This window comes from uncultured Buchnera sp. (assembly GCF_913776765.1).
GTDB lineage: Bacteria > Pseudomonadota > Gammaproteobacteria > Enterobacterales > Enterobacteriaceae > Buchnera > Buchnera aphidicola_AO.
In genome coordinates, this window is the sequence record NZ_CAJYPO010000001.1 from 576,716 (window position 1) to 634,386 (window position 57,671).

Genomic DNA, 57,671 nt, shown 5'->3' on the forward strand with positions numbered 1-57,671 from the left:
AATGTTATTAGACGATAAAGTTATTAAAAGCGTAGTATTTAATCTTCGTTCTAATAATTTACTCTATCACCATATTTCTTGTAAAGAAGAAAAAATATATATCAAAAATGCGATTGAATATCCATCAATTCTTTTTAAAAAAAATAAAATAATAGCTAATTATGAGACTCGTAAAGAAAAAATAAAAAATGAAGTGAAAAAAATAGCAAAAAAAGTTAATGGAACTATAAAAACAAATCTTTTTCTACTTGAAGAAATTACCTCTTTAGTAGAATCACCTAAAGCACTTTTAGCAACTTTTCAAAACTATTATATTGATTATATACCTAAAAAAATACTTATTCATACTATAGAAAAACAACAAAAATGTTTTGCAATATATAGTAATAATTTAGAAAAAAAAATTTTACCATATTTTATTTTTGTTTCTAATATCAACTCAAAAAAAAACAAAGAAGTTGTTTTAGGAAATGAAAAAGTTATGAATGCACGTTTATCAGATACTATGTTTTTTTTAAAAAAAGACAGGCAAACAAAATTAGAGAATTATCTCCCATACTTAAAAAAAGTTTCTTTTTATAATAATTTAGGCACATTATATGAAAAAACATTACGCTTAAAATTTCTTATAGAATGGATGTCTTCTAGTAATAATAAAATTAATAAAAACGACTTAACTAGATCAGCTATTTTATCAAAATGTGATCTTATAACTCAAATGGTAGGTGAATTTCCAGAATTACAAGGTACAATAGGAATGTATTATGCTTTAGAAAACAAAGAAAGTAAAGAAGTTGCTATAGCTATTCAAGAACAATACTTACCATCTTTTTCAGGTGATAAATTACCTTCTACTCCTATAGGTTGTTTATTATCTATTTCTGATAAAATCGACACTTTATCAGGTATGTTTTCTATTGGAGAAATTCCCGATCCAGAAAAAGATCCATTTGGACTAAGACGTGCTGCTTTAGGCATACTGCGTATTATTATAGTAAAAAAAATACCTATAGATTTAAAAAAATTAATTCAAATCAGCCTTGAAAATTATAATCTTAAAAATATAGATTATTCAATTATATCTAAAAAAATTATAAAATTTTTTACATCACGATTATCTTTTTTTTATGAAAAACAAGGATATAATATTAAACTTATTAAAGCAGTATTATCTTGTAAATTAACAGAACCTTTAGATATTGATAAAAGAATCAATGCAATTTCTAATCTTAAAAATATAGAATCAATTATCTTAACTTCTAAAAGAATAGATAATATTTTAAAGAAAAATAATCAAACAATTTCTAATAAAATTAATATTGAATGGATAAAACAAATAGAAGAAAAAAATTTATTAGAAAAAATAAAAAATTTTAATAATAAAACAAAAAAATTATTTATAGAAAAAAAATATGAAGAAATTTTATTAGAAATTAAAAAACTTGAAAAACCTATAGATAATTTTTTTGATAAAGTACAAATAAATCATTCAAATGTTGAAATTAAAAAAAATAGATTATCATGTTTAATAAAAATACAAAAAATTTTTTTAAAAATAGCAAATTTTTCTTATTTATATTAATAAATGAAAATTTTAATTAAAAATTATTTATAAAGATTCTAAAGTACCTTTAGGAAGAGATGAAACTATAAAATCTTTTTTTATAAATATTTCTGTTGTATTATTTAATTGGAGTAAAATATATCCATTTTTCGTGACTTTTTTAACTCGTCCTAAAAAACCACTAGTTGTCATTACTTCATCTCCTGGAGAAATAGAATTCATGAGATTTCTATGTTCTTTATCTTTTTTTTGTTGAGGACGAAATAGCATAAAATAAAATATTAATATAAATGCTACCAACATAAAGACTAAGGAATAAGAATTTCCTTCTAATGATTGATTTACTGCTGCATTGGCATCTTCAATAAAAAAACCCATTGAATAATTTTCCTAATTTATTTAAAAAAATAAGTTTATTTTTTTTGGTTATAAAAATTTAATATAAATTCATTGAAATTTTGTTGTTTTATTGCTTTTCTTATATTAGACATTAATGTTTGGTAATAATGTATATTATGTATTGTATTAAGACGAGAGCCTAAAATTTCATTACAAGAATCTAAATGATGCAAATAAGATCGGCTGTAGTTTTGGCAAGTATAACAAGTACATTTTTCGTCTAATACAGATAAATCGTTTTTATATTTAGCATTTCTAATTTTTATTATACCATTTGTTACAAATAAATGTCCATTCCTAGCGTTTCGTGTTGGAAGAACACAATCAAACATATCTATACCACGATAAACTGCTTCGATTAAATCTTCAGGTTTTCCTACTCCCATCAAATACCTTGGTTTATTGTTAGGTATTTGAGGAGTAATATGATCTAATAAGTCGTACATTTCTAATTTAGATTCACCAACAGCCAATCCACCTAAAGCATATCCATTAAAATCCATTTTTATTAATTCTTTTAGAGAAATATCACGTAAAGATTTATATATTCCACCATGAATAATACCAAATAAAAGATTTTTTTTATTTTTTTTCTTTAAGTCAAAATGTATACGACTTCTCCTCGACCAATTTAATGATCTTTCCATTGCATGCTTTGTTTTTTCCCAATCTTTATTATATGCAATGCATTCATCAAAAATCATAACAATATTAGAACCTAAATCTAATTGAATTTCCATTGATAATTCTGGAGTTAAAAAGAATTTCTTACCATTAATATGATTTTTAAAAATTACCCCTTCTTCGCTGATTTTACAAAAATTTGAAAGACTAAAAATTTGAAATCCTCCTGAATCAGTTAAAATAGGACCATTCCAATTCATAAAGTTATGTAAACCACCATGTAGTTTTATAATATCTTGACCTGGTCTTAAATATAAATGAAATGCGTTAGATAAAATTATTTTACTACCAGTATTTTTAATTTCTTCTACATTAAGACTTTTTACTGTTCCATACGTTCCAACTGGCATAAAAACAGGAGTTTCTATAATATTCCCATTAAAATTAAACTCGCCGTATCTGGCTTTTTTTTCCTTACTGATAATCTGAAATTTCATTTTTTTTCCATATATTCTATAAAAATTTAATACTTTAACAATTATATAAAATAATACTAAATCAATATTTTTTCATATGGAGCGAATTTGTTATAAGTTATATACATTGCATCTCCATAACTAAAAAAACGATAATTATTTTTAATTGCTTCATGATAAGCACTTATAGTATTTTTATAACCTAAAAAAGAAGATACTAACATTATCAATGTTGACTCAGGAAAATGAAAATTTGTAATTAAAGCATCTACAACATTATGTTTATAGCCAGGATATATGAATATATTAGTATCTTTAACATAATTTTTTTCATTTTTCCAGGAAGTTGAATGATATGCACTTTCTAATGCACGTAATGTAGTAGTACCAACAGCAATTATACGACCACCTTTTTTCTTACATAACTTAATTTTTTTAATTAAATTCGATGAAACTTCAACTGATTCAGAATGCATAATATGTTTTTCTATTTTTGAAGTTCTAATAGGTTGAAATGTTCCACTTCCTATATGTAATGTTAAGAAATCTATATCAACTCCTTTTTTGTTTAATTCTTCTAACAAGGGTAAGTCAAAATGTAATCCAGCAGTAGGTGCAGCAACAGAACCTAAATTTTTTTTATATACAGTTTGATAGAGACTTAAATCTATTCTCTCATTAAATCTTTTAATATAAGGAGGTAATGGCATATATCCAATGTTATTAAATATATCAATAATCGAACTTGTATTATTATAAAAATCAATTTTATAAAAAGGCCTGTTATAACCAGTTACAAAAGATTTAATTTCATTTTTTTTTCCGAAAAATAGATGAGAATTAATTTTAATTTTATTAGAAGATTTAATACTAGCTAAAATACTATTTTTATTTAGTATTCGTTCTAATAAAACTTCAACTTTACCACCACTTTTCTTATAACCAAATAAACGAGCAGAAATTACTTCAGTATCATTAAAAACCATTAAATCACCAGAATTAATTTCATTTAAAATATTAAAAAAAAATTTATGACTTATTTTTCCTGTATGACCATTAATCACAAGTAAACGGCATTTACTTCGAATAAAACAAGGATAAACGGCTATAAGTGATTGGGGTATTTTAAAAGAAAAATTACTAAGATCCATATTTTATTTCTTTAAAGGAATAATTTATATATATGTAATATATTGTTTTTTGATAAGTAACAATTAAATGCTATTAATATTTAATTTTTAAAAAACAATTTTTAACTCTATTTTTTAATTTTTGACATGCTTTAAAAGTAACTACACGCCTTTCAGTAATAAGAATACTTTCTCCTGTTCTTGGATTTCTACCAGGACGTTCTTTCTTGTTTTTTAATTGAAATTTTCCAAATCCAGACAATTTTACATTCTCACCTTTCTCTAAAGATTTTCTAATTTCTTCAAAAAAAAACTCTACAAATTCTTTAGAATCCCGCTTAGTTAATTTTAATTTTTCAAATAAATTTTCTGAGATTTTAGCTTTTGTAACCACCATATATTTATTTCCTTAAAACCACTTGAAATTTTTTCTTCAGTATTTTTATACAATTATCTAGCATTAAGTTAATTTCATCTTCTTTTAAAGTTTTTTTACAGTTTTGAAAAACAAAACTAATTCCTAAACTTTTTTTTCTATTATCAAATTTTTTAGAGGAATACACATCAAATAAATTAATTTCTACTTGTTTATTAAGAAAAAAATCTTTACATACTGTGATAATTTCTGAAAAAGAAATCTCATTTGAAACTAATATAGCTATATCGCGACGACTTGTAGGATATTTAGAAATTTCTTCTATATTAGAACATTTCAATTTTGAAATATAAGTAAATGATAATTCAAACAGAAATGTAGCACTATTTAAGTTTAATTTTTTTTCTATTTGAGGGTGGATTTTACCAAAACTACCAATAGATTTATTATCCAAATAAATTTTTGCACTTTGTTCTGGATGTAATCCTAATATTTTTTCATGTCTAATTTCAAATTTGTTTAATCCACATATCACTTCTAATAACGACTCTAAATCACCTTTTAAATCATAAAAATCCACATTTCTTCTGACAGAAAACCAATTTTCTTTACTATAAAAACCACTTATTACACCTCCTAAGAAAAGTTCTTGCTTTATTCCAAGAATTTGTGACTTATCAATTGAAAAACACAGTCCTCTTTCAAAAAAACGCATACTCTCTTGTTGACGATTTTTATTGTAAGAAACAGTCTTTAAAAGACCAGGCCATAATGATAAACGCATAGACGAAAAGTCTTTAGAAATAGGATTAGAAATTAATATTTGATTATTGTTAGGAATAATATCTTCTTGAATAGAAGGATTAATAAATGAATAAGTTATTACTTCATAATATCCTCTGTTAATAAGCAACGTAGTTGCTTCATCTAATAAAGAATCTTTTACATCTCTGTTTTTATTATTAAACTTAAAACCTTCTTTCAATGGATTTAAGGGAATATTGTTATAATTGTATATACGAAGTATATCACCTATTACATCTTCTTCAATTAAAATATCAAATCGCCAACTAGGTGGAAGTACATACCAATATTTTTTTTGAAAATCTACTTCATATTCAAGACGCAACAAAATATTTGAAATAATAGAAAAGTCAACGAAAAAACCTATATATTTATTAAAATTTTTATGATATAGCTTTATTCTATTTGAAGCAGAAAAAGAATTAAAATTGATATTTTTTATAGTAATAGGACCTGCTTTACCACCACAAATCTTAATAATTAAATATGTTGCGTATTCTACAGCATATTTTTGAAGTGATGAATCAACACCATGATTATAATAATCTAAAACATTATTAAAACCTACTTTTTTTAAAGTATTTAATATTGACTTTTTATCAACTAAATATGAACTTAAAAATATATTTGTAGTCTTTTTATTTGGTTCTAAACCATAAGCATTTGTATTACCAGGAATAAATAATATTTTTGTTTTATCTGAAAATACCAAAATATCTTTATCTAGTAATATTTTAGTATTATTTTTTAGAATCAAGACCTCTTTCTTTTCAGCCATACGAATCTGAATTGCGTCATCTATTTTATCTAAGTTTAATACATTTAATGGTTGTCCAATTTCGATTAAAATGTAATTAAGAATATTTTCAATTATATTTTCTGATAATAAATCACAGAAAAATAATTTTTTTTTCATCCAAAATGGAGTATCAACATTTAAATCAACATTTTTAATAATTCTTCCAAAATAATTAATACTTTTTCTTTTAGTACAAATTGTAATAGGAAGCTGATCTTCAATTTCTATCGGAACAATTCTTTCCTTTAATTGAACTATTTTTAAATTATTTATAGCAGCTATATTTCTAGCTATACCTAAAATATTCAAACCATCTGGACGATTAGGTGTTACAGTTACTTTAATAAAAGTGTCTTTTTTTAACGAAAACAAATCATTTATTTTTTTTCCTATAGGAACATCTTGAGGAAGTTCAATAATATCTTTGGAAAAATTAAATAAACCTAATTCAAAAAAAGAACATAACATACCTTCAGATAATTTTTCTTGTATTTTTTTTATCTTAATTTGTAATCCATTTGGTAAAATACTACCAATAGTAGCAACTACAACTTTGATATTGTTACGACAATTCGAAGCTCCACATAGAATGTTTAATAATTTTTTACTACCTATATCTACTTTTAGTATTTTTAAATTATTTACCTTATGATGATCAATGCATTCAACTATCTTACCAGATAAAAAACCATTAAATATAGGATTAAATTCATTAATTGATTCTATTTCTATACCAGATTCAATAATTTGATTTCTCAAAGTAATACTATTGATATTTGGATTTATCCATTCACGTAACCAATTCTCATTAAATTTCATTTTATCTCACTAAATATGTTTGAATTGTTTTATAAACCTTATATCGTTTTCAAAAAAAGAACGAAGATCAGAAATTCCATAACGCAGCATAGTAATTCTTTCTATACCGATTCCAAATGCACAAGCTGAATAAAAATTACAATCAATATTCACATTTTTTAAAACTGATGGATGAACCATACCACATCCTAATACTTCTAATGATTGTCCAACATTTGTAATAATATCAACTTCTGCAGAAGGTGTAGTAAACGGAAAATAAGATGGACGAAATCTAATAGAAATATTTTTATCAAAAAAATCGTGTAAAAAATTATATATGATCCATTTCAAATTAGAAAAATTAATATTTTTTTCAACTATTAAACCTTCAACTTGATGAAACATAGGTGTATGTGTAGAATCATAATCGTTACGATATACTTTTCCAGGAAAAATAAACCTAATAGGAGGCTTTTCTTCTTTCATAATCCTAATTTGCATACTAGAAGTTTGTGTTCTTAACAAACGATGTTCATCAAACCAAAATGTATCATTGTTATTACGCGCAGGATGATCTTTAGGTATATTTAATGCATCAAAATTATGATATTCGTCTTCTATTTCAAATCCACTAATAGATTCAAATCCTAGTTTAGAAAAAAAATTTTTTATATAATTAATACTATGATTAATAGGATGAATAACACCATTTTCTTTATAACGACCAGGCAAAGAGACATCTATTTTTTCTTTTTTAATACGTTGGTCTAAAATGATTTTATTTAATTCAATTTTTTTTTTATTAATTTGATTTATTATTTTTTTTTTAATTTCATTAAAAACAACAAAGTATTTTTTTTTTTCTTCAAAAGAAGAATTTTTTAAATTTTTTATACAATTAGAAAAAATTCCTTTTTTTCCTAAATATTTAATTCGTATGTCATCTATTTCATCTATTTTGTACGAATTTTTAATTTTACTTTTCACGTTCTCAAATAATTTTTGCAGCGTCAACATATTGTATACCTTTTTAAAATATTTAATTTAAATTCATGTAGTTAAAATATGAAAAAGCTTCCATAAAGGAAGCTTAGTATGTTTTATATTTAAAATACAAGGGAGATGAATTTCCCCGTTTTATTCATCGAAAAAATAATGCACTTTTTTACAACAAAGCTTCTTTTGCTTTTTTAATTAATACATTAAATGAAAATCCATCAAACATTGCAATATCAGACAATATTTTTCGATCAATATTAATGGAAGCTTTCTTTAATCCGTACATAAAATTACTATAAGACATTTGACTTTGACGAACAGCGGCATTAATCCGTGTAATCCACAATTGACGAAATTGTCTTTTTCGTTGACGTCTATCACGATAAGCATATTGTCCTGCTTTGATTACTGCTTGACATGCAACTCTATAAATACGAGAACGAGCTCCATAATAACCTTTTGCTTGTTTTAAAACTTTTTTATGGCGGGCATGAGCGGTAACGCCACGTTTTACACGAGCCATTTATATACTTTCCTATTTATAAAATTTTATTAAAAATTATTCTAAATATATGGTAAAAAAGATTTAACTTTATTTGTATCTCCTTTTGAAACTAAAATCTTAGGACGAAGATGGCGTTTTTTAGTTGTTGTTTTCTTTGTTAAAATATGACGTAAATTTGCTTGTTTACGTTTAAATTTACCAGATGCAGTTTTTTTAAAACGCTTTGCTGCACTTTTTAAGGTTTTAATTTTTGGCATAAAATGTTTCATTTAAATTATAAAAAGAAAAATAAACTATATATTTTTTTCTAAACACGTTTAGTCAAAAATCATTATTTTTTCTTAGGAGCTAAAACCATAATCATTTGACGACCTTCAACTTTAGATGGAAATGATTCAATAACTGCTAATTCTATTAAATCATGTTTTACTCTATTCAGCATATCAATACCTATTTTTTGATGTGCCATTTCACGTCCTCTAAATCGTAATGTAATTTTAACTTTATCACCATCTTCTAAAAAACGAATTAAATTACGTAATTTAACTTGATAATCTCCTTCATCTGTACTAGGACGAAATTTGACTTCTTTCACTTGAATTACTTTTTGTTTTTTTTTCTGTTCTTTAGAAGATTTGCTTTTTTCATAAAGAAATTTGCCATAATCCATAATACGACAAACTGGAGGTTCTGCATTCGGACTAATTTCTACTAAATCTAATCCTAATTCCTCAGCTTTTTCTAAAGCGTCACGTAAATTAACTATCCCAATTTGATCGCCTTCAACACCAGTAAGACGAACTTTAATAGCACGGATCTCATTGTTAATACGATTTGGCCGCGTTAATTGAATTCTTTTTCCGACTTTAATACTTTATTCCTCCATTTGATAAAAGCTACGAGTAAGAATTTCTTTTTGTAACTTTTTAATAAAAAAATCAATTTCAATAATTCCAAAATTATAACCATTTCTAGTTCTAACTGAAATTTTTTTAGATTTAATTTCTTTTTCGCCACAAATTAATATATATGGAATTCTACGTAAGGTATGTTCACGAATTTTAAAACCTATTTTTTCATTTCTTAAATCTGATTCAACTCGAATTTTAATATCAGAAAAATATCGAACTATTTTTTTAACATAATTAATGTGGTTATCAGTAATACTAAGTACTACTACTTGTATTGGAGACAACCATGTTGGCAATTTTCCTGAAGACTCTTCAATTAATATTCCAATAAAACGTTCTATTGAACCTAATATAGCTCGATGAATTATTATAGGAATTTTTCGATTGTTGTACTCATCAATATAAAATGAATTTAAACGAATTGGCAAATAAAAATCAAGTTGAATAGTTCCACATTGCCAATTACGATCTAAGGAATCCTGTAAAACAAACTCAATTTTAGGACCATAAAAAGCACCTTCTCCTTGTTGATATTCAAAATTTAAATTATTTTCTATCAAGACATCAGATAAATCTTTCTCTGCTTTGTCCCAAACAGATTCATCTCCAATACGTTTTTTTGGTCGAGTGGAAAATTTTACTAATATTTTTTTAAAATTAAATGTACTATATAAATCATATATCATTTTAATACAATGATTTATTTCACATCTTATTTGTTCTTGAGTACAAAATATATGTGCATCATCTTGAGTAAAATTACGAATTCTCATAAGACCATGCAAAGATCCTGATGGCTCATTACGATGACAACTTCCAAACTCAGCCATACGAATAGGTAAATCTCGATAAGATTTTAATCCATAGTTAAAAATTTGAACATGTCCTGGACAATTCATTGGTTTAATACAATATTCTCGATGTTCCGATGAAGTAGTAAAAATAGCATCTTTATAATTGTCCCAATGACCACTTTTTTCCCATATTGACTTATCTATTAATAAAGGTGTTTTAACTTCTTTATATTTGTATTCTTTTAGTTTTTCGCGAACAAACATTTCTAGTTCATTAAAAATAATCCAACCATTATTATGCCAAAAAATCATTCCCGGAGATTCTTCTTGCATATGATATAAATTTAAAAATTTTCCAATTTTTCTATGATCTCTTTTTTGCAATTCATCAATATAGTTTAAATATTTATCTAATTCTTTTTTAGTTGACCAAGCAGTACCATAAATACGTTGTAGCATTTTGTTTTTATGATTCCCTTTCCAATAAACACCTCCAATTTTTTGTAATTTAAAATATTTACAAAATTTTATATTAAAAACTTGCATTCCTATATCAATATCAACATAATTTTCATGATAATATAATGATATTTGATTATTCTTATTTACATATTTTTTTATTAAACAAAGTTTATATGTTTCTAATTTTTTTTTAAATATTTTATATGCTTGATCAAAAGAAACATTTTGATTAAATATAAGATATTCTCGTTTAATAAGATTTTTCATATTATTTTCTAATACAAAAAGATCTTTTTCTGTAAGACTGTTTTCAAAATCTATATCGCAGTAAAAACCATTTTCTGTAATATCACTTTGTCCAATTTTACATAATGGCCATATTTTTTTTACTGCATAATTTAAAAGCTGTATACAAGAATATCGAATTATGTTTAATGCTTCACAATTTTTTTTACTGATAAACGATATAGAAGAATCTTCTGTTATTAAAGTATTTAAATTCGAAAAATTATTATTAACAGAGATAGCAATAAGAGATTCAATTATATTAGGTTTTTTATTTTCTATAATTTCTCTTAACGAGACAGAATGTTTGTATACCTGTTGACTCCCATCACAAAATCTTATCACAGGCATTCTTTTAGATCCTTAATTGAAAAAAAATATTATTTTTTATAGTTTTAAAATTATTGTTTATAAATTATTTGCTAATTTTAACTTTTGCATTTAATAAAAAGATGCTAGTCAAATTTTTGACTAGCATACAAACCAATTAAAAACGAGTATCGACTGCATCTGCCAATTTCTTAATAATCAAGACACTATCTTCCCAATTTAAACAAGCATCAGTAATTGACTTTCCATATATTAATGGTTGATTTTTTTTGACTATTTGGAAACCTTCTTCTAAGAAGCTTTCAATCATTACACCAAATATAGTTTTTGAACCTTGAGAAATTTGTTTTGAAACAGATTCAGCAACATCTTTTTGACGAATATGTTCTTTTAAACAATTACCATGACTAAAATCAATCATTAAATGTTCTAATAAATTAAATTCACGTAAATTTTTTATTGCTAAATTAATGTCATTAGCATGATAATTAGGAGTACGACCACCTCTCATAATTATATGTCCATAAGGATTTCCGCTAGTATGATTAATAGTCATTTGTCCATCTTTATTCGGAGCAAAAAATAAATGACGTGCCTTTGCTGCTCTAATAGCATCAATTGCAATACGTATATTGCCATCTGTTCCGTTTTTAAAACCCACTGGACAAGAAAGAGCTGAAGCCATTTCTCTATGAATTTGACTTTCAGTAGTTCTAGCTCCAATTGCACCCCAACTAATTAAGTCTGCAATAAATTGACCAATTACCATATCCAAAAATTCTGTTGCTGCAGGCATCCCTAGTTCATTAATGTCTAATAACAATTTACGTGCAACAGCTAAGCCATGGTTGACTCTAAAACTACCATTTAAATCTGGATCTGAAATCAATCCTTTCCAACCAACGACCGTTCTCGGTTTTTCAAAATATGTACGCATTATAATTTCGAGACGATCTTCATATTTTTTACGTAATTCATATAGTCGATGCGCATATTCGACTGCAGCGATTGGATCGTGTACGGAACATGGACCTATTACAACAAGCAAACGTAAATCTTCTCCAGTCATAATTCGAGCTATATTTTGTCTTGTTATAATAACATTATCCATAATATCTGAAGTAATAGCATATTTTTTTGCTAGTTCAGATGGAGTTACCAATGGATCAATTCGTATTGTACGTAGTTCATCTGTTTTTTTCATTTTGTTCTCTAAATGAATTTTTTATCCTGAAAAGAATAGCAAGATGTGATAAAAATCACGATAAACTAACTAGTCATAAACTTATTTTTAATCAATTTTTAAGATTAATCAATATAAAAATTGTGATTTTAGGGAGAATAAGTTTAATAGTATACTTAAAAAATACAATGACAGAAGTTTAAAACAGGAAATAAAATGAAGATAAAATTTTAAAAATAATACAATTATACAAGATTATTAATATCCTGTTTAGTAATTATTAAATATAATTAAATCATTTTTTATGATATCACAATTTATCGTTTACTTACGTTAAAAGTTTTTATTCTATTTATTTTTTTATATTATAATAAATCATAATTCACATATTTTTATCATAAAAATAATTATTCTAATATAAATTTAATTAAATTTTGATTTTAAAGTCGTAGTTTCCAAAAAAGAAGCAATCGAAATTCCATATATCCAGGATATTATTAAACGATATAGTATTACTAACACTACAGGACCAATAAATAATCCAATCATTCCGAAAGCAAGCAAACCACCAATAACCCCTAACAAAATAAGAAAGGTAGGTAAATCTGATCCTATTCTTATAAAGAAAGGTCTCAATATATTATCTAATATGAATACAAAACAGCTCCAAATTAATAGCACTGTACCCCAAGTCGTATTACTATTCCAATAAAGCCACACAACAGAAGGTATTAAAATTGGCAATGGTCCTAATTGTATTAAACAAGAAAAAACAATTAAAATCATTAATAATGTCCAATATGGAACACCAGAAATTAACAATCCTATTCCTGATAAAACTGCTTGAATTAAAGCTGTTACTACTACACCTAATGCAACTGCTCTAACAGCTTGGACTGAAAGAGAAACGATAGCATTTCCATTCTGAGCACTCAGACGAAACGCAAATTGACGAATAGAGTTACTAATTTTTTCTCCATTCCAGTATAATAAAACACTAAATAATAACATTAACGTTAAATGCATAACGAATAATCCACAATTCTTGGCTTGAATTATAAAAAATTCTGTTGTACGTCCCATATATGGTCTAACTTCACGAATTAATTCACCTCCATCACTATCTAACAATTCTTGATAACTAATAAATATTTTTTTACCAATAATAGGTATATCTTGAAGCCATATTAACTCTGGAAATTCTAAATTATTAGAACTAAACCAATGAATCAGAGGGATACTAGTTTTAATTAAACTATTTACTAAAAATACTATAGGAATTATAAACAATAATAATAAAATAACAATCATACTAATAACAGCGATTAATCGTTTACCTCCTAAAAATTTTTGCATTTTTAACATAAGTGGCCAAGTTGCAATCACAATCATACTGGCCCAAGAAAAACCAAGTATAAATGGTCGAATTATTAAAAAACTTGTAGCACTTATAGCAATAATAAATATTAGTGATAAAATAAATTGCGATAAATCCATTTTTTCTTTTGGATTTTGCATATAATCGTTTCACCTCAATATTTTTATATTATAAATAAATTTGCAAAACGAAATTTTATTATAAAATTTTTATGACTAAACAATTATAACATTAAAATTTATAAAAATAATGAATAAAAATAATATTCTTTAAAACATAAAAATTTAATTTATAATATAATTATTTTTTATATGATTTATAATCTTATTTAATATTAAAGAGATACAATATGAAAACAAAAAAAATAAATGCTTATTTACCACATGAACATCAATGGAAAGGTATTGAAATAACTAAAAAAGCTTTAAAACAAATTTTGTTTTTAATTAGCAATAATTCTGAAAATAAAGGTATCAGAATAGGTACAAAAAAATCTGGATGTGCAGGATTTCGATATACAATGGAATTAGTCAAAGATAAAGAAGTCATAGAAAATAAAAACGATATAATTTTTTACTATAAAAATGTTTTAGTATATATCTCATTAAAAGAGGCACCACTTTTAAATGGAATTAAAATTGATTTTATAAAAGATAGTATTAATGAAGTTTTTAAATACTATAATCCTAAAATAGAAAAATTTTGTGGTTGTGGAGAAAGTTTTTCAATTGATTAAAATATATAAAATTGATTTGAATTTTATTTTTTCCAACAAATAAGACAGTGATTTTTTTTTCCTCTAGAAAGTAAGGTAAATTTATCAAATAATTTATCATTATTATTAATAATATGATTTTTATTTACTATTTTTTTAGTATTTATAGATATTGAATTTGAAATTATCATGTTTTTAGCTTGAGTTCGAGATTGTGCTAACGAAGATAAAACTAAAGCTTCTTGCAAATCTTTTATTTTATAAACTTCGATTGCAGATATACCATCTTTTTTTAATTGTTCTAAATCAGATTCCTTTATATCTTCAATATTTTTAAAAAATAAAATATTTGTAATTCTTTCTGCAGCTAATAAATTTTCATCTCCATGTACTAAACGAGTAATATGTTTAGCTAGTAAAGATTTATCAAAAATAATTTGGTTGTTTTTATACTTGTTTTTTTCTCGTTGATTTATTTCGTCAATATTTATAAAAGTAAACAATTTTAAAAAACGGTAAACGTTAGAATCTTCTATGTTCATCCAGAACTGATAAAATTTATAAGGAGTAGTTTTTTTCGAATCTAACCAAATAGTTCCTGATTCTGTTTTTCCAAACTTAGTACCATTAGACTGAATAAGCAATGGGAGAGTTAATCCATATACTTCTTTTTTAGATATTTTATGGATTAAATGCATACCTGAAGAAATATTTCCCCATTGATCAGAACCCCCAATTTGAAGTGATACCTGATTTTTTTGATTTAATATAAAAAAATCATATGCTTGTAATAAATTATATGAAAACTCCGTAAAAGAGATGCCTTGATCTAATCTTTTAATTCGTTGTTTAACAGCTTCCCTACTAATCATAGTATTAATTGAGAAATGTTTTCCAACATCACGCAAAAACGAAAGAATATTAATTTTTTTAAACCATAAATTATTATTTAATATAAGTGCGCTATTAAAATTACAATTAAAATCTAGAAAAAAAGAAACTTGTTGGCTTATTTTAAGTGTCCATTTATCAATTAATTTATCTGATTGTAATAATCTTTCTTTTGTTTTAAAACTAGGATCTCCAATAAGACTTGTAGCACCTCCTATTAACACTATAGGTTTATGACCTAAAATTTGAAATCTTTTAAGAGTAATTAAAGGTAACAGATGACCTACATGTAAGCTTTCTTCTGTAGGATCAAAACCACAATAAAGTGAAATATATTTATTTTTAATAAGTTCTTTTAATTTATTTTTATTTGTAATATGAAATATTAAATTTCTTTGATGTAATTCATTAATTAAATCCATTTTATTTATTTAAAACCTTATTTTAAATATACTTGAAGTAGGTATCAATGATTTAAAACTTTTAAAAAATACGACCTTAAAATATTTTATTCCAATTTCTTTTTTACTTCAATAAAGAAGATGTTTAAAAACATGAAATTAAACATTTTTTAATTCTTCTTAATTCAATTAACATCAATATCTACAAACCATTGAACACTTTGTGATATAGAAAAATATTGAACTATATTAATTGATTCTCTTAATATATTTTTTAAATAAATGCGTGACGGACAATGTATTAACAATTGATAAAAAAATTTTTTTCTACCTTTTAATGAAAAAACAGGATGAGGACCTACAAACCATAAAGAAACATTATCTTTTTTAGATTTTTTCTTCAAAATTGTACTTATAAATTTTAAAAAAATAAAACTTTTTTCAAAATCTTTACTTTCAGAATAAAAAATTGCCTGACAATTCCAAGGAGGTAAAAAATATTTTTTTCTTAAAGAAAATATCTTACGAGAAAATGAAAAATAATCACTATTAGACAAATCTAATAAATATTCATTGTTAGGACAAGATGTTTGTATTAATATTTTTAATAATTTCGGGTTTTTTCCAGTTAAATTAATCAAATTAAAATAAAATTGTAAAAAATATTCTATAGAACAAAAATGAAAAGAAAAAAAATAATGATCAATATTTACTAAAGCAATCAATCTCACATAAGGAAAATAATAATTTTGAACAATTTTTTCAGTGGTAATAATAATACAAGCGTCAGAAATAGGGAATTTAAAAAATTTTATTTGTAATTTTTTTGTTTCAATTTTTTTTAAGCTTAATAAAAAAAATAAATTTACGTTAGGAAAAATTTTTTTTAGGCTATTTTTTACTTTTTTTATACCAAAATTAAATATAATTAAAGAAAAATTTTTACAATTACAACAAAATAATGGTTTTTTTATTTTAATTAAACAATGCTGACAAAATAAAAAGTTACCATATTTTTTTATTTCAAAATAATCATTACAAATATGACATTTTTCTATCCATCCACAATTATTGCATATTAAGCCAAAAAAAATGAAACTAAATTTATTAAATACCAATAATACTGGATAATTTCTTTTTATGTTATTAAATATTTTATTTATTAAAGTCAGAGATAAACCTATTTTTATTCTTTCTTTTCTTAAATCAATAAGATTATTTTTTAATAAAATTTTTTTTTTATTTTTGACAAAATTAATATAAAAACATTTTTTATGTACAACATTATATAATGTTCTTAAAGAAGGAGTGTTAGAATCTAAAATAATTGGTATATTTTCTTTATAAGCTCTTAATATTGCTACATCTCTAACATTATATCTACATTGATTTAAATTTTTATAACTTAAATGATGTTCTTCATTAATAATAATTAAACCTAATCTAAAAAAAGGGAAAAAAATACTATTTTTTGTTCCAATAATAATAGAGTTTTTACCACTTTTTGTTCTTACCCATTTTTTCAAGTATACTTCATCATTTAATTCAGAATGAATAACATCAATATGTACGTTAAAATATTTTTTTAAAAAAAATAATATTTTATATATATCTTTAATAAATGGAACGAGAATTAAAATTTGTAAATTTTTATTTAATAACTCTTTAATTAAACCTAAATAAAATTTTATTTTTAAATAAAAATTACTTTTAGTCATCAACCAAGATTTAAAACAATTTTTAGTTAAAATTTTATTAATTGTAAAAATTATTTTTTTATTTAAAAAAATTTTTTTTTTAATCATACTATTTTCATCAACATAAAAAATATTTTTGCAATAAAAATAAGTTTTATATGATTTTTTAGAAATTAACTTTTTTAAAAAAAAATCAGAAAAATTATTTTTTTCTAAATTTTTATTAGAAATATTTTTTTTTTTTAAAAAAAACAAAAGATTAAATTTTTTACAATCTTTATTTTTTACTTTTTTTAACACAGCACATTTATAATTTTTTTTGTCTATTAAACAGGTTTTTTTTAAATATTTTGGTAATATTGAAAAAAATATGCTTCCTACAGGAAAATGGTAATATTTACTTAACCATATTAAGATTTTTAATAAAAAATGACTATAAATTGGTTCAGTATCGATACATGATTTAACAAATTCTAAATTTAAATCACTTGTATTTTTTTCATCAAAAAACGAAACTACAATTCCTACTATATTTTTAGAACGAAATGGCACAAGAACACGTCCTCCAATAATAGGATACATAAAATCGGGCATAAAATATTTAAAATATTTTCTAATAGGTAAGGGTAAAACAACTTTTACAATAATCACTTGTATATCCAAAAAAAAAATAGAATATTTATTTTTTTCTATCAAATTCACATAGTTTTTCTATTAAACATAGTTTACATTTTAATTGACGAGCAGTACAAACATATCTACCGTGAAGAACAAACCAAAAATGAACATATTTTTTAAAAATAGATGGAACTATCTTAATCATTTTTTTTTCAACGTCAATTACATTTTTTCCTTTAGCAAATCCAGTACGATTAGCAACTCTAAAAACATGTGTATCTACAGCAATAGTCTTTTTATTAAATAATACATTTAAAATAATATTTGCTGTTTTTCTACCGACTCCAGGTAAAGATTCTAATTCAATTCGATTTGATGGCACTTTATTTTTATATTTTGTTGCAATTAAATATGCAGTATTAATAATATGTAAAGATTTCGTATTATATAAACCAATACTTTGAATGTAATATCTTAATTTATCAAGACCTAATTGTAAAATACCTTGAGGAGTATTTGCTATTTGAAATAAAGTACCAGTAATTTTATTTACCATAATATCAGTAGATTTCGCAGACAAAATAACTGACAAAAGTAATTCAAAATCAGAAGAAAAAATTAATTCTATCTTAGGATTAGGTTGTTTTTTATAAAATAAAGATAAAATTTCATAACGTTTTTTTTTATTCATACCGATATCATTGTTTTAACTTACAAGAATGAAAACATTTTAAACAGTTTATTTTTTTTTTATTTAAATCTAAGTAATTTTTAAAAGCAATTACAAAACCTAATACTAAAAAACCGCCTGGAGGTAAAATAGCTAAAATTATTGTAGAATTTTTATCTATAAATGTAAAAAAAAATGAATGATCTAAAATATTAAAAATTTTATTTAAACCGAATAAAAACGTTCCATTTCCTAATATTTCACGTATAGAACCAATTATAAACATTGCAAATGTTGATCCTAATCCTATTGAAATACCATCTAAAAAAGCAATAAAAAAAGAGTTTTTATAAGCAATATAATCAGCTCTTCCTACAATAATACAATTAGTTACTATTAATGGAATAAAAACACCTAATGATTGATATAAATTATATTGATAAGCATGCAATAACATTTCTATACAAGTAACTGTTGAAGAAACTATTATCATATAAATAGGGATTCTAATATCTTTAGGTATAAAACATTTTAAAATTGAAATAATACTATTTGTTATAGTTAATACAAAAGTAGTTGTTATCCCTAATCCAATAGCATTAACAGCATTTGTAGTCATAGCCAAAACTGGACATAAACCTAAAAGTTGTACTAAAGAAGAATTATTATTCCACAATCTTTTTTTTAAAAATTTTCTTAATTTCATACATATCTCTATTATAATGAAAATATTAATGGTATTTTTTTAATAAAAAAAACGGTTCTTTTTATGGCATTAGTAACTGATTGAGGTGTAATTGTGGCGCCTGTAAATTGTTCAATTTGACCTCCATACTTTTTTAATAAAAATTTTTTATCTTTTAAATCCACTACATTCATATTTTTAAACTTTGTAATCCAATTAGAAATAGATATTTCAATTTTATCTCCAATTCCTGGAGTTTCTTTATGAGATAAAACTCGCACACCAATAATTTTTCCATTAAAATATGCAGCAACTAATATAGAAATAGATCCAGAATATCCATCTGGTGCAATACTTTCAACAATTGCTGCTTTAGCTTTTTTATCTTTAAATAAAACCCATAAATTATGTTTTTTTTGATCTCCTAATAATTTATTTTTTATTAAAAAAAATTTTTTATCAAAAGTGTTGTACATATTAGTTGGTATAACTTGTTTAAAAAAAGTATTTTTTTCTTTTTCTTTTATACTCTCTATTTGATAATTTGTTATATTTTTAATAAAAATAACACTTAATAAAGAAAAAAAAGCAAAAAAACTCATTAAAAATGCATTTATTATAGTTTCTTTAAAAAATTTCATAAATTTTTACGACCGTACCCAGACGTTTTTAAATAAGCGTCCATTAACGGAACAATCATGTTAGTAAACAATACCGAAAAAGCAATGCCATCTGGATAATCACTATAATTTCGAAGAATCCATACTAAAAAACCCATAATCATACCAAAAAATATTTTTCCTATTTTAGTAGAAGAAGTGGTTACAGGATCAGTGGCTATAAAAAAAGCACACATCATTGTTCCTCCAGAAAAAAGATGAAATAAAGGAGAACAAAAAATATTTTGTGAATAAAAATAAGTTATGCTTGAAAAAAGAAATAAACTAGACAAAAAACTTAATGGAATACGCCAACAAATAATATTCTTATATAATAAGAAAAGTCCTCCTGTTAAAAAACTTATATTTATATATTTCCAAGCCATCGAAATATTTTTCGTCTTTTTTTCAATTAATGATTCCTCGGAAGATAAATCATAGTTAAAATGAGATTTAGTTTTAAAATTATCTAAAGGAGTTGCTTCTGTAAAACTATCAGGATGCATTTTTTCTTTAAAATCATACTTTTTATGATGAAAAAAAATTAAATTTATTGAATTTTTTATATCCTTGTAAAAAGATAAAGAAGAATGTTTTTCATTCCAAGAACTCATATGTACAGGAAAAGATATCAATAGCACTACATAAGCAATCATAGCTGGATTAAATATATTTTGTCCAAGTCCACCGTATAAATATTTTGAAATAACAATAGAAAAGAAACAACCAAAAATTATCATCCACCAAGGAAGTACAAAAGGAATACTTAATCCAAGTAAAATTGCAGTTAAAACAGATGAGCAATCAAATAAACTATTTTTAATATTTTTACGTCTTATTTTTAAAATTATTATCTCAAAAAATAAAGAAATTATTATAAATAATAACATTTGTATTAAGACACCGTATCCGAAAAAATAAATTTCAGTAAACAATCCTGGAATACAAGCCACAATAACAAAAATCATTATTTTTCTTACATCGTAAGAACTACTTATATAAAGAATATTCATTTTTTTATTTCGTATATTGTATAGAAAAAAGAAATATTAATATAAAACTTTATCTTCTTAATTTTGCACGTTTTATTGCTTCTTTTAACATCTCTTTTCTAAGAGATTTTTCTATGATTTTTTGATTAATAGAACTATTTTCTTCCTTCTCCTGTATTTTTGAAAAAATATCTAACTTTTTAATATTAGAAATTTGATCTTTTGAATAAGATATTTTTTTTTCAATTAATAATCTTTTTTCACGTTTTCTAAAAAGAGATGAAAATAATTTTTTGCGATTATTCTCTATATCTATATTTTTTTGTATCTTTTTTCCAATTCTAAAATATTTAACTAATGGAATATTACTAGGACAAACTTTTTCACATATTTTACATTCAATACAATCTAAAATATTTAATTGTTTTAATTTCTGATTGTTACTGTTTTTGCAATATAAAAACATTTCCTGAGGAAGTAAATTAACTGGACACGCGTTTACACAATAACCACAATTAATACATGGATATTCAATTTTTTTTTTATTTTTTTTATTATTTTTTATATAAATACAATTCATATTTTTCTGTATCGAATAATTCAAATTAACAATTAAATATCTCATAAAAACACCTCCTGAATATATTAATGTATTTAAATTACTATCTATTTTTAAATAATTTAATAAAAAATGAACAGGAGTTCCTATTTTGACCCAAAAATTTTTAGATAAAATATTTTTATCTTTATTATAAACAGTTATAATACGTTTAATTAATGGCTCTCCGTTAATAATAGATCTTTTAATCGCATATATAGTTGCTACATTAAAAATAAGATATCCTATATCTATAGAATGTTTTCCATAAGGAATTTCTTTTCCTGTTAAAGATTTAATAAGTATTTTACTACTTCCACCAGGATATTTTTTTTTTATAATACAAAGTTTAAATAATTGTTTGTTTTCAATAATTTTTTGAATTTTTAAAATCAATTCTGTTTTATCTTCTTGAATGACAATTAAAATGTCTTTAACTTTAGATATCCAAGCTATAATTTCACATCCTATTAAAATTTCATCAATATAATTTTGCATTAAACAGTAATCAGCTGTTATACACGGTTCACTTTCAATTCCGTTTACAATTAATGTATGTACTTTGTTAATACTTAACATTAATTTTTTAAAAGAAGGAAATTGAGCACCTCCAAGACCAACAATACCTGATTGATAAATTATTTTTATTAAATTTTTAGGAGTATATTTTTTATAATTCTTAATAGTTTTTAATCTAATCCACTTATTTAAATGATTAGATAAAATAACAATTTTTATTTTTTCTGGATTTTTATCAGAAGATTTTGGATTAAAATAAATATTTTTTATCCAACCTGAAGTAGGAGAATGAACAGGAACTATTAAATTATTGCCAAAAGTTAAAGGTTGTCCACACAAAACTTCTTGACCTACTTTTACTCTCAATCTATTTTTTTTAAAATGACTGTATTCTATGTAAATAAAAAATTTTTCAGGATGAGGTAAATAGTTTAAAAAATATTCTCTAGGATCTTTTTTTATTGATATACATTGAATGCCACCTTTAAAATTATATTTTTTTTTTATTTAAAATTTTTTTATTTATAAAATCAATAATCAAATTTTTCCAGTATTTAATAAGAAATATTTTTAAAAAAAAATTTATTTTTAACATATTATATTATTCTTTAATTATTTTTATACAATTTGTAGGACAATGTAATAAACAAATATTACAACCAGTACAGAATTTTTGTAACACTGTATGCATAAAATTAGGAGCACCAATTATTGCATCTACTGGACAAAAAGAAGCACATTTAGAACAACCAACACAATTTTTTTCATCAATTAAAACAGTAGTGTAAATCTTTTTTTCATTCTTAATAGCTGAACTATCTAAAGATTTTTCTACGTTTTCTATATTTAATACTTTAGCGATTTCAAATATTAAATCACTTCCTCCAGGAATACATTTATCAATTTTTTCACTATCTTTTACTATTGCTTTTGCATAAGGATAACATCCAGAATAACCACACTGTGCACATTGACTTTGAGGCAATAAATTATCAACTGCAACTACAATAGGATTTTTTTTTATTGGGAAAACATATTTTATATAACCTAAAATTATACCTAAAAAAAGAGATAAAATAGAAAAAATCAAAATAACTGTAATAGACATAATTAAATTTTTACTAAACCTCTAAATCCCATAAATACAATAGATATTAAACTGACAGTAATGAGAACAATAGGAGATCCTTGAAATACAAAAGGAACATCAGATAACAATATACGTTCACGAATACTAGAAAATATAACCATTACTAAAGTAAATCCAAAAGATGCACTAACTGCATAAAGAATAGATTCTAAAAATGTATGATTTAAATAAAGACTAAATAATGGAATAGCTAAAACAGCACAATTAGTTGTAATTAATGGTAGAAAAATACCAAGTGTGCGATACAAAATAGGACTAATTCCTCGTAAAATAATTTCTATTAATTGAACGCCAAAAGAAATAATTAACATATACACTATAATTCTTAAATAAATCAAATCAAAAGGTGATAAAATAAAAAAATTAATAAACCACAGTAAAGTTGTTGATATAACTACAACAAAAGAAGTAGCAAAACTCATTCCAAAAGCTCTTTCTATTTGATTTGATGTACCTATAAAAGGACATAAACCAAGAAATTTTACTAAAATAAAATTATCAATTAATACATTTGATAAAACAAAAAAAAAGTAATTTTTCATTAAAAATCTTCCTAAAATTACTAAAAAAACTACTTATGTAACAAAGACATATTATTTTTAATTAAACGTTTTGTTGTATCTACAATTATTTGAGTATAGAAATCAATTTCAATATTCACTAATTGTCCTATTTTTTTATATCCTATAGTAGTTGAAGATAAAGTTTCTGGTATTATACTAATGCAAAATTCATCTTTCATAATGTCGCTAATAGTTAAACTAATCCCATCAATACAGATAAAACCTTTATAAAAAATATATTTCATCAAAGAATTACTATTCACTTTACACCATAAAAAATAATTTTCATCTAATTTTAATATTTTACAAATTTTAGCTGTATGCATAATATGACCAGATATTATATGACCTCCCATTTCATCACCATATTTTAATGATCTTTCGATATTAACATAATCTCCTACGTTTAAATTTCCTAAATTAGTGTTTTCAATCGTAATTTGCATAATATCAAAAACTACATAGAAATTATTAATATATTTAACAGTCAAACAACATCCATTATTAGCGACTGAATCGCCTATTTTTAGATTTTTTAATAAAAAAGCAGGAAAATCAACGGTATAAGTATGAAATTTTTTTTTCTTATCTATAGAGACAACTCTTGCAATTCCATTTACAATACCTGTAAACATAAAATCCCCTCAAAGTGAACACTATTTGAAAAATAAATTAAACTATAAAAAATTTAAAAAAATATTTTATGTTTTTTATAAATAAATATTTGTATATTATATCAATAATATTATATAATTTTAACTAAATATAAAATATTAATTTAATTTTTACGTTCGTAGCTCAACAGGTTAGAGCATTACCATGACATGGTAGAGGTTAGTGGTTCAAGTCCACTCGAACGTATTAAAAAAATTCTTTACCAGGTTACTTATATTTGATTAAAAAAATTATTACTCAATATAAAAAAAAATCGTTTTTAATAGCATACAGTGGCGGAATGGATTCTACAGTTCTTCTACATAAAATGTTAAAAATAAGAGAAAAAAATCCTGAAATTAAAATACGTGCTATCCATATTAATCATAATATTCATTCATCTTCAAAAAAATGGGAAAAACATTGTATAAAAATTTGTCAAAAATATACAATACCACTAATCACTAAAGAAATTAATATTCCTTTAGAAAAAAATATTGAAGAAAGATTAAGAATCAAAAGATATAACACTATTTATAATTATTTACTTTATGATGAAATTTTACTCACTGGGCATCATCTGAACGATCAGTGCGAAACATTAATCTTATCTTTAAAAAGAGGAAGTGGGCCGGCTGGTTTATCTGGAATGTCTTTTGAAAACTTTTTAGGAAAAAAAAGAATAGCACGTCCTCTTTTAAGAAAAAGTAAAAAAGAAGTAGAAGAATGGGCTTACAAAAACAATTTAAAATGGATTGAAGATTTTAGTAATTTTAATATTAATTATGATCGTAATTTCATACGTCATAAATTAATTCCTATCTTACAACAAAGATGGCCTTTTTTTTTAAAAAATTGTTTTCGCACAGCAATCATATGCGGTGAAGAAACTAAATCAAAAAATATACTTTTAAAAGAAAAAATTAAAGATTTTATTAATTTTGACGAATCTTTAAACATTAAAAGTTTTAAAAATATAAAAAAAGAGATATCTAAAGAACTTATTCGGTATTGGATTTCTTTAAAAAATATAAAAATGCCATCATATAAAACAATAGAATGCATTTATAATGAAATTATATGCAGTAAAAAAGATTCCAATCCAAAAATAATTATACAAAAAAATGAAATTAGACGTTATAAAAAATCTCTTTATTTTGTAAAGACACAAAAAACTATTAGCAATACATTTCTATTTTGGCATAATACAAATAAAAAATTATTTCTTCCTAAGAATTTAGGATATTTAATAAAAAACAATAAAGGTTTTAAACTTCCTGTACCTGAAAAAAACGAATTAATTAATATTCGCTTTCAATTCGAAGGTAAAATTCTTATTTTAGGAAGAGAAAAAAGAAGAAAAATAAAAAAAATATGGCAAGAATGCAGTATACCTCCTTGGTTCAGAAATAAAATTCCGCTTTTATTTTATAATGATCGTTTCATTAGTGCAATTGGTGTATTCACTATCAGAGAAGAAGATTTCAATAAAGAAAAAAAAATTAAAAAATATTGGAAAATATCTTGGATGGATAGCATCCAATCAAATAATGAAGATCTGTTTTCATTTTATTAAATTTTTTTAGCAAATAATAAAAACATTTAATTTTGTTTACATAAAACAGATAATTTTAAAATTTTATCTGAATTAATTCTATTATATAATTTTTTAAACTTTTTTATTTTATGAGACAAAAGAGGTTTTTTAATACTTTCCCAAGTAAGATCTGCAATTAAAAAAAACTCTGTTTTTTTTGCTAAATCTGGTATTATTGGTTTTAAAAAAATCATAACTAATCTGAATAAATTAATTCCCATAGTACAAATCATATGTAATTTATTCAAATTATCTTTTTTTATTTTCCATGGTTGTCTTTGATTAATATATTGATTTGCTAAATCCAATAATTTCATACATTCTCGAATTACAGTACTAAACTGACGATTTTCAAAAAAAATAGAAATTTTTTTGCTTATATCAACAAAATATTGATATAGATCAATATCTGACAACGAATTAGATAAATATCCATCAAAATATTTATGAATAAAACTAGTATTTCTTGAGGCTAAATTAACTAATTTATTTACAATATCACTATTAATTTTTTGAATAAAATCTTCTAGATTAATTTCAATATCGTTAATATTGTTAGTTAATTTACTTGCATAATAATAACGTAAACTATCTGAATCAAAACATTGAATCCAATCTGATGCTTTGATTAAAAAACCTCGGGATTTTGATAATTTTAATCCATTTATAGTAAGATGACCATGAACAAAAATACCATTAGGTTTTCGAAACGAAGAAGCTTCTAATATTGAAGGCCAAAACAATGTATGAAAATAAATAATATCTTTTCCAATAAAGTGATATAGTTCACATTTTGATTCTTTATCCCAAAATTCATTAAAATCTATTTTTTTATTTTTAATACAGAGATTTTTAAATGCACTTATGTAACCAATTGGAGCATCTAACCAAACATAAAAATATTTATTAGCAAATCCTGGAATTTTAAATCCAAAATATGGAGTGTCTCGAGAAATTCCCCATTCTTTTAAACCAGATTTTAACCATTCCTCCGTTTTTTTTACAACTGATTTTTCTAAAATACCAGAATATATCCATTTATTTAACATATTAGTAAATGCTGGTAAATTAAAATATAAATGTTTTGTATTTTTTAAAACAGGAACACTATTTGAAATAGCAGAAATAGGATTAACTAAATCTGTGGGTTCATAAATCGAACCACATATTTCACAGTTGTCTCCATTTTGATTTTCTGCAGAACAAAAAGGACATGTACCTTTTACAAATCTGTCTGGAAGAAATATCTTTTTTGTCTTATCAAAAAATTGAAAAATTTCTTTTTCATTAATAAATCCTTGACTAATTAAAGATAAAAATATTTTTCTTAAAAAAAACAAATTTTCTACACAATGTGTTGTGTGATAGTTATCATGCGAAATGTTAAAATTTGAAAAATCTATTATATGCTCTTCTTTAATTTTTTTAATTAATTTTGTGGGTTTGATTCCTAATCTTTCAGATTTTAACATAACAGCTGTACCATGTGCATCATCAGCAGAAATAAACCAAACTTCATTGTTTCTCATTCTTTGATAACGAACCCAAATATCTGCTTGAATATGCTCAAGCATATGACCGATATGAATAGGACCGTTAGCATATGGTAGTGCACAAGTAACTAAAATTTTTCTCGATTTATTAAGCATAATTTTATATTATTTAAATAATTAACATCATATACAAAATATAATTAATCGTAAACTATTCATTTTTAAAAATTATTATTTATATCAAAATTATTTATTCTTCATAAATTCGACTAGGGACAACCCCATTTTGACTTTTATATTTAGATTCATAACGAGAATTATAAGGTCGTACAACTGACTTTGAAAGTAATTCAAAACTTAATGCTGCAATTTTGATTCCAGGAGTTAATACTAAAGTTAGCTTTCCTGCATTAAAAAACTCTAAAACGATATTACCATGCCAACCAGGATCAATACGATGAGATGTAACATGAATCATAAGACCAATTCGAGCTAAAGAAGAACGTCCATCTAACCAACCAACTAAATTATTTGGCAAGGTAATACTTTCTAAAGTCGAAAACAAAGCTAAAGATCCCGGTTTTAAAAAAAACGGTTTTTCTTTAGAAAAAACAGTTTCACAACTTATAATTTTAGCTAGATCTAAAGTTTTTTTTTCTTGTGAACCACTTAGATCAATACAAGAAGTAGTGTGATCGTAAAAAACACGAAATTTATCACCAAGATGTATATCGACAGTAATCCCATTAATTAATTCTTTTTTAGGATAAGGTGTAATAATTAATTTTTTTTTACTTAACCATTCTTCAATATCTGTATCACATAAACGCATTTTTTTTTCCTGTAATTAACTTATATATGTTATAAAAAAATAATATATTATCAAAAATTAAAAATAAATTTTATTAATAGCAGAAAGATGTATTTCATTATCTTCTGCTATTTCAGAACAAAAAAAACTAAAAAATAGTTCTATAATTAATTTTAATTTAATAATTAAAACTCTTTTTTAGTTAACCAATTTGTATGAAAATATCCTTTTTTATCAATTCTTTTATAAGTATGTGCTCCAAAATAATCTCTTTGAGCTTGAATTAAATTTGCAGAAGAAGATACGGTACGGTAACTATCATAATATGTTATAGCTGACGAAAAAGTAGGAACAGGAATGCCATATTTTATTGCATATGAAGTAATATTACGTAAAGATGTTTCATATTTGTTTGATATTTCTGAAAAATAAGGTGTTAATAACAAGTTGTTTACATTATTATTATTTTCAAATGCATCACTTATTCTTTCTAAAAAACTAGCTCGAATAATACATCCAGATCTAAAAATCTTAGCAATTTTATTATATTGTAAATTCCAAGAATATTTTTCTGAAGCTTTTTTTAACTGAGAAAATCCCTGTGCGTAGGAAATTATTTTACCTAAATATAAAGCTCTTCGAACTTCTTCAATAAAATGTTCTTTATTCTTCGAAGATATACAATTTATAATTGGACCTTTTAATATTTTTGATGCAATAAGACGTTGATTTTTAAGAGAAGATAAATATCTTGCAAAAACAGATTCTGTAATGAGTGAAAGAGGTTCACGAAGCTCTAATGCATCTTTACTAATCCATTTACCTGTACCTTTATCTTCTGCTTCATCTAATATAGAATCTATTAAATAATGAATATCATCTTCTTCTTTTTTAAGAAAAATGTTCTTTGTAATTTCAATTAAATAACTATTTAACTCACCTTTATTCCATTCAGAGAATGTATTAGATAATTCATTATTATTCATATTTAATACATTTTTTAATATAAAATATGCTTCTGCTATCAATTGCATATCACCATACTCAATACCATTGTGAATCATTTTAACGTAGTGACCAGCACCATTTGGACCAATATAACTAACACATGGTTCATCTTTAAATTTTGCAGATATTTTCTTTAACATAGAAGAAACAAGAATATATGCTTCTTTTGATCCACCTGGCATAATAGATGGACCATTTAATGCTCCTGATTCACCTCCAGATACACCCATCCCAATAAAATTAATACCACATTTAAGTAAATCATTATTTCTTCTAATAGTATCTTTATAAAAAGTATTTCCAGCATCAATTAATATATCTCCTTTGTCTAAATAAGGAAGAATAGATTGAATGGTTTCATCTGTAGGTTTTCCTGATTTTACCATCAGTAAAATACATCTAGGTTTTTTTAATGAATTCACAAAATCTTTAATAGAAAAATATGGAAAAATTTTTTTTTCTTTGTTACTATTGATAACGTCTTCGGTTACAGATTTTGTTCTGTTAAAAATAGACACCGTATATTTTTTACTTTCAATATTTAACGCTAAATTTTTTCCCATTACTGCCATTCCTACAACACCAATTTCTTGCTTTAACATTCTTTTCTCCAAGTTTATATTATATAATTTACAAAAAAAATATTTTTAAATTTTATATTCTTACACAATAAATGATATTACAACTATTTTCAATTTATCATTCTTTCAATAAAAAGAATGTTTTTATAAAAATATAAAATTTATTTAAAAAATTATTAATAATAAAGTTATGTCTTTTCTATTAAAGATATTGACTGGATAATTTTTTTTGATTTTTAAAAAAGAAGAATGCATTGATATATAAGTAGTATATACGTTTAATTTTATTGAAATTTTTTGAAATTGAAATATTATGTATGTAAGTTGAATGTTATTTTAACAATACTTTTAAAAAAGTAATGACTAATGATTTATAGAAATATTTTTTTAATTTAAAATTAAAATTTTGTATTATAAATTTACAATTTTTCTGTTCTTCTTTTTTTTAAATTTTCCACAATTAAATTAAAATTTAAATTCTGGTCATGCAATAAAACAATTAAATGATAAATTAAATCTGAAGATTCATTTATAAGTTCATCTGAATCTTTTTTCATTGCTGCTAATATTGTTTCTACAGCCTCTTCACCAACTTTTTGCGCTATACGTTTTGTACCGGATTTATATAAACTAGCAGTATATGAACTGTCATCTGCATTAAAATTTTTTTTATCTTCTATAATCTCCTCTAATTTAGAAAGAAAATTTGATGCATTTTCTTTTAAAAAAAAGCAACTTTTTCTATTTAAATGACATGTTTTTCCAATAGGTTCAACTAAAATTAATAAAGTATCATAATCACAATCTGTAACTATATCTATAACTTTTAATAAGTTACCTGATTCTTCTCCTTTAGTCCATAAGCGTTTTTTAGTACGAGAATAAAAAGTAACAAAACCTTCTTTTTGAGTTTTCAAAAAAGCTTCTTTATTCATATATCCATGCATTAAAACTGAATGAGATGAAAAATCTTGTATTATCGTTGGCATCATACCATTTGTTTTTATCCAATTAAGATGCAATAAATTTTCTTTTTTATTTAACATATTCTAATCTCTAAACCTTTTTTAATTAAAAAATACTTTAAATCTTTTATATTAACTATTTTTTTATGAAAAACTGAAGCAGCTAAAACACCGTCTACGTTGGCATGATAGAGTGCTTCATAAAAATGCTCTTCACATCCAGCTCCTCCTGATGCAATCAAAGGTACTTTACACTTTTTTCTTATTTCACCTAACTGTAATAAATCATATCCATTTCGCAATCCATCTTGATTCATCATATTTAAAACAATTTCTCCAGCACCTTTTTTTTGAACTTGTTCGACCCAATCTATTGTTTGCCAATGAGTTTGATAAGTACGATTCACATCACCTGTATATTGTTGAACCATATATTTTTTTTTCTTTATATCAAACCAAGAATCAATACCTACTACCATGCATTGTACACCAAAACGATTGGCAATTTTACTTATTAAACAAGGATCTGTTAACGCTGAAGAATTAATTGATATTTTATCTGCACCAAAAGATAAAATATTTTTTGCATCTTCTACACTTTTAATACCCCCGGCTACGCAAAATGGAATATTAATTACTTCTGCTACTTTTTCTATCCAACTTCTATCAACTAACTTATTATTAGTAGAAGCTGTTATATCATAAAATACTAATTCATCTATACCTTCTTTTGTATAACGTTTAGATAAGGATATAATATCACCTACAATTTCATGATTTTTAAATTGAACACCTTTTACTACCACACCATTGTTAACATCTAAACATGCAATTATTCGTTTTGCCAGCATTTTAATGCCTCTTGTATTGTAAACTTATTTTCTAATAAACTACGACCGATAATAACACCACTAACACCTGTTTCTTTTAAAGAAACAATATCTTTTAATGTTGCGACTCCTCCTGATGCTTGAAATTCTATATGTTTAAATTTTTTGACAATCTCTTTATATAACATATTATTAGGACCAGACAACGTCCCATCTTTAGATATATCAGTACATAATACATGTTTTAAACCTATTGGTGAAAAATACTCAATAATTTCTTCTAAAGTGGTATTTGTTTGCTCTTGCCAACCGTTTATTGCTATTTCTTTTTTATTATTTTTAATAATAACGTCTAACGCTAAAATAATAGTATTTGAACCATATACTTTTATCCATTTTTTTACTTCTACTTTGTTTTTTATTGCAGAAGAACCAATTACAACTTTTCTAACCCCTAAGTTAAGAAACATATTAATATCTTCTTCATTTCTTATTCCACCACCTATTTGTATAGGAATATCTGTATAAGAAATAATATCTTTAAAAATTTTTGTTTGTCTCTTCTTAATATTTTTTGCTCCATCTAAATCTACTAAATGAATATTTTTGACTCCTTTAATTTTATAATCTTTTAAACGTTTATATAAATTTATATCATATTTTTTTTGATTAGAATAATTTCCTTGATATAAACGAACTGTTGTTCCATTAATTAAATCAAAGGCTGGAATAATCATAGAATTTTACATCTCTAAAAAGTTTTTTAATAATTGAGATCCTGCATCACCAGATTTTTCTGGATGAAATTGAACTCCGAAAAAATTATTTTTTTGCATTACAGAACTAAAAGATATGTCATACGTAGTTGTTGCTAAGGTATATTTATTCAGTGGTATAAAATAACTATGAACAAAATAAAATCTTTCTTTTTTTTCAATATTTTTAAATAATGGATGTGAATGATTAAAAATAATATGATTCCAACCCATGTGAGGTAACGGTAAGTTACTACTTTTTAAAAGATAGGTAAAACAGTTTTTAAAAATTCCGATAGTTTTTACTCCTTGACATTCTTCACTAAATTGAGAAAAAATTTGCATTCCAAGACAAATTCCGAGAACAGGTTGTGTCAATTGTTTTAAAGTAATAATCAAATTTTTTTCATTCAGATTTTTCATAGCAGCTGAAGCTGTTCCTACACCTGGTAAAATAACTTTTTTAGACTTTAATACTACAGAAGAATCAGAAGTTACTGTAGAAACATAACCTAATTTTTTAATCGCAACTTGAATTGAAGTTAAATTAGCGCAACCAGTGTTTAATATCGCAATTTCCACTTATAAAGTTCCTTTAGATGTTGGTAATATATTTCCTTCTATTTTCACCGCTTTACGAAGTGCACGTCCAAATGCTTTAAACAAACTTTCAATACAATGATGATCGTTTTTTCCTTTAACATCTAAATGTAGGGTAATTTTCATAGAATAACAAAGAGAATAAAAAAAATGTTCAACCATATCAGTATTAAAATCACCAACCATTTTATGTTTAAAATTAGCATTAAAAGATAAATATGGACGATTTGATAAATCTATGATACATTTTGCCTGACTTTCATCCATAGGCAAAACAAAACCATATCTAGATATACCATTTTTATTTTTCAATGTTTTAGATAATGCCTCTCCTAAAACAATTCCTATATCTTCTACAGTATGATGATCATCAATTTTTAGATCTCCTTTTGCTAAAACGTGCATAGAAATTCCGCTATGAATTGATAATTGTTCTAACATATGATCAAAAAAATTAATACCAGTTTTAATACTGCTATTATGTTCTAGATCTAGCCATACCTTTATATGTACGTAAGTTTCTTTTGTTTCTCGCAGTACCTCTCCATATCTATTTCTTTTCAAAATTTCTTTTGTGATATCCATCCAATTAAAGCTTTTTTCTTTGTACTGTATACCTGTCAAATTTATGTTTTTTGCTAATTCCATATCTGTTTCTCGATCACCAATTACATAACTACGTTTTTTATCTATCTTATTCTCTTTTAACCAAGGTTTTAATAATTTAGTTTGAGGTTTACGACAGTCACAATTGTCATCTGAAAAATGTGGACAAATCAAAATATCTTCAAATATTATTCCTTCTGAACGAAAAATATTTAACATAAAAAAATGAGGAATGTTGAAATTTTCCCAAGGAAATGATTTACTACCAAGACCATCCTGATTCGTAACCATAACAAATTTATAACCAAAATTCATTAATTGAATTAATGAAGAAATAACATAATTTTTAAATGCAAGTTTTTTAATTGCATCTACTTGAAAATCATTAGATGGTTCATGAATTAAAGTACCATCTCGATCAATAAATAATATTTTTTGTTTCATGAACACCTCATTAAAAACATTATATTTTAGATAAATTTTTTAATTCTTTAATCAAATGAATACATTCCGTCTTTGATCCTATTGATATTCTTAAACAATTTTTTAAATTATTTTTATGAGCCTGATTTCTTAAAATTATACCTTTTTCCCACAAACTCTGAAATATATTTTCAAACATATAAAATTTTACTAAAATATAATTAGCATGACTATCAAAAACTTTTTTTACATAAGAAATTTTCTTCAATTCATTAACTAACCAAACACGATTCATATTTAACGTTAAAACTCTATTCCTCATATTTTCAATAGCTTTTTTTTCTAAAGATTGAACTGCTATTTCAGTAACAATTGTAGATATTGGATAAGGACTAATGACTTTATTTAAAATATTAATTACTTCTTCTGTGGCTAATGTAAAACCACATCTTATTCCTGCTAATGCAAATGCTTTCGATAAAGTTCTCAAAATAATTAAATTAGGAAATTCTTTTAAAGAATTTACCATACTGTTTTTTGAAGAAAATTCAATATAAGCTTCATCTATTACTACAAGAGATCGACCTAATGTTGCTTTTAATAAACTTTTTAAATCTCTTTTAGAAATAATATTTCCAGTAGGATTGTTAGGATTACAAATATATATTAATTTAACTTTATCAAGATTTAAGTTAATATTAAATAAATCTATTTTCCAAGTATTTTTAAAAGTAGGAATTTCTTTTATTGCCACATCTGCAATTTTTGCATTTATAGCATACATATCATAAGTTGGAGGACAGTAGATTATTGCATCTTCTCCAGGTGTACAAAAAGCTTTAATCAAAAGTTCAATACCTTCATCTGCTCCTCTGGTAACTAAAACTTGACTGTTTGACAAACCAACATAATTGGCATAAGAAGAGATTAAATCATTAGGCTGACACTCTGGATAACGATTAAAACACTCAATTTTTGCTTTAAACGAAACAGATATAGGGGACTCATTTGCATTTAACCATGTATCACCTTGACCTCCGATTCGTCTAGCTGATTGATAAGGGTTTAATTTCTGTATATTTTTTCGAGCTAACTTATTTATATTAGCTGTCATATATTTTCCTTTAAAAAATCTACTCTTATTTTTACAGCATTTTTATGTGCTTCAAGTTTTTCAGCTTCAGACAAGGTTTCAAGAGTATTAGATAAATCCATAAAACCTTGAGATGTTAATTCTTGAATCAATACACGTTTTTTAAAGTCACATAATCCCAAAGCAGAACTTGAAACAGATTTTCCATAAGTTGGTAAGACATGATTTGTTCCAGATGCATAATCGCCTGCTGATTCAGGAGACCATGGTCCTAAAAAAATTGAGCTGGCATTTGATATTTCTTTTAGTATTAATCTTGGCTCTTTTGTTTGAATAATTAAATGCTCAGGAGCATATGTATTTGATATTTTAATACATTCAGATAAATCTTTTGTTAAAATAATAACACTATTGTTTAACGCAGTTAATATGTCATCTGATTTAGAAAGATTTTTTAACTGATTATTAATAGATATAACAACTTTTTTAGCTAATTCAATTGATGGAGTCAATAATATAACTTGAGAAGATACACTATGTTCAGCTTGTGATAATAGATCAGAAGCTATAAAATCTGCATTGGATGTTTCATCAGAAATAATCAGCAATTCTGAAGGTCCAGCTAACATATCTATTTGTGGTCCGTTAAAAAAAGAACTAACTTGTAATTTTGCTTCTGTAACATAAGCATTTCCTGGACCAAAAATTTTATCTACTTTAGGAATATTTTTAGTTCCGAAAGCTAGTGCTGCTATAGCTTGAGCACCTCCAATTTGAAATATTTTATCAACGCCACAAATATTTGCCGCATAAAGTATTGTATTACTAATAGGAGGAGGAGAACAAAGAATTATTTCTTTACAACCAGCAATTTTAGCAGGTATAGAAAGCATTAAAACAGTTGAGAACAAAGGTGCTATTCCACTTGGAATATAAATTCCAATAGAACTTAATGGTAAATAAATCTGCTGACAGCGTACTCCAACTTGAGTTTCAATGTCTACTGGAGGTAAAATTTGTGCTTTATGAAAGGACGTAATATTTTTTTTAGCAATTGAAATTGCATTTTTTAATGATTGATTAACGTATAAAGAAGAAGATAAAATTTTTTCTTTAGGAACTTCAAATTCATTAATATGACATTTTTCAAATAAAATTGTATATTCTCTTAATGCTTTTTCTCCTGAAATTTGAATATTTTTTATTATTTCTTTAACTTTTTTTTTAATAAAACTATTGCTTTTTATAATAGGTCTTAATAGAATATTTTTTTGTTCATTAGAATTTAACATATTCCAATCAACAATAGTATTAAAATATTTCATTAAATATTTACTCCATCATTTTTTCAATTGGTAAGACTAAAATTGAACTAGCACCTAAAGATTTTAATTTTTCCATTGTTTCCCAAAATAATGTTTCACTACTCACCATATGCATCGCTACGCGGTTATCATCGCCTGCTAATTTTAAAATAGTTGGTCTTTCTGCTCCATGTAATAAAGATATTACTTCTTCAAGTTTATCAACAGGAGCATGTAGCATAATATATTTAGATTCACGTGCTTTAATTACACCTTTTATACGAGTCATTAATTTATTGATTACTTCTTTTTTTTCAAAATTAATATTTCCCGTTTTACAAATGAGACAAGCATGAGAACGAAACACTACTTTTACTTCACGTAAACCGTTTGCTTCTAATGTTGCTCCAGTTGAAACTAAATCGCAAATAGCATCTGCTAAACCAGCTCTGGGTGCAACTTCTACAGAACCATTTAACATACAAGATTTAAAAGTAATATTTTTTTCGTCTAAATATTTTTTTAATAAATGAGGATAAGAAGTAGCAATTCTAAAATTCTTTAAAGATTTTATGTCAACATATGAAGTATTAATGGGAATAGCTAAAGACAGTCGACAAATTCCAAAATCAAGACGTCTTAACCTAATATAAGAATTTTCTAAATTTTGTGATGTTCGGTGTAACAATTCTTCTTCAAGAACATTTTCTCCAACTATACCTAAATCTACTACGCCATCCATAACTAATCCAGGAATATCATCGTCACGCACTAACATGACATCAATAGGCATATTTTCAGCGAAAGCTATTAATTTTTGTTGCTTTAAATTAATTTTAATTCCACAACATGTAAGTAATTTTATAGATTCACTACTTAAGCGACCAGTTTTCTGCATTGCTATACGTACACGATTTGTATTAAACATCTTGAAAATCCTTTAAAAATTTTTATGCTTAATTTTTTAATGTAAAAAAAATTTATAATTTCATATCTTTTAAAATAAAAAAACCCAAAAAATAAGGGTTTTTTGAAAATTATATTTACTGTAAATAATACAACAAATATTGTATATATATAACTTTTTTTTAAAAGAAAATACAAAGATTATTTATTTTTTTAAAAAAAAAATATGTATTTTTTTTAAAATTTTTTATTAAAAAACATAAATTTAAATAAAATTTATTTAAAATGTTTAAAATTTAAGAAGCTAATAATTTAATATTAATAATTGTTACTTTTTATATAAATTATATTTAAATACATTAATTATTTTAATTTAAGAATGAATTTCAATTATAACTATAATTGCTGCATCATTTCCAAACATTTTGGGAGCTTGATGAAACGCTACTATATCAGGATGTTGAGACAACCAAAAAGGTATTTGCTGTTTTAAAATGTTTTTACCATATCCATGCATAATATGAGCACAAAAAAGTTTTTCTTTTTGACAAATTGCAATTAATTGACCTAATTTCTTTCTTGCTTGATATTGATTTAAACCATGTAAGTCAAGAAAAATATCTGGAGAATATTTTCCTTTTTTTAATTTTTTTAAAATATTAATTAAATCTTTATTTCGAACATAAGAAACAGGATTTTCTTTAAAATAATCTTTTTTTTTATAAAAAGAAAAATAATTACTATGAACATCTTGTTCGAAAAAAATTCGTTTAGAACAGATATTTTGATTTACCTTATGTAATCGAGAATGAAAGATAGTATCTTGTACTATTTCACGGGTACCATTCAACCACTTACGAAATAAAATATTGCTATTAACAGTAAATTGTCGATTTTTATTCATAATTATGTATTACCAAAAAATTAATAAATTTACATATTTTATTTAATATTTTTTTAATTATATAATTTAGTTTTTCTAAAAACAACAAATAAAGATTCATCACGAAATATTTTTTTAATAAAAAATTATTTTTTTATTTTTTTTCTGTATAGTTATATTATTTAAATAAAAATTGAATAAGAGAAAAAATGGCTGGAAATACAATTGGAAAAATTTTTCGTGTAACTACTTTCGGTGAATCACATGGAACAGCATTGGGATGTATAATTGACGGAATGCCTCCAGGTTTACAATTATCTTTAGATGATTTACAACATGATTTAAATCGTAGAAGACCTGGGGCTTCACGTTATACTACTCAACGATCTGAATTAGATGAAGTCCAAATACTTTCAGGAGTATTCAACGGAATAACCACAGGAACAAGTATTGGTCTAATTATTCAAAATACAGACCAACGCTCACAAGACTATAGTGAAATAAAAGATTTATTTAGACCAGGACATGCTGATTACACATATCAAAAAAAATATGGAATAAGAGACTATCGCGGTGGTGGAAGATCTTCAGCTCGTGAAACTGCAATGCGAGTTGCGGCAGGGAGCGTTGCAAAAAAATATCTTAAAACGCAACATGGAATAATTGTTCGTGGATATTTATCAGCTATGGGAGATATAAATTGTCCATTTGAATCATGGGAAGAAGTGGAAAAAAACCCTTTTTTTTGTTCAAATAAAAATAAAATTATGCAATTAGAAAAACTAATAAAACATTTAAAAAAAACAGGTGATTCAATAGGTGCAGAAATAACAATTATAGCAGAAAATGTACCAATAGGTTTTGGAGAACCAGTTTTCGATAGATTAGATGCAGATTTGGCTCATGCTTTGATGAGTATCAATGCCGCAAAAGGAGTAGAAATTGGAGATGGTTTTTCAGTAGTTAATCAAAAAGGTAGTGAAAATCGAGATGAAATGACTCCTAATGGATTTAAAAGTAACCATTGCGGTGGTATTTTAGGAGGAATTAGCAATGGTGAAAATATTTTTTTAAAAGTTGCATTCAAACCTACTTCAAGTATTCGAAAATTAGGAAATACAGTAAATAAAAATAATGAAAAAGTTAAAATAACTGTGAAAGGTCGACATGATCCATGTGTGGGAATACGTGCTGTACCAATAGCAGAAGCAATGGTGGCAATAGTATTATTAGATCATCTATTAAGATTTAGAGCACAATGTAAAAAAAATAACTTTTAAAATAAAAAAATTTTGAATGTAATTGCTACTAAATTATCTACATTTAGTAGCGTATTTAGCAACTTATAAAAAATTTAATAACGTTATATAATTATCTAAAAATCAATTACTTTATTTTGAATTTAAATATGTTAATATAATTTTGTGATGGTCATTACACTTAAATTTAAAAAATACTTTGTCAATAATACCATATGGATTAATTAAAAAACTAGTACGATAAATTCCAAAATATTTTTTTCCCATAAATTTTTTTTCACCCCATACACCGAATTTTTTGCTAATAATGTTGTGTTCATCAGATAATAAAGTAAAATTTAACATTTTTTTTTCAATAAAAGTTAATAATTTATTGGTTTTATCAGGACTAATACCTACAACTTCTACCTTCTTGCTTTTAAATAACTCTAAATTATCTCTAATATGGCATGCTTGTACTATACAACCGGGAGTCATAGCTTTTGGATAAAAATAAAGTAATATTTTTTTTCCTAAAAAATCAGATAAATTTATTAATTTATTATTATGATTAGGAAGAGCAAACTTTGGAGCAATATCTCCAGATTTAAGTGTAATCATTATGTGATATATTCCTTAATTACATAAAACATCATTTTTTAGTAAAAAACTTTATGAATTAAATTAATTTAAAAAAAAACAAATTAAACATCTAAAACATACATTTTAGAATGTATAATTATTCCTGCTATTTATGATAAAAAATAATATAGTAGCAATTGTATAAAAATTTAGACTTTATTAAAATAAAGAAAATTACATCTTATTACTTTAAAGTTTTTTATTCAAAAAAAATAAATTTTTATAGATACTAAATTTATAATTTTTATTTATTTAATTCTAGATTTGTATGAAAGATACCATAAAGTATTTTTTATGGAGGAGAACAAAATCAATGTTCACAGGAAGTATTGTTGCATTAATTACACCGATGAATAAAGAAGGTGAAATTTGTCATTCTAGCTTAAAAAAGCTAATTGATTATCATGTATTAAATAAAACAAAAGCTATTGTTTCCATTGGAACTACTGGAGAATCTGCAACTCTTAGTCAAGAAGAACATATTGAAGTAGTTATGCTGACTTTAAAACTTGCAAATAAACGTATTCCTATTATTGCAGGTACAGGTGCAAATGCCACAACAGAAGCAATATCTTTAACAAAAAGATTTGAAAAATCAGGCATTTCAGCATGTCTTACTGTTACACCATATTATAACAAACCAACTCAAGAAGGATTATATCAGCATTTTAAAGCAATTTCAGAAAATACAAAATTACCACAAATTTTATATAATGTCCCTAGCCGAACAGGTTGTGATTTACTTCCTTCAACTGTAGCAAGATTATCGGAATTTAAAAATATCATTGGAATTAAAGAAGCAACAGGTGATTTGTCAAGAATACACAAAATTAAAAAATTGGTTAAAAATGATTTTTTATTAATTAGTGGTGATGATGCTACAGCTTTAGATTTTATGCAATTAGGTGGTCAAGGAGTAATATCAGTAACAGCAAATGTTGCTGCAAAAGAAATGGCGCAGATATGTTCATATGCACTTGAAGGTAAATTTAAAAATGCGAGATTTATAAATGAACGTTTGACATTATTACATGAAGCTTTATTTATAGAACCCAATCCGATTCCAATAAAATGGTTGGCTAAAAAAATGGGTTTAATAAAAAATGATACACTACGATTACCAATGACACCAATTTTAAATTCTACACGTATACAAATTGAAAAAGCACTGCAATATGCTAACCTTCAAGAGATATAAATTTTTTTTTAAAATAATAATAACTATTTTTCAAATTTCGATTTTTTCTTTAATAACATCTTGTACCTTAAAAAAAAATGATATTCTTTTTAAGAATGAGAATAATAGTCAATTGAAAAAAATAATTGCACCTAAAGGAATTAATATTCCTTCTGAAAATCAAGAATATCACATTCCTTATACACAAGAAGATTTAAATAAAAAAAATCACGATATTTTTCCTCCTATATAAAAAAAGTACTCTTCATAAAATAATGAGGCTAAAATGACATAAAAAAATTTTTGTTATTGCGAATTTAAAAAAGATTGGTGCAGATTATCTTAAATGATATTCTGCATCGTTATTTTAATAAAGAAAATAATATATAACTAAGTTAATAACCTATGCATAATATCTTCATAAATAATAGCTAATTTTTGAAGATCAGATATTCTTGCATATTCGTTTGATTTATGAATAGTAGTATTCGTTAAACCTATCTCTATTATTTCAGAATTCATTAAAGCAATAAAACGACCATCTGAAGTACCCCCATCAGTTGATAAAATAGGTTTAATTTTATTAAAATTCTCAATAGATTCAATTACATTATCGATTAATAAACCTTTTTTTGTGATAAACGGCTTTCCTGAAAGAAACCAATTTAAAGAATAATTAATATTATCATTATCTAGTATTTGTATAAATTTTGATTTAATCTCTTCTTCAGAAGTTTCTGTATTAAAACGAAAGTTAAATTGAACAAACAAAGAACCTGGAATAATGTTATTACTCCCTTCTCCTGCATGAATGTTGGCAACGTTTACACTAGTAGGAGAAAAAAATTTATTTCCATTATCTAATTTCATAGATAATATTTTTAAAACAATAGGTAATCCTTTATGTATTGGATTATCTGCTAGATGAGGATATGCAATATGACCTTGAATTCCATGAATTTTTAAATCAGCTGTTATCGATCCTCTTCGTCCATTTTTTATAAAATCACCAATTCTAGAACTACTAGCAGGTTCTCCAATAACACAATAATCAATTGTATCTTGTTGAGAAATTAAATAATCTATAACTTTTTTCGTACCATCAATTGCAATTGATTCTTCATCAGAAGTAATTAAAAAAGATAAACGTCCTTTATAATTAGGAGTTTTTTTTATAAATCTTTCAGATGCAATCATCATACATGCTAAAGCACCTTTCATATCTGATGAACCTCGACCAAATAATAAACCATTTTTAATTACTGGATTAAACGGATCATCATTCCAATCTTTATAATCACCTGGTGATACTACATCTGTATGACCAGCAAAAGTTAAAGTTTTACCAGATCCTTTAGTAGCCCAAAAATTTTTTGTATCATTTATATTAATTTCTTTTATTTTAAATCCAAGATTATCTAAAAAATTAATCATAATCTCCTGACAACCTAGATCCTTTGGACTAATAGATGGAATAGAAATTAACTTTTGTGCTAACTTAGTAATTGAACAAACCATTTTTTCCTCATTTATATTTTTTTAATATTTATTAAAATAAATGGGGCTAAGAAAAAAAGCCCCTATAAATATTAGTCAAACTTTTAAAATTAATGTTTTAATAGAATTTTAGATTTATTTACTATGTTTTCTACAGTAAAACCAAACTTTTTAAATAAAACCTTTTCTGAAGCAGATTCTCCAAATGTTTCCATTCCAATAATCAATCCTTCTGTTCCTACATATTTATACCAAAAATCTTTTATACTTGCTTCTACTACGATTCTTTTAGTAACATAAGATGGTAGTACTAGTTCTTTATAATCACTATTTTGTCTATCAAAAACGTTATTAGAAGGCATAGAAACAACACGTACAGAATAACCTAAAGAAGCAATTATTTTAGCAGCAGTTAAAGTTATTTGTAATTCAGAACCTGTTGATATAAAAATGATATCAATTTCTTTTTTAGAATCGTATAATATATACGCTCCATAAAAAATATTTTTTATTTGTTCATCATTTCTAGAAAATTGAGATAAATTTTGACGTGATAAAATAAGTGCTGTTGGACCATTTTTTTCTTCAATTGCATATTTCCATGCTGCAGCCGTTTCTACTTGATCGCTAGGCCTCCAAACATCTATATTTGGTGTCATTCTTAGATTTGCTAATTGTTCTACTGGTTGATGTGTAGGTCCATCTTCACCTAATCCAATAGAATCATGTGTATACACGAAAATATGTTTGGTATTCATCAAAGCTGCCATACGAACTGCATTTCGCGCATATTCGACAAACATTAAAAATGTCGAAGTATATGGAATAAATCCTCCGTGATGAGAAATTCCATTAGCAATAGCTGTCATTCCAAATTCACGAACGCCATAATGAATATAATTTCCAGATAAATTTTCTGCTAGTGAACTGGAATTAGACCACATAGTTAAGTTACTTGGTGACAAATCTGCAGATCCACCTATTAATTCTGGTAATAATGCTGCAAATTCTTCTATAGCGTTTTGAGAAGCTTTACGACTTGCAATGTTTTGAGAATTTTTTTGTAAATTAAAAATATAATCTTTAGTTTTTTTATACCATTTTATAGGTAATTGTTTTTTAATACGTCTTAAATATTCTGCTGCAAGTTCAGGATATTCAGATTTATATAAATGAAATGTTTTATTCCAATTTTTCTCTAATTTTAAACCTTGTTTTACAAAATTCCATTTATTATAAATGTGATTAGGTATTTCAAAAGGCAAATATTTCCAATTTAGATTTTTTCGTGTTAAGGAAATTTCAGATTCCCCAAGAGGAGCGCCATGAGAATCAGCTGTACCTGATTTATTAGGAGAACCAAAACCAATAATTGTATTACAAATAATAATCGAAGGTCGATCTTTTACTGATTTTGCTTCTTCAATACTATTTTTAATAGAATTGGAATTATGACCATCTACTTTATCTACAACATGCCAATTATACGATTTAAATCGCATAACTGTGTTATCTGTAAACCAATTAGAAATTTTACCATCTATTGAAATACCATTTTTATCATAAAAAACAATTAATTTTCCTAATTTTAATGTTCCAGCTAAAGAACAAACTTCATGAGAAATACCTTCCATTAAGCAACCATCACCTACAAAAACCCAAGTGTAGTGATCTACTATATTGTAACTTGGTCTATTAAAGTAAGAGCTCAATGTTCTTTCTGCAATTGCCATTCCAACTGCATTAGCTAAACCTTGTCCTAGAGGGCCAGTAGTTGTTTCAACACCTGGTGTTTCACCTGTTTCAGGATGTCCTGGTGTTTTTGAATGAAGTTGTCTAAAGTTTTTGAGTTCATCTATTGATAAATCATATCCTGTAAGATGCAGCAAACTATATAACAACATAGAACCATGTCCGTTAGAAAGAATAAAACGATCGCGATTATCCCAATTAGGATTCATTGGACTATGTTTTAAAAATTTTCTCCATAAAACTTCTGCAATATCAGCCATTCCCATAGGCATTCCAGGATGACCTGATTTTGCATTTTGAACAGCATCTATACTTAACATACGAATTGCATTTGCTAATTCTCTTTGTAAACACATACATGTTTCTCCAAATTCAAAACCAAAAAAAATATAATATTTTATTAAAAATTTATATTAATTTAGAAAAAATTTTTTCTAAACATAATTGATCTTTTCCAAAATTTCGTATACCTTCTGATAATTTTTGAACAGCCATTTCATCTTGATTATGTTCCCATCTGAATTCTGCTTCAGTAAGAGGAACAGGAGGATTTAAAAATGCAGTAGGAGGAGATAGTTTTCTATTTAATTTTTTATTACTAGATTGCAGCTGTTTTAATAACATAGGTGAAATAGTCAATCGATCACATCCTGAAAGGGATAAGATTTGTTCAATATTTCGAAAACTTGCACCCATAATTATAGTTTTATAATTATATTTTTTATAAAAATCATAAATCTTACAAACAGATGAAACACCTGGATCCTGATTAAAAGAATCTTTTGATATTAAGTTTTGAGATACATACCAATCATAAATTCGACCAACAAAAGGAGATATTAAAAATACATTTGATTCTGCACAAGCACGAGCTTGAGCAAAAGAAAACAAAAGAGTTAAATTACAAGAAATATTATTTTTTTTAAGTTCTTCTGCTGCTTTTATACATTCCCACGTAGCTGCTAATTTAATTAATACTCTATTTCGAGAAACACCTTTTTCTTCATACATATTAATGATTTTATTTGCTTTTAAAATACATTGTTCTTTATTAAAAGATAAACGAGCATCAACTTCACTAGAAATGTAACCTGGTATATATTTTAAAATTTCTATTCCAAGATCAACTAAAATTTTATCGCTAGCATTTACTATTTTATCATCGTGAGAACCACCTTTTTTTCTAGCATATTCTACTGCTTGATCAATAAATTTTTTATTATTAATTGAACTAACAGCTTTAAGTATCAAAGATGGATTAGTAGTTGCATCTTCTGGTTTATATTTACAAATAGATTCTATATCACTTGTATCAGCGACAATAGTTGTAAATTTTTTTAATGCATTTAATTGATTCATTTGCCATCCTTTATGTTTAAAAATTTAAACATTAATTTTATAAATTAGAAATTAAAATTATATGTAAAACACATATTCTAGTTAAAAGGTATTAAACATACTGTGAATTAAAAACATCAAAAAATATTTTTTTATGAAAATAACTAATACTTTTGTAATATTAAAGAAACATTGGTGCCACCAAAGCCAAAACTATTAGACATCGCTGTTTTTATTCTTTTATAAAAAGTTTTTTGTACAATGTTCATATTTTCAGCAGAAGATTCTAATCTTTCAATGTTAATTGAAGGAGCTATGAAATTGTACTTCATCATTAATAATGTATAAATAATTTCATGTACACCAGATGCACCTAAAGCATGACCAGTCATCGATTTTGTTGCTGAAATTATAGGTTTTTTTTCATAAAAAAAAGATTTGTTAATTGCTTCTAACTCAATTAAATCACCAACTTTAGTAGAAGTCCCATGAACGTTCAAATAATCAATAAATGATACTTTATTTTCTTTTTTTGCTAAATTCATACAACGTGTAGCTCCTTCTCCTGAAGGTACAATCATATCTTCACCATCAGACGTTGCAGCATATCCAACAATTTCAGCATAAATATGAGCAGATCTAGATAAAGCATAATTTAATTCTTCAATAACTAATATCCCTCCACCACCAGATATGACAAAACCATCACGATTTATATCATAAACGCGTGATGATTTAACAGGTGTATTATTAAAATTACTAGAAAGTGCTTTCATTGCATCAAATTCATATGCTAATTCCCAACTTACCTCTTCACCACCACCTGCGAAAATAAGATCTTGTTTGCCAAATTTAATTAATTCAAATGCATTACCAATACAATGTCCGGAAGTAGCACAAGCTGAACTTATAGAATAATTTACTCCATATATTTTAAACAAAGTTGACAAACAAGCAGATATTCCAGAATTCATGGCTTTAATTGCAATGTAAGGACTAACAGAATTTAAACCTCTGTTACTTCGCATTGCATCTATACCCTTTATGTGGTATTTTGGAAAACCCCCTCCAGAGCCTGCAATAAGTCCAATACGTGGATTTTTTTGATATTGTTTAGTTTTTAAATTGGCGTCTTTAATTGCTTGCTCCATTGATAAAAAAGCATAAATAGATCCATCATTCATAAAACGAAATGTCTTATTTTTTCTTAAATAATTTTTATCTTCTAATTTTATATTTCCCCAAACTTGACTGCGCATACCTGATTCTTTCATTTCTTCTGAAAATGTAATTCCAGAAATGCCATTATATAAAGAGTTTAAAACTTCTTTTTTATTATTTCCAATACTTGAAATAATACCAAATCCTGTAATCACCACTCGTTTCACTTAAAATACCTTATAATTATTATTATTTAATATCAAATTTATATATAAAAAAAAATTTAAATCTTATATTGCTTATATAATAAATTATTAATTTTTTTTATTATAAATATATATTTGGGAGAAAAAGTGAACTTATTTAATACTACCGGTATTCTTTATATTATTCCGACACCTATTGGCAATCTATCTGACATTACTTATCGTGCTGTAGAAACACTAAAAAATGTCGATTTAATAGCTGCTGAAAACATTTATCATACTAATATTTTACTACAACATTATAATGTTAAAAATATTTTAATATCTTTAAATAAAAACAATGAAAAAAAACAAAGTCATTATGTAATTAAAAAATTAAAAGAAGGAAAAAAAGTTGGATTAGTATCTGATGCGGGAACACCAGTAATTAATGATCCAGGATATCTTTTAGTAAAACAATGTTGTTCTTTAAATATTAAAATTATCCCCCTTCCAGGACCTTGTGCTGCTATTACAGCACTAAGTGCCTCTGGAATATCCACTAATCGTTTTTGCTATGAAGGATTTCTTCCTTCTAAAAAAAAAGTAAGATGCGATTTACTAAAATCTTTAAAAAAAGAAACAAGAACAATAATTTTTTATGAATCGAAATATAGAATAATTCAAAGTATAAAAGACATTATAGAAAAAATTGATGAAAATAGATATTTAGTAATTGCAAGAGAAATCACAAAAAAATGGGAGTATATTTATGGTGCAAAAGCTAACAAGATGCTATCTTGGATCAAAGAAGATAAAAATCGCTGTAATAAAGGAGAAATAGTAATTATTATAGATGGTTTTAAAGAATTAAAAAACAAAGATATTTCAGAAAAAGCGATAAATACATTAAAAATTTTAAGAAATTTTCTTTCATTAAAACAATCCGTATTAATAACTTCTAAAATACATGAAATAAAAAAAAATAATTTATATCAATATGCAACAAAAAAAGAAGATAAGTGACATTTTTATTAAAATGATATATAATTTATCTTTTTGAAGTTGACTAAACAGTCGCTGTTTAGTTTTTAAACTAAAGAGAGGAAAGTCCGGGCTCCATAGAGCAAGGTGCCAGGTAACACCTGGAAAGCGTGAGCTTATGACAAGTGCAACAGAAAAAAAACCACCTTGTTTTCTTTTTTTTAAGTAATAAGGAAAGGGTGAAAAGGTGTGGTAAGAGCGCACCGCATAATTGGCGACAATTTATGGCAAGGTAAACTCCACCTGGAGCAAAGTCAAATATAGGTTATTTGTATTGCTCGTACTTAAAAAAAACCTGGGTAGACTGCTTGAATTAGTAAGTGATTACTAATCTAGATGAATGACTGTTAAAACAGAACCCGGCTTATAGGTCAACTTCTTAAAAATAAAAAACATAAAAGGTAATAAGTTTATTACCTTTTTATTTAAAATTTTATCTAAAAAAAAATTAATTTCCTGAAATTTGAATTTCAGACAGTAATACTGAACCACATTGAATATTACTGTACATATTAATATCATTACTAATACTAAGAATATTAGTCCACATATTTTTTAAATTACCAGATATAGTGATTTCATTTACTGGATATTTAATTATCCCATTTTCAACCCAAAAACCTACCGCTCCGCGTGAATAATTACCACTAACAATATCAACTCCTTGTCCCATTAATTCTGTTACTAGTAAACCTGTTTTCATAGTTTTTAATAATTCTCTAAAAGATATATTTTTATTTGAAACTAACCAGTTAGAAATACCTCCAGAATGACCAGTACTTGTTAAATTCAATTTACGAGCATTATAAGTATTTAATAACCAAGTTTGTAGAATTCCATTTTTAATAATACTCTTAATATTTGTTGATACACCTTCACTATCAAAAGGTTTACTTCCTAATCCTTTTCTGATGTGAGGATTTTCTTCAATATGCAACCATTCGGGGAAAATCCTTTTTTTTAAATCATGAAGTAAAAAAGTTGATTTTCGATAAACATTGTCACCACTAATAGCTGAAATAAGATGAGAAAAAAAAATAGAAGATGTTTCTTTTGAAAAAATAATTGGACATCTTGTAGTATTTATTTTTTTAGAACCTAAGCGAGATATAGCATTTTTAGCAGTTTTGCGACCTAATATATCTGGTTTTTCTAAATCATCTAATTTTCTTGAAGTAGAATAACTAAAATCTCTTTGCATAATATTGTTATCTTTTGCAATCATACAAGCATAGTTAGAATAACGAGTAGACTTATATTTTTCTAACATACCTAAACTATTACCGAAAACGTTTATCGTAATATGATTACTAAAAAAACTACCTTCACTATTGATGATCCTTTTATCGTATTTAAAAGCTTCTTTTTCTGATATAGAAGCGAAACTAATTGCATTTTTAATATTCAATTCAGAGGGATGAAACAAGTCAAGATCAGGCGCTTTAAAACATAGTAATTCTACATCTGGTAATCCTGAAAAAAAATCAGAAGAAGAATATTTAGAAATATTAATTGCAATTTCTAACATTTTTTTTATACCATTTATACTAAAATCTTTAGATGATACAACACCTTTAGAAAACTTATTATAAACTGTAATAAAAAGTGCACCATCGCTGTTAAACTCTACATTTTCAATAATACTATTTCTTATATTAACACTTATACCTATAGTTTTTTTTACAAAAACTTCAATAGAAAAATTAACTTTTTCTTGAGCTAGACGAAGAGTGTTGTTTACTGTGTTTATAAGTAAATTTTCTTCTTTTTCTATTTGATTTACTAATTGCATTCATAACTCCTTAAACATATATTCACTAATAAAAGTATTTTTAATAAAGATAATTATATAAAAAAAATACTGATTATCCAAAACAAATTACTTTTTTAATAAAATTTAATTATTTTTCTTCTTTAATTTCATATAGAATTTAATCTTACTTAAAATTTAAAAAATATTAGGAATGTATTAACAATGAATTTCAATTCGATTAAAGCTGGTAATAACATACCAAACGATATACATGTTATAATTGAAATACCATCAAATTCTTCTCCTATTAAATACGAAGTAGATAAAAAATCAGGTATTCTTTTTGTAGACCGTTTTATATCTACACCTATGTTTTATCCATGTAATTATGGATATATTAATGAAACTTTATCACTTGATGGTGATCCATTAGATGTTTTAGTGCCTTCTCCATATCCAATTCAATCTAATGTTGTTATAAATTGTAAACCAGTTGGAATATTAAAAATGCAAGATGAATCAGGAGATGACGCAAAAATTATAGCAGTACCAAATAGTAAGGTTTCTAAAGAATATGAAAATATAAATGATATATCAGATATATCAGAATTATTAAAAAAACAAATTTCACATTTTTTCCAATATTATAAAAAATTAGAAAAAGAAAAATGGGTAAAAATTATAGGATGGGGTGATCATAAAGAAGCAAAGTTAGAAATTCACAATTCATACAATCGTGTTAAGAAAAACAAATCTCTATAAAAATAGAGATATTATTTCTTCTTTAAAAGAAGAAATGTTTTTTTATTTCAAAATAAAAAGTTTTTTTCATTAATTTTAAATGAAAAGAAAGAAAATTTTAAATATCCGATCAAGTCATATTTAGATAAAAAATAATATAAATTTAATTTAGAAGAAAAATTTAACTTTATTTTAGGAAAAAGCACAATTTCTATTTTATTACTATTAAAAAAAACATTCCATTTGAAGTTAGAGACATTATTTTTAATAATAGAATTTAATGTAAACAATATATTTCCTTTTTTCATCATTATTTCTTGATTAATTTTAATATTTTCTATATTTTTCGGAAAAGAATAAAAAAACAAAAGTATATATTTAAATATATTATCACTCTTAATATAAATATCTTTAAAATTAATATCAGCCGATATTTTAGGCTGATATATAGTTCCTAAAAAATTTATATTTCCTGAAAGTTTTCCTCGAACGTTTGTAAAAAAGTTTGTAAAAAAATTTAAAAAAGAACAAGAAAAATCAGATAAGAAAATTTTTCCCTCTATTTTTTTTTCATGAAAAAAATCATATATATTTAAAAAACCAGATATTTCATTAATTTCTGATGAATTTTGTGATTTTTTTATGATCCATTTTGTCATAAAATTATTTTTTTTAAAATTAACATGTAAATTTAAAGAATTTATTTTTTCAATCAGTATTCTTTCGTTTATTTTTTTTTCTAATTTTATATTATTACCTTTTAAAGAAAATTTTAAATTAGAAATATTTTCTCCAAATTTCCATTTAAATTTTGTATTAAAAAACAAATTGGTTTGAAACTTTATAGATGATTGATGAATTAATTTAAATAATGAATTTTGAATATTATGAACAACAGAATATAAAAAATTTTTTGTTTTTTTGATATTGTTAAAATTGATACTATTTTTAGTATAATAAGATATTAAAGGACAATTTTTTATAATCCATTGACCCCAAGGAGTTTTAATATCTATTTTTTTTAGAAAACCTTTCCAAATTCTTACTTTTTTATCAAAATTGCCATTTAAAATCAATTTTATAAATAATTTTTTATTTTTTAATGTTAAAGAAAATTGTTGATTTATATTATTCCAATTAGCTTGAATATTCAAAGAATTAATATAAAATTTTGAAAAACGTATTTTTTTAATATCAGCATAAAAATTTTTTGAAAAGGTTTTTTTAAAATTTGCATTAGTCAGTATTTTAATACTATTTAAATTTATAATATTCTTCCAATTTATTTTTTCACCTAAAATAACACTAGAAATAGAAGGAACAGAACATAAACCATATAAATTTAAAGTAGCTTTTATTGCACCTTTTAAATTTGGTAGAAAGTAGTTTAAACTATACGCATGAATCGATGAATGAATGTTTATCTTTTTTGATATTGAACCAGATATATATCCTTTATTTTTTCCCAACAAAAAATTTATTCTAGGAATTTTTATACCATTTAATTTTTGATAATATAAAGAACCTAATACAGATATTTTTTTTCTCATTACATCTCCTTGAAAATGAAAATTAGGAAAAAAAATATTGTTAGATTGTTTATCTAAATCACATAATATACTTATTTTTCCTACTAATTCAGAGATGTACCGATTGTAATCTATTTCTTTTTTTAATTTTATAAATCTTTCACTTTTAATTTTTTGAAAAAATGGAAAAAAATTAATTTTTTTTAAAACAATGTTTTTTAAATTACCAACAGCAGAAATATTGATGAAAAAAGATGGTATACCTGCAATATTAACAATATTTTTTAATGAAACAAGATAATTGTTAATTTTTCCTTTTAAAACAAGATTAAAATTTTTTGAACTTAATACTAATTCTTTACTTATAGTAAAAAAAAGATGATCAAAATGTAAATTTATATCAATAGGATAATTTAAATCATCTAATAATATATTTCCATTGATGTTAAACTTAAATAAATCAGTTGATTTTAAATTAAATACAAATTTATCACTAATAGTACCTTTAAATAAAACATTTATAACTTTATTATCGTAAACGTTTGTTGATATTTTATTTTTTACTATAAAAAAAACAGGAAAATGATTTCTAAAAAAAATTTTACCCTGAGATTTTATTTTAAAAAATTTTGAATATATTTGGATATTTTTTATTTTTAAAATATTTTTTTTTAATTGAACACTTACCTGCATTCTATAAATATCTAAAATTTTTTTATTAAAATATTTTAATTGATTACAATTTAAATTTATTACATTTATATCTATAGGGATAAAAAAATTTTTAAAATTTGAAAAAAAAGATAAAAAATTATTTATTTTTTTTCTATAAAAAACATCTTTTCTAATAAAAAAATTACTTTTTTTATCAGAAATATTTTTTATATTATTAGTTGATAAATCAATGTGAATTGAATTAATTTTAGTAGGAAATAAAGTTAAATTATTATTACTTAATTTTAGTCCACTAAATATACCAAATAAAAATATATTTTTTTTTTGTGTTTTTAATAAAATTCTATCAGAATATATTTTTTTTAAAATTAAAGGATGTTTGAAAAAAAGAGTATTTTTTATTTTTTTTTCTTTTAGAAAATTATTTTTTAAAACTGTTTTTTCAGTTTTATTTAAAGAAATAACCAAGTTTTTTGTTTCTATTTTTTTTAAAACAGTAGAAAATTTCAAAAAAGATATTGGATCTATTACAATAGTTATACTATTAGCTTTAATAGATGCTCTTAAAATATTAAAACTAATTTTTTTTAATGTAAAATGACGCCAATTTCCTGATATTTCTTCTGTTTTCAATCCTATAAAAAAATAATTAGTAAAATTAAAAAACCATTTAAATCCTATACTACTTTCTAAAAAGAATAATATTAAAAAAAATAAACTAAAAATAAAAATCAAAGATTTAGGTAAATATCTCTGATACAAATTCATATAAAAAATCCTAATTTAATATTAATCTTAATATTTTTATTAAAACATTTTTTAGACATTAAAAATTTATTTACTTATTTTTTCAAAAAAATCAAGTGCGTAGAAAATAACTATTATAGTAATTTATGCTATTTTAGTATATTATTTAATAAAAAAAACAAATTTTAAAAAAGTAAATTAATTTTAAATTTTTAAAATTAGGAAAATATAAAATGTCTCGTATATGTCAAGTTACAAGAAAGAAAAGAATGATTGGTAATAATCGATCACATGCTATGAATGCAAAAAAAAGACAATTTTTACCAAATATTCAATATCATCGATTCTGGATTCCTGAAGAAAAAAGATTTATTAGATTACGGATATCAGCTCATGGTATGCGTTGTATTGATAAAAAAGGAATAGAATTAATAATAAAAGAAATAAATACCATAAAAAAATAAAGGTTAAATATTATGGCTAAAAAAAATCGTGAAAAAATAAAAATGATTTCTTCTGCAGGAACTGGTCACTATTATACTACTACAAAAAACAAAAGAAATACTCCAGAAAAATTAAAATTAAAAAAATATGATCCTGTTATTCGAAAACATATATTATATAATGAAGGAAAAATTAAATAATCAAAATTAATTTTTTTATTAAATTAAAGTATAATTTTATAAAAAATTATACTTTATTTTATAAATAAAAATTTTTTTTAAAATTTAATTTTATTTTAGCAAAAATTAAATATATTTCTTAATTTAATAAAAACTACATTTTTAAAAATGTATAAGATATAAATGAAATTAATTGATTAAGTAAACTTTTAAAGAAAGGAAAAGAAATAGACATTAAATAATATAACATTAATATTCCTATCAATAAATTTAATGGAAATCCAATAGAAAAAATCGATATTTGAGGAGATAGACGATTTAAAATACTCATTATTAAGGTAGATAACAATAAAAAAATCATAATTGGTAAAATAAACATAAGACCATTCAAAAAAATACTACCAGAAAACTTTAATAAAACAAAAAAAATATTAGAATTAAAAAAAATAACGTCAATTGGTATACTATAAAAACTATCTATTAACATAAAAATTAAATAAAGATGAGTATTAAGTATTAAAAAGAAAAACAAAGTTAAAACATTTAACCAACGCGATATTATAGAAGTACCTATATTCCGATTTACGTTAAAAAAATTAGCAAACGATAAACCCATTTGTAAACCTATTATTTCTCCGGATAAATTAAATGCAGCAAATAAAAATTGACACGTTAATCCTAAAGCTATACCAATTAAAATTTGCTGAAACAGTAAAAATAAACCTATAACAGAAAATAATTCTATATGTATTTTAGGTAAAAAGGGTTTTATTAAAAAAGCAATCAAAATAGATAAAATTATTTTGATTTTTTTATTTATATTTTGATCATTAAAAATAGGTGCCGTTGAAAAAAATGCTAAAATTCGAACTAAAGGCCAAAAAAAGTTACTGATTAAAATTGCTAATTCTAAACTATTAAACGTCAACATTATCTTATAATAATCGATGGTATATTGTAAAATAAGTTATGCATGTAATCTAACATAACGCCTAACATCCAAGGACCAAGTATACTTATTACAAGTAAAATAGAAATTATTTTAGGAATAAAAGAAAGAGTTTGTTCATTTATTTGAGTAGCTGCTTGTAATATACTAATAATCAATCCACTAACTAAAGAAGATAATAATAACGGAGATGCAAGCATTAACGTAACTTTCATAGCACTATGAAACAGTCCCATTACATATTCTGGTGTCATAAAAAATCCTTTATTATATAAAAAATTCTTTCATATACAAAATTAAATTTTAAAACTCTGTGATAAAGAAGTTACTAATAATTGCCATCCATCTACTAAAACAAATAGCATTAGTTTAAAAGGTAAAGATATTGTTGATGGAGGAACCATCATCATACCTAAAGCCATTAAAACACTAGCAATAACTAAATCAATAATCAAAAAAGGTATAAAAATAGTAAAACCGATTTGAAAAGCTGTTTTTAATTCACTGGTAATAAATGAAGGTAACAAAATACGCATTGGTATTTCTTCTTTATTTTTATAAGAAGAAATATGTGCTAATTTAGAAAATAATTCTAAATCAGAAGTTTTTGTTTGATTTAACATAAATTTTTTTAACGGAATTGAACCTTTAATAATAGCTTTATCCATATCAATTTTTTCTTGACTAAAAGGAAGATATGCTTCTTTGTAAATCTTATCAAAAGTAGGAGACATAATAAAAAAAGTTAAAAAAAGTGCTAAACCAAGTAATATTTGATTTGGTGGTGCATATGGAGTTCCCAAAGCATTTCGTAACAAACCAAAAACAATAATAATCCTCGTAAAACTCGTCATCATTAAAAGAAATGCAGGAAGAAAAGTTAATGAAGTTAAAAAAACTAAAGTTTGTACTGGTAAAGACCATGTTTGACTTCCATCACTTAAAATATGACTTGTTGGTCCCGGAATATCAGCATAAACTAACGGACAAAATAAAAATAAGAAAACAAATGGAATAATTCGATAAAACATTGTTTTTTTTCCAAAATATTTTAGCAAAAATTTTTAAAGAATCGTTAAAATGTTTCGTTGGTAAAATGATTTCTTTTTTTTTATCAACCAAATCATCTTTTAAATTAGATGATAACGTATGTAGATGAGTAATATGACTTTTTGTTATTCCTAATACTAATTTTATTTCTTCAATTTTGATAATAACAATAGATTCATTAGGTCCAAGAGATATTCTATCAATAGTTTTTATATAAGAATTTCTGTTATTTATTTTTAATAAAGAAATTTTTTTTAAAATCCAACTTAAAATCAATATTAATAGTAATATTTCAAACAATGAGCTTATTACATGAAAAATATTTGTAGTATTAAAAATTATTTCAAATATATTTGGTGCCATTTGTGAATACAAATTATTTTCCATAAAATTCAAACTGGTGTATTAACACAATTTAAAGAATCATTCATACTAATAATACGAATGCCATATTTATTATCTGAAAATACAATTTCTCCTAAAGCAATTAATTTATTATTTACAAAAATTTTTAGAGGATCTTCTTTTTTTCTTGTTAAGAATAACATACTTCCTTTTGAAAAATTTAATAAATCTTTTATTTTTACTTTTGATTTTCCTAATTCTATAGTTACATTAACTGCTATATCGAAAAGTATTTTTTTTTCTTTTGACAATTCGTTATTAGAAATATTTAACTTTTTTCTTTTTTCTTCGTCAGCTAAGTTTTTATTAAAATTTTTATCATTATTTTGTTTTATATTATCATCATCAAATTTGTTAAAATTACCTTTTTTTTGTATTTGATTCATTATAATTTTCCTTATATTAACTTTTTTCAAAGTTCTAATGAAGAAATTTTTCTAAAAAAATAATAGATTTTTCATCAAAAATCTTATGTTTTCCTAAAAAAACTGGTTTTTTTTCTATATGTACTATAACTTTTTCAGGATCTTCAATTAAAAGCACATCTCCTTCACGTAAATTATCAAATTTATATTTGGGAATAGAGGATATAATAAGCTCTGCAATAACATCTAGTTCAATTTCATATACATGTTCAATAAAAATATTTTCTTTAAAAATTGTACTTTTTAAAGATAT

At 24.2% G+C, this 57,671-nt stretch carries 56 protein-coding genes, 1 tRNA gene and 1 other RNA gene (2 of these 58 running past the window's edge); 11 read left to right on the forward strand and 47 right to left on the reverse strand.

What is annotated here, in order from left to right; translation table 11 throughout:
• On the forward strand, positions 1-1,582 hold the 3' portion of the coding sequence (glyS, locus tag QZ401_RS02790; protein ID WP_295164747.1) for a glycine--tRNA ligase subunit beta. The gene continues 494 nt to the left of window position 1, outside the view; the window shows 1,582 of its 2,076 coding nt (coding positions 495-2,076); its start codon lies beyond the left edge, outside the window; the stop codon is at positions 1,580-1,582.
• Between the two features lie 27 nt (positions 1,583-1,609).
• On the opposite strand, the gene yajC is transcribed toward glyS, so the two are convergent.
• The 12 genes from yajC to ydiK form a co-directional block, all read right to left on the reverse strand.
• On the reverse strand, positions 1,610-1,942 hold the full coding sequence (gene yajC / locus QZ401_RS02795; RefSeq protein WP_295164750.1) for a preprotein translocase subunit YajC: 333 nt from the start codon (positions 1,940-1,942) through the stop codon (positions 1,610-1,612).
• Between the two features lie 35 nt (positions 1,943-1,977).
• Positions 1,978-3,084: a tRNA guanosine(34) transglycosylase Tgt gene (gene tgt, locus QZ401_RS02800; protein ID WP_295164751.1), complete on the reverse strand. Its 1,107-nt coding sequence runs from the start codon at positions 3,082-3,084 to the stop codon at positions 1,978-1,980.
• A 56-nt stretch (positions 3,085-3,140) separates the two neighbouring features.
• Positions 3,141-4,214 (reverse strand): tRNA preQ1(34) S-adenosylmethionine ribosyltransferase-isomerase QueA, encoded by a 1,074-nt coding sequence (gene queA / locus QZ401_RS02805; RefSeq protein ID WP_295164754.1) that lies wholly within the window; start codon positions 4,212-4,214, stop codon positions 3,141-3,143.
• Positions 4,215-4,287: 73 nt separating this feature from the next.
• Positions 4,288-4,590, reverse strand: coding sequence for an integration host factor subunit alpha (locus QZ401_RS02810; RefSeq protein WP_295164756.1), 303 nt, complete (start codon positions 4,588-4,590; stop codon positions 4,288-4,290).
• A 4-nt stretch (positions 4,591-4,594) separates the two neighbouring features.
• Complete coding sequence (gene pheT, locus QZ401_RS02815) at positions 4,595-6,991, reverse strand: phenylalanine--tRNA ligase subunit beta (RefSeq protein ID WP_295164759.1); 2,397 nt, start codon at positions 6,989-6,991, stop codon at positions 4,595-4,597.
• Between the two features lie 9 nt (positions 6,992-7,000).
• On the reverse strand, positions 7,001-7,990 hold the full coding sequence (pheS, locus tag QZ401_RS02820; RefSeq protein ID WP_295164760.1) for a phenylalanine--tRNA ligase subunit alpha: 990 nt from the start codon (positions 7,988-7,990) through the stop codon (positions 7,001-7,003).
• Positions 7,991-8,138: 148 nt separating this feature from the next.
• A complete protein-coding gene (gene rplT / locus QZ401_RS02825) occupies positions 8,139-8,495 on the reverse strand; it encodes a 50S ribosomal protein L20 (protein WP_295164762.1) in 357 nt (118 codons plus the stop codon).
• A 41-nt stretch (positions 8,496-8,536) separates the two neighbouring features.
• Positions 8,537-8,734 (reverse strand): 50S ribosomal protein L35, encoded by a 198-nt coding sequence (gene rpmI, locus QZ401_RS02830; protein WP_158336926.1) that lies wholly within the window; start codon positions 8,732-8,734, stop codon positions 8,537-8,539.
• Between the two features lie 74 nt (positions 8,735-8,808).
• The gene (gene infC / locus QZ401_RS02835) at positions 8,809-9,348 is read right to left on the reverse strand and encodes a translation initiation factor IF-3 (RefSeq protein ID WP_295164884.1); all 540 of its coding nucleotides are present in this window, start codon (positions 9,346-9,348) and stop codon (positions 8,809-8,811) included.
• Between the two features lie 3 nt (positions 9,349-9,351).
• Complete coding sequence (gene thrS, locus QZ401_RS02840) at positions 9,352-11,280, reverse strand: threonine--tRNA ligase (protein WP_295164765.1); 1,929 nt, start codon at positions 11,278-11,280, stop codon at positions 9,352-9,354.
• Between the two features lie 136 nt (positions 11,281-11,416).
• Positions 11,417-12,463 (reverse strand): 3-deoxy-7-phosphoheptulonate synthase, encoded by a 1,047-nt coding sequence (locus QZ401_RS02845; RefSeq protein ID WP_295164767.1) that lies wholly within the window; start codon positions 12,461-12,463, stop codon positions 11,417-11,419.
• Positions 12,464-12,865: 402 nt separating this feature from the next.
• Positions 12,866-13,960, reverse strand: coding sequence for an AI-2E family transporter YdiK (gene ydiK, locus QZ401_RS02850; RefSeq protein ID WP_295164770.1), 1,095 nt, complete (start codon positions 13,958-13,960; stop codon positions 12,866-12,868).
• Positions 13,961-14,169: 209 nt separating this feature from the next.
• On the opposite strand from ydiK, the gene QZ401_RS02855 reads away from it, so the two are divergent.
• The gene (locus QZ401_RS02855; protein WP_295164773.1) at positions 14,170-14,556 is read left to right on the forward strand and encodes an iron-sulfur cluster assembly accessory protein; all 387 of its coding nucleotides are present in this window, start codon (positions 14,170-14,172) and stop codon (positions 14,554-14,556) included.
• Between the two features lie 23 nt (positions 14,557-14,579).
• Here the strand turns inward: QZ401_RS02855 and tyrS are convergent, their stop codons facing one another.
• The 10 genes from tyrS to QZ401_RS02905 all read right to left on the reverse strand — a co-directional run bounded on the left by tyrS (position 14,580) and on the right by QZ401_RS02905 (position 24,613).
• A complete protein-coding gene (gene tyrS, locus QZ401_RS02860) occupies positions 14,580-15,857 on the reverse strand; it encodes a tyrosine--tRNA ligase (RefSeq protein WP_295164885.1) in 1,278 nt (425 codons plus the stop codon).
• Positions 15,858-16,012: 155 nt separating this feature from the next.
• On the reverse strand, positions 16,013-18,226 hold the full coding sequence (gene priA / locus QZ401_RS02865) for a primosomal protein N' (RefSeq protein ID WP_295164776.1): 2,214 nt from the start codon (positions 18,224-18,226) through the stop codon (positions 16,013-16,015).
• Positions 18,204-18,833 (reverse strand): endonuclease III, encoded by a 630-nt coding sequence (gene nth, locus QZ401_RS02870; protein ID WP_295164780.1) that lies wholly within the window; start codon positions 18,831-18,833, stop codon positions 18,204-18,206. The genes priA and nth overlap by 23 nt, the downstream gene beginning before the upstream one ends.
• 7 nt (positions 18,834-18,840) lie before the next feature.
• A complete protein-coding gene (locus QZ401_RS02875; RefSeq protein ID WP_295164781.1) occupies positions 18,841-19,518 on the reverse strand; it encodes an electron transport complex subunit E in 678 nt (225 codons plus the stop codon).
• 11 nt (positions 19,519-19,529) lie between these two features.
• Complete coding sequence (rsxG, locus tag QZ401_RS02880; protein WP_295164783.1) at positions 19,530-20,138, reverse strand: electron transport complex subunit RsxG; 609 nt, start codon at positions 20,136-20,138, stop codon at positions 19,530-19,532.
• Positions 20,135-21,169: an RnfABCDGE type electron transport complex subunit D gene (locus QZ401_RS02885; RefSeq protein ID WP_295164785.1), complete on the reverse strand. Its 1,035-nt coding sequence runs from the start codon at positions 21,167-21,169 to the stop codon at positions 20,135-20,137. Before QZ401_RS02885 ends, rsxG begins: the two co-directional genes overlap by 4 nt.
• A gap of 49 nt (positions 21,170-21,218) precedes the next feature.
• A complete protein-coding gene (gene rsxC / locus QZ401_RS02890) occupies positions 21,219-22,772 on the reverse strand; it encodes an electron transport complex subunit RsxC (RefSeq protein ID WP_295164886.1) in 1,554 nt (517 codons plus the stop codon).
• A gap of 94 nt (positions 22,773-22,866) precedes the next feature.
• The gene (locus tag QZ401_RS02895) at positions 22,867-23,367 is read right to left on the reverse strand and encodes an RnfABCDGE type electron transport complex subunit B (RefSeq protein ID WP_295164888.1); all 501 of its coding nucleotides are present in this window, start codon (positions 23,365-23,367) and stop codon (positions 22,867-22,869) included.
• A gap of 8 nt (positions 23,368-23,375) precedes the next feature.
• Complete coding sequence (gene rsxA / locus QZ401_RS02900; protein ID WP_295164786.1) at positions 23,376-23,957, reverse strand: electron transport complex subunit RsxA; 582 nt, start codon at positions 23,955-23,957, stop codon at positions 23,376-23,378.
• A gap of 29 nt (positions 23,958-23,986) precedes the next feature.
• Positions 23,987-24,613 (reverse strand): riboflavin synthase subunit alpha, encoded by a 627-nt coding sequence (locus QZ401_RS02905; protein ID WP_295164788.1) that lies wholly within the window; start codon positions 24,611-24,613, stop codon positions 23,987-23,989.
• A gap of 152 nt (positions 24,614-24,765) precedes the next feature.
• On the opposite strand from QZ401_RS02905, the gene QZ401_RS02910 reads away from it, so the two are divergent.
• Both QZ401_RS02910 and tilS read left to right on the forward strand, forming a co-directional pair.
• A tRNA-Val gene (locus tag QZ401_RS02910) sits at positions 24,766-24,839 on the forward strand.
• Between the two features lie 31 nt (positions 24,840-24,870).
• Positions 24,871-26,208 (forward strand): tRNA lysidine(34) synthetase TilS, encoded by a 1,338-nt coding sequence (gene tilS / locus QZ401_RS02915; RefSeq protein ID WP_295164789.1) that lies wholly within the window; start codon positions 24,871-24,873, stop codon positions 26,206-26,208.
• Positions 26,209-26,234: 26 nt separating this feature from the next.
• Here the strand turns inward: tilS and metG are convergent, their stop codons facing one another.
• The 12 genes from metG to smrB form a co-directional block, all read right to left on the reverse strand.
• On the reverse strand, positions 26,235-27,878 hold the full coding sequence (gene metG, locus QZ401_RS02920; protein ID WP_295164791.1) for a methionine--tRNA ligase: 1,644 nt from the start codon (positions 27,876-27,878) through the stop codon (positions 26,235-26,237).
• A gap of 94 nt (positions 27,879-27,972) precedes the next feature.
• On the reverse strand, positions 27,973-28,554 hold the full coding sequence (gene dcd / locus QZ401_RS02925) for a dCTP deaminase (protein ID WP_295164792.1): 582 nt from the start codon (positions 28,552-28,554) through the stop codon (positions 27,973-27,975).
• A 164-nt stretch (positions 28,555-28,718) separates the two neighbouring features.
• Positions 28,719-30,143, reverse strand: coding sequence for an NADP-dependent phosphogluconate dehydrogenase (gndA, locus tag QZ401_RS02930; RefSeq protein ID WP_295164793.1), 1,425 nt, complete (start codon positions 30,141-30,143; stop codon positions 28,719-28,721).
• A gap of 398 nt (positions 30,144-30,541) precedes the next feature.
• Positions 30,542-31,168, reverse strand: coding sequence for a bifunctional phosphoribosyl-AMP cyclohydrolase/phosphoribosyl-ATP diphosphatase HisIE (gene hisIE / locus QZ401_RS02935; protein ID WP_295164794.1), 627 nt, complete (start codon positions 31,166-31,168; stop codon positions 30,542-30,544).
• On the reverse strand, positions 31,162-31,938 hold the full coding sequence (gene hisF, locus QZ401_RS02940; RefSeq protein WP_295164795.1) for an imidazole glycerol phosphate synthase subunit HisF: 777 nt from the start codon (positions 31,936-31,938) through the stop codon (positions 31,162-31,164). The genes hisIE and hisF overlap by 7 nt, the downstream gene beginning before the upstream one ends.
• The gene (gene hisA / locus QZ401_RS02945; protein WP_295164797.1) at positions 31,920-32,654 is read right to left on the reverse strand and encodes a 1-(5-phosphoribosyl)-5-[(5-phosphoribosylamino)methylideneamino]imidazole-4-carboxamide isomerase; all 735 of its coding nucleotides are present in this window, start codon (positions 32,652-32,654) and stop codon (positions 31,920-31,922) included. Before hisA ends, hisF begins: the two co-directional genes overlap by 19 nt.
• Before the next feature lie 6 nt (positions 32,655-32,660).
• Positions 32,661-33,254 (reverse strand): imidazole glycerol phosphate synthase subunit HisH, encoded by a 594-nt coding sequence (gene hisH, locus QZ401_RS02950; protein WP_295164799.1) that lies wholly within the window; start codon positions 33,252-33,254, stop codon positions 32,661-32,663.
• Positions 33,255-34,322, reverse strand: coding sequence for a bifunctional histidinol-phosphatase/imidazoleglycerol-phosphate dehydratase HisB (gene hisB, locus QZ401_RS02955; protein ID WP_295164800.1), 1,068 nt, complete (start codon positions 34,320-34,322; stop codon positions 33,255-33,257).
• Between the two features lie 19 nt (positions 34,323-34,341).
• A complete protein-coding gene (hisC, locus tag QZ401_RS02960) occupies positions 34,342-35,415 on the reverse strand; it encodes a histidinol-phosphate transaminase (protein WP_295164802.1) in 1,074 nt (357 codons plus the stop codon).
• The gene (gene hisD / locus QZ401_RS02965) at positions 35,412-36,719 is read right to left on the reverse strand and encodes a histidinol dehydrogenase (protein WP_295164803.1); all 1,308 of its coding nucleotides are present in this window, start codon (positions 36,717-36,719) and stop codon (positions 35,412-35,414) included. The genes hisC and hisD overlap by 4 nt, the downstream gene beginning before the upstream one ends.
• A gap of 7 nt (positions 36,720-36,726) precedes the next feature.
• A complete protein-coding gene (gene hisG, locus QZ401_RS02970) occupies positions 36,727-37,626 on the reverse strand; it encodes an ATP phosphoribosyltransferase (RefSeq protein ID WP_295164804.1) in 900 nt (299 codons plus the stop codon).
• Positions 37,627-37,977: 351 nt separating this feature from the next.
• Positions 37,978-38,508, reverse strand: coding sequence for an endonuclease SmrB (gene smrB, locus QZ401_RS02975; RefSeq protein WP_295164806.1), 531 nt, complete (start codon positions 38,506-38,508; stop codon positions 37,978-37,980).
• Positions 38,509-38,696: 188 nt separating this feature from the next.
• Here smrB and aroC point away from each other — a divergent pair, with 188 nt between their 5' ends.
• The gene (gene aroC / locus QZ401_RS02980; RefSeq protein WP_295164807.1) at positions 38,697-39,767 is read left to right on the forward strand and encodes a chorismate synthase; all 1,071 of its coding nucleotides are present in this window, start codon (positions 38,697-38,699) and stop codon (positions 39,765-39,767) included.
• Between the two features lie 111 nt (positions 39,768-39,878).
• On the opposite strand, the gene bcp is transcribed toward aroC, so the two are convergent.
• Entirely contained in the window at positions 39,879-40,346 is a 468-nt protein-coding gene (gene bcp, locus QZ401_RS02985; RefSeq protein ID WP_295164809.1) for a thioredoxin-dependent thiol peroxidase, read from the reverse strand.
• A 334-nt stretch (positions 40,347-40,680) separates the two neighbouring features.
• Between bcp and dapA the strand changes: the two genes are divergently transcribed.
• Positions 40,681-41,565, forward strand: a complete 885-nt coding sequence (gene dapA / locus QZ401_RS02990; RefSeq protein ID WP_295164810.1) for a 4-hydroxy-tetrahydrodipicolinate synthase — start codon at positions 40,681-40,683, stop codon at positions 41,563-41,565.
• Between the two features lie 369 nt (positions 41,566-41,934).
• On the opposite strand, the gene dapE is transcribed toward dapA, so the two are convergent.
• From dapE to QZ401_RS03010, 4 genes are all read right to left on the reverse strand, one after another.
• Positions 41,935-43,062 (reverse strand): succinyl-diaminopimelate desuccinylase, encoded by a 1,128-nt coding sequence (dapE, locus tag QZ401_RS02995; protein ID WP_295164811.1) that lies wholly within the window; start codon positions 43,060-43,062, stop codon positions 41,935-41,937.
• Positions 43,063-43,151: 89 nt separating this feature from the next.
• Positions 43,152-45,149, reverse strand: a complete 1,998-nt coding sequence (gene tkt, locus QZ401_RS03000; protein ID WP_295164813.1) for a transketolase — start codon at positions 45,147-45,149, stop codon at positions 43,152-43,154.
• A gap of 52 nt (positions 45,150-45,201) precedes the next feature.
• A complete protein-coding gene (gene tal, locus QZ401_RS03005; RefSeq protein WP_295164815.1) occupies positions 45,202-46,152 on the reverse strand; it encodes a transaldolase in 951 nt (316 codons plus the stop codon).
• 143 nt (positions 46,153-46,295) lie between these two features.
• Complete coding sequence (locus QZ401_RS03010) at positions 46,296-47,519, reverse strand: beta-ketoacyl synthase N-terminal-like domain-containing protein (protein ID WP_295164816.1); 1,224 nt, start codon at positions 47,517-47,519, stop codon at positions 46,296-46,298.
• A gap of 126 nt (positions 47,520-47,645) precedes the next feature.
• Between QZ401_RS03010 and rsmI the strand changes: the two genes are divergently transcribed.
• Together rsmI and rnpB are read left to right on the forward strand one after the other, a co-directional pair.
• Entirely contained in the window at positions 47,646-48,503 is an 858-nt protein-coding gene (rsmI, locus tag QZ401_RS03015) for a 16S rRNA (cytidine(1402)-2'-O)-methyltransferase (protein WP_295164817.1), read from the forward strand.
• Positions 48,504-48,538: 35 nt separating this feature from the next.
• An RNA gene (gene rnpB, locus QZ401_RS03020) (RNase P RNA component class A) lies at positions 48,539-48,904 on the forward strand.
• 65 nt (positions 48,905-48,969) lie between these two features.
• Here the strand turns inward: rnpB and pmbA are convergent.
• A complete protein-coding gene (gene pmbA, locus QZ401_RS03025; RefSeq protein WP_295164818.1) occupies positions 48,970-50,313 on the reverse strand; it encodes a metalloprotease PmbA in 1,344 nt (447 codons plus the stop codon).
• Positions 50,314-50,496: 183 nt separating this feature from the next.
• On the opposite strand from pmbA, the gene ppa reads away from it, so the two are divergent.
• Entirely contained in the window at positions 50,497-51,036 is a 540-nt protein-coding gene (ppa, locus tag QZ401_RS03030) for an inorganic diphosphatase (protein WP_295164819.1), read from the forward strand.
• Positions 51,037-51,083: 47 nt separating this feature from the next.
• On the opposite strand, the gene QZ401_RS03035 is transcribed toward ppa, so the two are convergent.
• Positions 51,084-53,987: a translocation/assembly module TamB gene (locus QZ401_RS03035; RefSeq protein ID WP_295164821.1), complete on the reverse strand. Its 2,904-nt coding sequence runs from the start codon at positions 53,985-53,987 to the stop codon at positions 51,084-51,086.
• Between the two features lie 212 nt (positions 53,988-54,199).
• Between QZ401_RS03035 and rpmB the strand changes: the two genes are divergently transcribed.
• Entirely contained in the window at positions 54,200-54,430 is a 231-nt protein-coding gene (rpmB, locus tag QZ401_RS03040; RefSeq protein WP_158336885.1) for a 50S ribosomal protein L28, read from the forward strand.
• 12 nt (positions 54,431-54,442) lie between these two features.
• Positions 54,443-54,610, forward strand: a complete 168-nt coding sequence (rpmG, locus tag QZ401_RS03045) for a 50S ribosomal protein L33 (RefSeq protein WP_158336884.1) — start codon at positions 54,443-54,445, stop codon at positions 54,608-54,610.
• A gap of 133 nt (positions 54,611-54,743) precedes the next feature.
• On the opposite strand, the gene fliR is transcribed toward rpmG, so the two are convergent.
• The 6 genes in view from fliR to QZ401_RS03075 are tightly spaced (at most 42 nt apart) and all read right to left on the reverse strand, a layout consistent with a single transcriptional unit that may run on beyond the window.
• Complete coding sequence (gene fliR, locus QZ401_RS03050; protein WP_295164823.1) at positions 54,744-55,520, reverse strand: flagellar biosynthetic protein FliR; 777 nt, start codon at positions 55,518-55,520, stop codon at positions 54,744-54,746.
• Positions 55,520-55,792: a flagellar biosynthesis protein FliQ gene (gene fliQ, locus QZ401_RS03055; protein WP_295164824.1), complete on the reverse strand. Its 273-nt coding sequence runs from the start codon at positions 55,790-55,792 to the stop codon at positions 55,520-55,522. Before fliQ ends, fliR begins: the two co-directional genes overlap by 1 nt.
• Before the next feature lie 42 nt (positions 55,793-55,834).
• Positions 55,835-56,569 (reverse strand): flagellar type III secretion system pore protein FliP, encoded by a 735-nt coding sequence (gene fliP, locus QZ401_RS03060; RefSeq protein WP_295164825.1) that lies wholly within the window; start codon positions 56,567-56,569, stop codon positions 55,835-55,837.
• Positions 56,508-56,975 (reverse strand): flagellar biosynthetic protein FliO, encoded by a 468-nt coding sequence (gene fliO / locus QZ401_RS03065; RefSeq protein WP_295164827.1) that lies wholly within the window; start codon positions 56,973-56,975, stop codon positions 56,508-56,510. Before fliO ends, fliP begins: the two co-directional genes overlap by 62 nt.
• Before the next feature lie 5 nt (positions 56,976-56,980).
• On the reverse strand, positions 56,981-57,379 hold the full coding sequence (gene fliN / locus QZ401_RS03070; protein ID WP_295164828.1) for a flagellar motor switch protein FliN: 399 nt from the start codon (positions 57,377-57,379) through the stop codon (positions 56,981-56,983).
• A 34-nt stretch (positions 57,380-57,413) separates the two neighbouring features.
• Positions 57,414-57,671, reverse strand: partial view of a FliM/FliN family flagellar motor switch protein gene (locus tag QZ401_RS03075; protein ID WP_295164829.1) — the final stretch only. It continues 648 nt past the right edge of the window; only the last 258 of its 906 coding nucleotides appear in the window; its start codon lies off the right edge, out of view; the stop codon is at positions 57,414-57,416.

Bases quoted from the DNA above. Each gene is read 5' to 3' on its own strand.
- bcp (WP_295164809.1), bottom strand. From the start codon at position 40,346: ATGATTACACTTAAATCTGGAGATATTGCTCCAAAGTTTGCTCTTCCT.
- hisD (WP_295164803.1), bottom strand. From the start codon at position 36,719: ATGAAATATTTTAATACTATTGTTGATTGGAATATGTTAAATTCTAAT.
- rpmB (WP_158336885.1), top strand. From the start codon at position 54,200: ATGTCTCGTATATGTCAAGTTACAAGAAAGAAAAGAATGATTGGTAAT.
- hisG (WP_295164804.1), bottom strand. From the start codon at position 37,626: ATGTTTAATACAAATCGTGTACGTATAGCAATGCAGAAAACTGGTCGC.
- hisIE (WP_295164794.1), bottom strand. From the start codon at position 31,168: ATGTTAAATAAAAAAGAAAATTTATTGCATCTTAATTGGATAAAAACA.
- hisB (WP_295164800.1), bottom strand. From the start codon at position 34,322: ATGAAACAAAAAATATTATTTATTGATCGAGATGGTACTTTAATTCAT.
- nth (WP_295164780.1), bottom strand. From the start codon at position 18,833: ATGAATAAAAAAAAACGTTATGAAATTTTATCTTTATTTTATAAAAAA.
- rsxA (WP_295164786.1), bottom strand. From the start codon at position 23,957: ATGAAAAATTACTTTTTTTTTGTTTTATCAAATGTATTAATTGATAAT.
- QZ401_RS02905 (WP_295164788.1), bottom strand. From the start codon at position 24,613: ATGTTTACAGGTATTGTAAATGGAATTGCAAGAGTTGTCTCTATAGAT.
- dapA (WP_295164810.1), top strand. From the start codon at position 40,681: ATGTTCACAGGAAGTATTGTTGCATTAATTACACCGATGAATAAAGAA.
- QZ401_RS02810 (WP_295164756.1), bottom strand. From the start codon at position 4,590: ATGGTGGTTACAAAAGCTAAAATCTCAGAAAATTTATTTGAAAAATTA.
- rplT (WP_295164762.1), bottom strand. From the start codon at position 8,495: ATGGCTCGTGTAAAACGTGGCGTTACCGCTCATGCCCGCCATAAAAAA.
- pheS (WP_295164760.1), bottom strand. From the start codon at position 7,990: ATGTTGACGCTGCAAAAATTATTTGAGAACGTGAAAAGTAAAATTAAA.
- metG (WP_295164791.1), bottom strand. From the start codon at position 27,878: ATGCTTAATAAATCGAGAAAAATTTTAGTTACTTGTGCACTACCATAT.
- tgt (WP_295164751.1), bottom strand. From the start codon at position 3,084: ATGAAATTTCAGATTATCAGTAAGGAAAAAAAAGCCAGATACGGCGAG.
- tkt (WP_295164813.1), bottom strand. From the start codon at position 45,149: ATGTGTTTACAAAGAGAATTAGCAAATGCAATTCGTATGTTAAGTATA.
- thrS (WP_295164765.1), bottom strand. From the start codon at position 11,280: ATGCCTGTGATAAGATTTTGTGATGGGAGTCAACAGGTATACAAACAT.
- dcd (WP_295164792.1), bottom strand. From the start codon at position 28,554: ATGCGTTTATGTGATACAGATATTGAAGAATGGTTAAGTAAAAAAAAA.
- ydiK (WP_295164770.1), bottom strand. From the start codon at position 13,960: ATGCAAAATCCAAAAGAAAAAATGGATTTATCGCAATTTATTTTATCA.
- QZ401_RS02845 (WP_295164767.1), bottom strand. From the start codon at position 12,463: ATGAAAAAAACAGATGAACTACGTACAATACGAATTGATCCATTGGTA.
- pmbA (WP_295164818.1), bottom strand. From the start codon at position 50,313: ATGCAATTAGTAAATCAAATAGAAAAAGAAGAAAATTTACTTATAAAC.
- ppa (WP_295164819.1), top strand. From the start codon at position 50,497: ATGAATTTCAATTCGATTAAAGCTGGTAATAACATACCAAACGATATA.
- gndA (WP_295164793.1), bottom strand. From the start codon at position 30,143: ATGTTAAAGCAAGAAATTGGTGTTGTAGGAATGGCAGTAATGGGAAAA.
- pheT (WP_295164759.1), bottom strand. From the start codon at position 6,991: ATGAAATTTAATGAGAATTGGTTACGTGAATGGATAAATCCAAATATC.
- hisF (WP_295164795.1), bottom strand. From the start codon at position 31,938: ATGCTGGCAAAACGAATAATTGCATGTTTAGATGTTAACAATGGTGTG.
- tal (WP_295164815.1), bottom strand. From the start codon at position 46,152: ATGAATCAATTAAATGCATTAAAAAAATTTACAACTATTGTCGCTGAT.
- QZ401_RS02875 (WP_295164781.1), bottom strand. From the start codon at position 19,518: ATGAAATTAAGAAAATTTTTAAAAAAAAGATTGTGGAATAATAATTCT.
- hisC (WP_295164802.1), bottom strand. From the start codon at position 35,415: ATGACAGCTAATATAAATAAGTTAGCTCGAAAAAATATACAGAAATTA.
- rpmI (WP_158336926.1), bottom strand. From the start codon at position 8,734: ATGCCAAAAATTAAAACCTTAAAAAGTGCAGCAAAGCGTTTTAAAAAA.
- yajC (WP_295164750.1), bottom strand. From the start codon at position 1,942: ATGGGTTTTTTTATTGAAGATGCCAATGCAGCAGTAAATCAATCATTA.
- QZ401_RS02885 (WP_295164785.1), bottom strand. From the start codon at position 21,169: ATGAATATTCTTTATATAAGTAGTTCTTACGATGTAAGAAAAATAATG.
- aroC (WP_295164807.1), top strand. From the start codon at position 38,697: ATGGCTGGAAATACAATTGGAAAAATTTTTCGTGTAACTACTTTCGGT.
- fliQ (WP_295164824.1), bottom strand. From the start codon at position 55,792: ATGACACCAGAATATGTAATGGGACTGTTTCATAGTGCTATGAAAGTT.
- queA (WP_295164754.1), bottom strand. From the start codon at position 4,214: ATGGATCTTAGTAATTTTTCTTTTAAAATACCCCAATCACTTATAGCC.
- QZ401_RS03035 (WP_295164821.1), bottom strand. From the start codon at position 53,987: ATGAATTTGTATCAGAGATATTTACCTAAATCTTTGATTTTTATTTTT.
- fliP (WP_295164825.1), bottom strand. From the start codon at position 56,569: ATGTTTTATCGAATTATTCCATTTGTTTTCTTATTTTTATTTTGTCCG.
- fliO (WP_295164827.1), bottom strand. From the start codon at position 56,975: ATGGAAAATAATTTGTATTCACAAATGGCACCAAATATATTTGAAATA.
- QZ401_RS02855 (WP_295164773.1), top strand. From the start codon at position 14,170: ATGAAAACAAAAAAAATAAATGCTTATTTACCACATGAACATCAATGG.
- hisA (WP_295164797.1), bottom strand. From the start codon at position 32,654: ATGATTATTCCAGCCTTTGATTTAATTAATGGAACAACAGTTCGTTTA.
- smrB (WP_295164806.1), bottom strand. From the start codon at position 38,508: ATGAATAAAAATCGACAATTTACTGTTAATAGCAATATTTTATTTCGT.
- dapE (WP_295164811.1), bottom strand. From the start codon at position 43,062: ATGGTTTGTTCAATTACTAAGTTAGCACAAAAGTTAATTTCTATTCCA.
- fliR (WP_295164823.1), bottom strand. From the start codon at position 55,520: ATGTTGACGTTTAATAGTTTAGAATTAGCAATTTTAATCAGTAACTTT.
- fliN (WP_295164828.1), bottom strand. From the start codon at position 57,379: ATGAATCAAATACAAAAAAAAGGTAATTTTAACAAATTTGATGATGAT.
- rsxG (WP_295164783.1), bottom strand. From the start codon at position 20,138: ATGAAATTTTTTAAAGAAACTATAATAAATGCATTTTTAATGAGTTTT.
- rpmG (WP_158336884.1), top strand. From the start codon at position 54,443: ATGGCTAAAAAAAATCGTGAAAAAATAAAAATGATTTCTTCTGCAGGA.